The sequence below is a fragment of the Helicobacter heilmannii genome, from assembly GCF_001283065.1.
Taxonomy (GTDB): domain Bacteria; phylum Campylobacterota; class Campylobacteria; order Campylobacterales; family Helicobacteraceae; genus Helicobacter; species Helicobacter heilmannii.
In genome coordinates, this window is sequence record NZ_CDMK01000003.1 from 102,892 (window position 1) to 159,091 (window position 56,200).

At 49.2% G+C, this 56,200-nt stretch carries 60 protein-coding genes, 1 tRNA gene and 1 pseudogene; 22 read left to right on the top strand and 40 right to left on the bottom strand.

Annotation, left to right across the window (positions count from 1 at the left end):
• Positions 1–430, bottom strand: a 430-nt coding sequence (locus tag AOG36_RS06995) for an outer membrane family protein (protein ID WP_370696101.1), incomplete at its 3' end; no start/stop codon positions are given.
• Between the two features lie 52 nt (positions 431–482).
• Positions 483–1,880, bottom strand: a complete 1,398-nt coding sequence (locus AOG36_RS07000; protein ID WP_015107275.1) for an outer membrane family protein — start codon at positions 1,878–1,880, stop codon at positions 483–485.
• On the opposite strand from AOG36_RS07000, the gene AOG36_RS07005 reads away from it, so the two are divergent.
• Entirely contained in the window at positions 1,865–2,278 is a 414-nt protein-coding gene (locus AOG36_RS07005) for a hypothetical protein (RefSeq protein WP_129593211.1), read from the top strand. The two genes, AOG36_RS07000 and AOG36_RS07005, sit on opposite strands and share 16 nt — an antisense overlap.
• A 49-nt stretch (positions 2,279–2,327) precedes the next feature.
• Here AOG36_RS07005 and AOG36_RS07010 read toward each other — a convergent pair whose 3' ends face one another.
• From AOG36_RS07010 to AOG36_RS07055, 10 genes are read right to left on the bottom strand one after another with little or no spacing between them, the layout of a single operon-like run.
• Positions 2,328–2,537, bottom strand: coding sequence for a hypothetical protein (locus AOG36_RS07010; protein ID WP_053825776.1), 210 nt, complete (start codon positions 2,535–2,537; stop codon positions 2,328–2,330).
• A 45-nt stretch (positions 2,538–2,582) separates the two neighbouring features.
• Positions 2,583–3,620, bottom strand: a complete 1,038-nt coding sequence (gene mnmA / locus AOG36_RS07015; protein ID WP_015107278.1) for a tRNA 2-thiouridine(34) synthase MnmA — start codon at positions 3,618–3,620, stop codon at positions 2,583–2,585.
• A complete protein-coding gene (locus tag AOG36_RS07020; RefSeq protein WP_238374890.1) occupies positions 3,620–4,303 on the bottom strand; it encodes a MotE family protein in 684 nt (227 codons plus the stop codon). The genes mnmA and AOG36_RS07020 overlap by 1 nt, the downstream gene beginning before the upstream one ends.
• Entirely contained in the window at positions 4,296–4,730 is a 435-nt protein-coding gene (locus AOG36_RS07025) for a flagellar FliJ family protein (protein WP_015107281.1), read from the bottom strand. The genes AOG36_RS07020 and AOG36_RS07025 overlap by 8 nt, the downstream gene beginning before the upstream one ends.
• On the bottom strand, positions 4,727–5,932 hold the full coding sequence (locus AOG36_RS07030; protein ID WP_015107282.1) for an adenylosuccinate synthase: 1,206 nt from the start codon (positions 5,930–5,932) through the stop codon (positions 4,727–4,729). The genes AOG36_RS07025 and AOG36_RS07030 overlap by 4 nt, the downstream gene beginning before the upstream one ends.
• 11 nt (positions 5,933–5,943) lie before the next feature.
• Positions 5,944–6,879, bottom strand: coding sequence for a ribose-phosphate pyrophosphokinase (locus tag AOG36_RS07035; protein WP_053825777.1), 936 nt, complete (start codon positions 6,877–6,879; stop codon positions 5,944–5,946).
• On the bottom strand, positions 6,880–7,374 hold the full coding sequence (locus tag AOG36_RS07040; protein ID WP_015107285.1) for an HIT family protein: 495 nt from the start codon (positions 7,372–7,374) through the stop codon (positions 6,880–6,882). It abuts the gene before it with no gap.
• A gap of 9 nt (positions 7,375–7,383) precedes the next feature.
• On the bottom strand, positions 7,384–8,850 hold the full coding sequence (locus AOG36_RS07045; RefSeq protein ID WP_082344347.1) for a Mur ligase family protein: 1,467 nt from the start codon (positions 8,848–8,850) through the stop codon (positions 7,384–7,386).
• Positions 8,844–9,581, bottom strand: coding sequence for an EstV family lipase (gene estV, locus AOG36_RS07050; RefSeq protein WP_015107287.1), 738 nt, complete (start codon positions 9,579–9,581; stop codon positions 8,844–8,846). Before estV ends, AOG36_RS07045 begins: the two co-directional genes overlap by 7 nt.
• The gene (locus AOG36_RS07055; RefSeq protein WP_015107288.1) at positions 9,581–10,624 is read right to left on the bottom strand and encodes a D-alanine--D-alanine ligase; all 1,044 of its coding nucleotides are present in this window, start codon (positions 10,622–10,624) and stop codon (positions 9,581–9,583) included. Before AOG36_RS07055 ends, estV begins: the two co-directional genes overlap by 1 nt.
• A gap of 230 nt (positions 10,625–10,854) precedes the next feature.
• On the opposite strand from AOG36_RS07055, the gene prmC reads away from it, so the two are divergent.
• Positions 10,855–11,682: a peptide chain release factor N(5)-glutamine methyltransferase gene (gene prmC / locus AOG36_RS07060; RefSeq protein ID WP_173380418.1), complete on the top strand. Its 828-nt coding sequence runs from the start codon at positions 10,855–10,857 to the stop codon at positions 11,680–11,682.
• Here the strand turns inward: prmC and nspC are convergent.
• The 10 genes from nspC to AOG36_RS07110 are packed head-to-tail and all read right to left on the bottom strand — an operon-like array spanning position 11,679 to position 20,118.
• Positions 11,679–12,878, bottom strand: coding sequence for a carboxynorspermidine decarboxylase (gene nspC / locus AOG36_RS07065; RefSeq protein WP_015107291.1), 1,200 nt, complete (start codon positions 12,876–12,878; stop codon positions 11,679–11,681). The two genes, prmC and nspC, sit on opposite strands and share 4 nt — an antisense overlap.
• A complete protein-coding gene (locus AOG36_RS07070; protein ID WP_015107292.1) occupies positions 12,878–13,849 on the bottom strand; it encodes a chemotaxis protein in 972 nt (323 codons plus the stop codon). Before AOG36_RS07070 ends, nspC begins: the two co-directional genes overlap by 1 nt.
• 40 nt (positions 13,850–13,889) lie before the next feature.
• Positions 13,890–14,990, bottom strand: coding sequence for a redox-regulated ATPase YchF (ychF, locus tag AOG36_RS07075; RefSeq protein ID WP_015107293.1), 1,101 nt, complete (start codon positions 14,988–14,990; stop codon positions 13,890–13,892).
• The gene (locus tag AOG36_RS07080) at positions 14,991–16,433 is read right to left on the bottom strand and encodes a leucyl aminopeptidase (RefSeq protein ID WP_015107294.1); all 1,443 of its coding nucleotides are present in this window, start codon (positions 16,431–16,433) and stop codon (positions 14,991–14,993) included. It abuts the gene before it with no gap.
• A 16-nt stretch (positions 16,434–16,449) separates the two neighbouring features.
• The gene (locus tag AOG36_RS07085) at positions 16,450–17,049 is read right to left on the bottom strand and encodes a DedA family protein (RefSeq protein ID WP_015107295.1); all 600 of its coding nucleotides are present in this window, start codon (positions 17,047–17,049) and stop codon (positions 16,450–16,452) included.
• 3 nt (positions 17,050–17,052) lie between these two features.
• Positions 17,053–17,601, bottom strand: coding sequence for an adenine phosphoribosyltransferase (gene apt / locus AOG36_RS07090; protein ID WP_015107296.1), 549 nt, complete (start codon positions 17,599–17,601; stop codon positions 17,053–17,055).
• A gap of 6 nt (positions 17,602–17,607) precedes the next feature.
• Positions 17,608–17,940, bottom strand: a complete 333-nt coding sequence (locus tag AOG36_RS07095) for a hypothetical protein (protein ID WP_015107297.1) — start codon at positions 17,938–17,940, stop codon at positions 17,608–17,610.
• Complete coding sequence (rpiB, locus tag AOG36_RS07100; protein ID WP_015107298.1) at positions 17,934–18,368, bottom strand: ribose 5-phosphate isomerase B; 435 nt, start codon at positions 18,366–18,368, stop codon at positions 17,934–17,936. The genes AOG36_RS07095 and rpiB overlap by 7 nt, the downstream gene beginning before the upstream one ends.
• The gene (gene lepB / locus AOG36_RS07105; RefSeq protein ID WP_015107299.1) at positions 18,369–19,250 is read right to left on the bottom strand and encodes a signal peptidase I; all 882 of its coding nucleotides are present in this window, start codon (positions 19,248–19,250) and stop codon (positions 18,369–18,371) included. It abuts the gene before it with no gap.
• Positions 19,251–19,269: 19 nt separating this feature from the next.
• The gene (locus AOG36_RS07110) at positions 19,270–20,118 is read right to left on the bottom strand and encodes a bifunctional 5,10-methylenetetrahydrofolate dehydrogenase/5,10-methenyltetrahydrofolate cyclohydrolase (protein ID WP_053825778.1); all 849 of its coding nucleotides are present in this window, start codon (positions 20,116–20,118) and stop codon (positions 19,270–19,272) included.
• A gap of 60 nt (positions 20,119–20,178) precedes the next feature.
• Between AOG36_RS07110 and AOG36_RS07115 the strand changes: the two genes are divergently transcribed.
• Positions 20,179–20,547, top strand: a complete 369-nt coding sequence (locus tag AOG36_RS07115) for a c-type cytochrome (protein WP_238374891.1) — start codon at positions 20,179–20,181, stop codon at positions 20,545–20,547.
• Here the strand turns inward: AOG36_RS07115 and thiC are convergent.
• Positions 20,544–21,878 carry a phosphomethylpyrimidine synthase ThiC gene (gene thiC, locus AOG36_RS07120; RefSeq protein WP_015107301.1) on the bottom strand — a complete coding sequence of 445 codons (1,335 nt, stop codon included), beginning with the start codon at positions 21,876–21,878 and terminating at the stop codon, positions 20,544–20,546. The two genes, AOG36_RS07115 and thiC, sit on opposite strands and share 4 nt — an antisense overlap.
• A 175-nt stretch (positions 21,879–22,053) precedes the next feature.
• Here thiC and ispF point away from each other — a divergent pair, with 175 nt between their 5' ends.
• The gene (gene ispF / locus AOG36_RS07125; RefSeq protein ID WP_015107302.1) at positions 22,054–23,235 is read left to right on the top strand and encodes a 2-C-methyl-D-erythritol 2,4-cyclodiphosphate synthase; all 1,182 of its coding nucleotides are present in this window, start codon (positions 22,054–22,056) and stop codon (positions 23,233–23,235) included.
• Entirely contained in the window at positions 23,228–24,145 is a 918-nt protein-coding gene (locus AOG36_RS07130) for a response regulator transcription factor (protein WP_015107303.1), read from the top strand. The genes ispF and AOG36_RS07130 overlap by 8 nt, the downstream gene beginning before the upstream one ends.
• 12 nt (positions 24,146–24,157) lie before the next feature.
• On the opposite strand, the gene AOG36_RS07135 is transcribed toward AOG36_RS07130, so the two are convergent.
• The 3 genes from AOG36_RS07135 to tsaD all read right to left on the bottom strand — a co-directional run bounded on the left by AOG36_RS07135 (position 24,158) and on the right by tsaD (position 27,397).
• A complete protein-coding gene (locus AOG36_RS07135; protein ID WP_015107304.1) occupies positions 24,158–24,715 on the bottom strand; it encodes a ComF family protein in 558 nt (185 codons plus the stop codon).
• Complete coding sequence (locus tag AOG36_RS09285; RefSeq protein ID WP_053825816.1) at positions 24,716–26,311, bottom strand: methyl-accepting chemotaxis protein; 1,596 nt, start codon at positions 26,309–26,311, stop codon at positions 24,716–24,718.
• 66 nt (positions 26,312–26,377) lie between these two features.
• Complete coding sequence (gene tsaD, locus AOG36_RS07145; protein WP_015107306.1) at positions 26,378–27,397, bottom strand: tRNA (adenosine(37)-N6)-threonylcarbamoyltransferase complex transferase subunit TsaD; 1,020 nt, start codon at positions 27,395–27,397, stop codon at positions 26,378–26,380.
• A 50-nt stretch (positions 27,398–27,447) separates the two neighbouring features.
• On the opposite strand from tsaD, the gene AOG36_RS07150 reads away from it, so the two are divergent.
• From AOG36_RS07150 to AOG36_RS07165, 4 genes are all read left to right on the top strand, one after another.
• Positions 27,448–28,449: an agmatine deiminase family protein gene (locus AOG36_RS07150; RefSeq protein ID WP_015107307.1), complete on the top strand. Its 1,002-nt coding sequence runs from the start codon at positions 27,448–27,450 to the stop codon at positions 28,447–28,449.
• Positions 28,450–28,455: 6 nt separating this feature from the next.
• Positions 28,456–30,642 (top strand): carbamoyltransferase HypF, encoded by a 2,187-nt coding sequence (gene hypF, locus AOG36_RS08365; RefSeq protein ID WP_156294638.1) that lies wholly within the window; start codon positions 28,456–28,458, stop codon positions 30,640–30,642.
• Between the two features lie 19 nt (positions 30,643–30,661).
• Entirely contained in the window at positions 30,662–31,648 is a 987-nt protein-coding gene (gene hypE, locus AOG36_RS07160) for a hydrogenase expression/formation protein HypE (RefSeq protein WP_015107309.1), read from the top strand.
• Between the two features lie 72 nt (positions 31,649–31,720).
• Positions 31,721–32,737, top strand: a complete 1,017-nt coding sequence (locus AOG36_RS07165) for an aliphatic amidase (protein ID WP_053825818.1) — start codon at positions 31,721–31,723, stop codon at positions 32,735–32,737.
• Positions 32,738–33,173: 436 nt separating this feature from the next.
• Here the strand turns inward: AOG36_RS07165 and AOG36_RS07175 are convergent.
• The 9 genes and pseudogenes from AOG36_RS07175 to modA form a co-directional block, all read right to left on the bottom strand.
• Positions 33,174–33,251, bottom strand: a tRNA-Pro gene (locus AOG36_RS07175).
• 48 nt (positions 33,252–33,299) lie between these two features.
• Positions 33,300–34,400, bottom strand: a complete 1,101-nt coding sequence (gene dxr / locus AOG36_RS07180; RefSeq protein WP_015107312.1) for a 1-deoxy-D-xylulose-5-phosphate reductoisomerase — start codon at positions 34,398–34,400, stop codon at positions 33,300–33,302.
• A complete protein-coding gene (locus tag AOG36_RS07185) occupies positions 34,397–35,188 on the bottom strand; it encodes a phosphatidate cytidylyltransferase (protein ID WP_015107313.1) in 792 nt (263 codons plus the stop codon). The genes dxr and AOG36_RS07185 overlap by 4 nt, the downstream gene beginning before the upstream one ends.
• Before the next feature lie 8 nt (positions 35,189–35,196).
• A pseudogene (locus AOG36_RS07190) lies at positions 35,197–36,797 on the bottom strand (SLC13 family permease).
• A gap of 76 nt (positions 36,798–36,873) precedes the next feature.
• Complete coding sequence (locus AOG36_RS07195) at positions 36,874–38,595, bottom strand: OmpP1/FadL family transporter (protein WP_053825779.1); 1,722 nt, start codon at positions 38,593–38,595, stop codon at positions 36,874–36,876.
• Between the two features lie 15 nt (positions 38,596–38,610).
• Positions 38,611–39,186 carry an HP0838 family lipoprotein gene (locus AOG36_RS07200; RefSeq protein WP_015107315.1) on the bottom strand — a complete coding sequence of 192 codons (576 nt, stop codon included), beginning with the start codon at positions 39,184–39,186 and terminating at the stop codon, positions 38,611–38,613.
• Between the two features lie 43 nt (positions 39,187–39,229).
• On the bottom strand, positions 39,230–39,901 hold the full coding sequence (locus AOG36_RS07205; protein WP_015107316.1) for an LPP20 family lipoprotein: 672 nt from the start codon (positions 39,899–39,901) through the stop codon (positions 39,230–39,232).
• A 47-nt stretch (positions 39,902–39,948) separates the two neighbouring features.
• Positions 39,949–40,626 (bottom strand): molybdate ABC transporter permease subunit, encoded by a 678-nt coding sequence (gene modB, locus AOG36_RS07210; RefSeq protein WP_015107317.1) that lies wholly within the window; start codon positions 40,624–40,626, stop codon positions 39,949–39,951.
• On the bottom strand, positions 40,616–41,338 hold the full coding sequence (gene modA / locus AOG36_RS07215) for a molybdate ABC transporter substrate-binding protein (RefSeq protein WP_015107318.1): 723 nt from the start codon (positions 41,336–41,338) through the stop codon (positions 40,616–40,618). The genes modB and modA overlap by 11 nt, the downstream gene beginning before the upstream one ends.
• Positions 41,339–41,457: 119 nt before the next feature.
• On the opposite strand from modA, the gene AOG36_RS07220 reads away from it, so the two are divergent.
• Positions 41,458–42,489 (top strand): bifunctional 3,4-dihydroxy-2-butanone 4-phosphate synthase/GTP cyclohydrolase II, encoded by a 1,032-nt coding sequence (locus AOG36_RS07220; RefSeq protein ID WP_015107319.1) that lies wholly within the window; start codon positions 41,458–41,460, stop codon positions 42,487–42,489.
• A 48-nt stretch (positions 42,490–42,537) separates the two neighbouring features.
• On the opposite strand, the gene AOG36_RS09140 is transcribed toward AOG36_RS07220, so the two are convergent.
• The 5 genes from AOG36_RS09140 to bioD form a co-directional block, all read right to left on the bottom strand.
• The gene (locus AOG36_RS09140) at positions 42,538–42,663 is read right to left on the bottom strand and encodes an SEL1-like repeat protein (protein ID WP_015107320.1); all 126 of its coding nucleotides are present in this window, start codon (positions 42,661–42,663) and stop codon (positions 42,538–42,540) included.
• 472 nt (positions 42,664–43,135) lie between these two features.
• Positions 43,136–43,834, bottom strand: coding sequence for a carboxy-S-adenosyl-L-methionine synthase CmoA (cmoA, locus tag AOG36_RS07225; protein ID WP_015107322.1), 699 nt, complete (start codon positions 43,832–43,834; stop codon positions 43,136–43,138).
• Complete coding sequence (locus AOG36_RS07230; protein WP_015107323.1) at positions 43,831–44,607, bottom strand: thiazole synthase; 777 nt, start codon at positions 44,605–44,607, stop codon at positions 43,831–43,833. Before AOG36_RS07230 ends, cmoA begins: the two co-directional genes overlap by 4 nt.
• A gap of 2 nt (positions 44,608–44,609) precedes the next feature.
• Entirely contained in the window at positions 44,610–45,251 is a 642-nt protein-coding gene (gene sodB, locus AOG36_RS07235) for a superoxide dismutase [Fe] (protein ID WP_015107324.1), read from the bottom strand.
• 70 nt (positions 45,252–45,321) lie between these two features.
• Positions 45,322–45,981, bottom strand: a complete 660-nt coding sequence (bioD, locus tag AOG36_RS07240) for a dethiobiotin synthase (protein ID WP_015107325.1) — start codon at positions 45,979–45,981, stop codon at positions 45,322–45,324.
• A gap of 116 nt (positions 45,982–46,097) precedes the next feature.
• Here bioD and AOG36_RS07245 point away from each other — a divergent pair, with 116 nt between their 5' ends.
• From AOG36_RS07245 to AOG36_RS07305, 12 genes are all read left to right on the top strand, one after another.
• On the top strand, positions 46,098–46,514 hold the full coding sequence (locus tag AOG36_RS07245; protein ID WP_015107326.1) for a universal stress protein: 417 nt from the start codon (positions 46,098–46,100) through the stop codon (positions 46,512–46,514).
• Positions 46,514–48,742 (top strand): AAA family ATPase, encoded by a 2,229-nt coding sequence (locus tag AOG36_RS07250; protein ID WP_053825781.1) that lies wholly within the window; start codon positions 46,514–46,516, stop codon positions 48,740–48,742. The genes AOG36_RS07245 and AOG36_RS07250 overlap by 1 nt, the downstream gene beginning before the upstream one ends.
• 1 nt (position 48,743) lies before the next feature.
• The gene (gene panD, locus AOG36_RS07255; RefSeq protein ID WP_015107328.1) at positions 48,744–49,103 is read left to right on the top strand and encodes an aspartate 1-decarboxylase; all 360 of its coding nucleotides are present in this window, start codon (positions 48,744–48,746) and stop codon (positions 49,101–49,103) included.
• Entirely contained in the window at positions 49,097–49,399 is a 303-nt protein-coding gene (locus AOG36_RS07260) for a YbaB/EbfC family nucleoid-associated protein (protein ID WP_015107329.1), read from the top strand. Before panD ends, AOG36_RS07260 begins: the two co-directional genes overlap by 7 nt.
• A gap of 25 nt (positions 49,400–49,424) precedes the next feature.
• Complete coding sequence (locus AOG36_RS07265; RefSeq protein WP_015107330.1) at positions 49,425–50,459, top strand: DUF7488 domain-containing protein; 1,035 nt, start codon at positions 49,425–49,427, stop codon at positions 50,457–50,459.
• Positions 50,446–51,336 (top strand): polyprenyl synthetase family protein, encoded by an 891-nt coding sequence (locus tag AOG36_RS07270; RefSeq protein WP_015107331.1) that lies wholly within the window; start codon positions 50,446–50,448, stop codon positions 51,334–51,336. The genes AOG36_RS07265 and AOG36_RS07270 overlap by 14 nt, the downstream gene beginning before the upstream one ends.
• Positions 51,333–52,097: a 5'/3'-nucleotidase SurE gene (surE, locus tag AOG36_RS07275; RefSeq protein ID WP_015107332.1), complete on the top strand. Its 765-nt coding sequence runs from the start codon at positions 51,333–51,335 to the stop codon at positions 52,095–52,097. Before AOG36_RS07270 ends, surE begins: the two co-directional genes overlap by 4 nt.
• 389 nt (positions 52,098–52,486) lie before the next feature.
• On the top strand, positions 52,487–53,137 hold the full coding sequence (locus AOG36_RS07285) for a hypothetical protein (RefSeq protein WP_173380400.1): 651 nt from the start codon (positions 52,487–52,489) through the stop codon (positions 53,135–53,137).
• A 1-nt stretch (position 53,138) separates the two neighbouring features.
• The gene (locus AOG36_RS07290; RefSeq protein ID WP_015107334.1) at positions 53,139–53,762 is read left to right on the top strand and encodes a 6-pyruvoyl trahydropterin synthase family protein; all 624 of its coding nucleotides are present in this window, start codon (positions 53,139–53,141) and stop codon (positions 53,760–53,762) included.
• A complete protein-coding gene (locus AOG36_RS07295) occupies positions 53,759–54,487 on the top strand; it encodes a 7-carboxy-7-deazaguanine synthase QueE (RefSeq protein WP_015107335.1) in 729 nt (242 codons plus the stop codon). The genes AOG36_RS07290 and AOG36_RS07295 overlap by 4 nt, the downstream gene beginning before the upstream one ends.
• A 1-nt stretch (position 54,488) precedes the next feature.
• Positions 54,489–55,796, top strand: a complete 1,308-nt coding sequence (locus AOG36_RS07300) for a DHH family phosphoesterase (RefSeq protein ID WP_015107336.1) — start codon at positions 54,489–54,491, stop codon at positions 55,794–55,796.
• Positions 55,793–56,113 (top strand): hypothetical protein, encoded by a 321-nt coding sequence (locus AOG36_RS07305; protein WP_015107337.1) that lies wholly within the window; start codon positions 55,793–55,795, stop codon positions 56,111–56,113. The genes AOG36_RS07300 and AOG36_RS07305 overlap by 4 nt, the downstream gene beginning before the upstream one ends.
• Positions 56,114–56,200 lie beyond the last annotated feature (87 nt).

Consider the following 56,200-nt stretch of genomic DNA (forward strand, 5'->3'; position numbering starts at 1 on the left):
CGTTGTACAAAATGTAATTTTTAGCATGCGACTCGTCTTCTGCACGCACATGCCGCCAAGGGGCGTTCATCAAATAACCCTCCCAGCGCCCCATGTAATACCAGTTGGCCGGCGCATACGCCCCGTTTTGATCCTTTAGCCCCTTAGTCGAGTCGTAAGCCAGCCCGCCGATCTCGCCCCCAAGCCCCACTTCTAGTTTTTGATTCTCCACAGATTTTGGCAATAAATTGGCATTCACTTCTAATGCCCCGATGGTCGTAACATAGCTGCCCGTGGGGTAAAGTCCTTTGTCTGTATTGATGGGAGCATTGTTAAAACCGATGCGCGAGAACGAGCCCACCCGCCCTGAGATTTTGTAATCAAAAGCACTGAGTTGTGCCACCAAAGAGGGGAGAAAAAAAGTAAACAAGGCCAGGACTTTTTGTGTCAAACAAAGCCCCCTTTTGAGATTGTGTAAAAATTGTATTATATAATAAATGCCCTTAAAAATCGTAGCTCATAGAAGTCATCACATAGCTGCGATCCTGGGTGTTGGCTTTAAATTTGGGGTTGTAGCCGGCTGAAAAATAACCCACCTTATAGCCTTGGTGCATCGTCACATCAAAACCGTTGATCTTAAACAGTAAATGGATGTGTGGGCTGGGCTTGTACTCTAGGGTGAGCATTAAACTTTTAGAGTCGGCTCTGGGCGAGTGGGTGAATTTGCCTAGAAGTTGCCATGAAAAGTTTTGCCATCTAAAGCCCACATAGGCAAAACCCGTTACAGAATTGGCGTTGTATAGATTGGAGTAGGCATTTTCATAGGGGGTGTTGTCCTTCGTATCAAAGGGGATGGGCGAGCCACTCCAGCCAATGCACGCGCTCGCGTTGCCAAAGTTCTTATACACCCCCCAGCCAAAATTGTAATGGTTGTCGATGTCAAAGTGCTGGTAAAGCAAAAAGCTCGCCGTGTTACGCCCCACGAGCGCGCCCCTAAAATAGCGGTGCGCCATGTAGGTGCTATAAAGAGGAAACCACGCATAAAGGTGGGTGTGTATCTTCCAATTGACATAGGCAAAATCAAAGTCAAATTGAAACCCAGGGGCGGTGTAGAGCTTGGGGTAAAACCATACAAAGGGCATGAGGGTTAGGTGTTTATGCTTGTAAATGAAGCTCAAGGCGTGCAAGCCATAGTCGATATGTTGGCCACTGGGGAATTGGTAACTGATGGGGGCGTAAAAGTCGCGGATAAACTGCAGATTCGAACGGGCCCGCCCATAGGAGCTAAACCACTGCAAGCTCCAAGTGCCAAAGTGCAAGAAAAGTTGTATGCCTTGGTTGTAGCCGCTCAAAAACAAGGCACGGCTGCGGTAACGCCCAATCTTAAAACCAAAATGGTCCTTGTAGCTATAACCCAAATACAAGGTGTGCAGCACAAAATCGCGCACGCGCATAGCAGTCTCATAGCGCGAGTCTTTCCATGGCGCGTCCATAAAGTAGCCTAGCCAGCGCCCCATGTAATACCAGTTGGCGGGCAAAAAGCCCTTTTCTTGTCCGCTTGTGTCTGTGAGTGTGCGCGTGGAGTCGTAAGCTAATGCCCCTAGCTCTGCGCCTATGGCGGCTTTGAGTTGGTGATCGCTCACGGATTTAGGCAAGAGATGGACACTCAACTTTAAAGAAGCCACTAAAGTTACATAGCTGCCTGTGGGGTAAATGCCCTTAAGCGTGTTGATGGGGCTGTTGTTAAAACCGATGCGCGCAAACGAGCCTAGCGTGCCTGAGAGTTTATAATCTAGGGCGTGGGCCATACAAAAAGCCCCACACAACACAAGCTCCAAAAGCCGTTTCAAAACCGCACCATTTTCACAAAAACCTAAGATTTGCCATGCTAGAATGCGCATGGTTTATCTTAACACAAAGGAGTTCTTATGGGGTCGTTAAGCCATTGATTTTCTTGGCTTTTTTAAGCCGTTTGGGTGCATATGTAGAAGTGGGGTATGCCGAGGGCAGGCAGGCACCCTCGCACTCCACGAATTTAACCATATTGAGTATAAAAACATTGGCAAAAGCCAAAAAGCGGCAAAAGCTCTTGGAAAAACGGGCGGTGCAAGAAGCCCTTGAAGCGACCGAGCAGGTCCTCAAGCGTTTGGCTAATTATAGGGACTTGGATATCCGCTCAGGGCAGTACGATGAGTTTGTGAACAAGTGCCAAAAACATATCAACATCTACTTTCCTATCAGCAACGCCTCTACAGAGCTACAGAGCGATTATCATGTTAGATTCCATTGGCGCTTTTAACGCGCTTAGGTGTGTAGCTTGCTCTTTGGAGAGGGGCTCTTTGAGCCTTCTACAACGCCCCTGCAAAGCAGTGTCCGTGGCGTGCCCCGTCTTTACGCCCGGTGTTGTGTCTTTGGTGCTGATCAAATAAAGAAAACAGCGCACGCACGCCAAAGCCACCCAGGTTAAATCCAGCGCAACAAGCAGGATTTAGAGCATTTGGAGTGCTCTTTGAGCCAGTACATAGGGCAACAAACAACTTGATGGGCACTAAAAGCATGGTGTCCTCATAAGTTTTTTATGGACACAGCTTCCACGGGCAATTTTAAGCACTCTTAGTGATGATCCCTCCGCCAAGCACACAGTCGTCTTGATAGACCACGAGGGCTTGGCCTAGGGCGACTCCATAGACGGGCGACTCAAACGCCGCCTTAATGGTGCCGCCTTCTAGGTGTATCTTGGCCTTGGTGGGCGTGCTTCTATAGCGCACCTTCACCAAATACTCTCCCTCTTTAAAATTTTCAGGCAAGGATTTATTTTGCGCTTCTATGTTTAGCACCGCTAAATCTTGCTTTTGCCCCACAATGATTTCATTTTTGCTAGCGTCAATGCCCACCACGAAGTGCGGGGTGTGCGCGCCCTTCACGCTAAAGCCCTTGCGCTTGCCAATGGTGTAGTGCATGTAGCCCTTATGCGTGCCCACCACCTGTCCGCTTAAATCCCTAACCAGCCCCTCACGATCCACATCGATATGCTCTTTAAGCGTGTCAATGTAGGACTTTTCCACAAAACAAATTTCTTGCGACTCTTTATAACTCTTTAGGTCCCCCAAAAAAGGCATGGCCGCTAGGGCTTTGGGCTTGATTTCGCTTTTGAGTAAATCGCCTAGGGGGAAGAGCAGCGCGTCGATCGCTCTTTGGGGCAGGGCGTATAAAAAATAGCTCTGATCCTTGCTTAAATCCGCCGCCTCTCTAATCCTTAGCACCCCCTGCACTTCTTGCAAGCGGGCGTAATGCCCCGTGGCGATCTTCTCACAGCCTTTACTTAGGGCAAAGTCTAGCCCCAGCCCAAATTTCATCAAGGGGTTACACAGCGCGCAGGGGTTCGGGGTTTGCCCTTTTTTGTAGGTGTCTATGAAGGCTTGGTACACCTTTTCTTTAAATGCCTCCTTTAAATCCACCACCTCAAAGGGGATTTGTAGAAACTTAGCCACCGCTTCGCAGTTTTTAATGTAGTGGGTGTGCTTCTCCTCCTTGTCATGCAATTTTAAATACACCCCCAAGAGATCATATCCGGCTTGTTGCAACAAATACGCGCTAAACGAGCTATCCACCCCTCCACTCATCAAAACAGCGATCTTCATCATTCATCCTCATCTTTGGGTTTGGGAGGCGGGGGGGGCGGGGGCGGGGCTTTAAAGGGAGGTCCCTTTTGCAGCATTTCGGTTAAACTCGCCGCCTTGGCCGGGTCCATTTTGGCTAAGATTTTGCCCATGTCTTTTGCCTCTAATTTAGATAAAATCGTGGCGGCCTGATTGATGGGCATGTCCTGCAAAATCGGCGCGGCTTTGGAGTCCTTCATTTTGGCGTAGGTCGTGGCGACTTTAGAGCTGCTGCCCTCCTTGATTTCTTTTAAGAGTTGTTCGTTTTGCGCGATGAGCTTTTTAAGCTCCTTTTCTTTTTGCGTCTGCAAGTCCTTAAACGCCTTCTCTTTGGCCTCAAATTCTTTTAAATGGGCATCTAGGTCCTTCTCCCTTTTGGCGACTTTGGCATTGCGCTGATCCAGCAGGCTTTGGGTCTGCTCTTGCAAATTCTGCAGGGTGAGCGCGCGCTCTTGCAAGAGTTGTAGTTGGTTGTTGATCTCGGCTTTTCTGGATTCAAAAATCGCGTTGCATTGCAAGAATTGCTGTGAAGCGTGGTTAGCCCCCTTGGGGATTTCTAGACTGGGAAAGGAGTTGGCGGGGGGGGTTTGGCCGCTTTGTGGGGCGGGGGGCGCATCCGCTAAGAGCATTCCCACACACACCGCATAAAGAGTAAGGCTACGCACGGCGCGCCTTTTGTTGCCGATAAAAGACCTCAGCCCCGATCGAATCCATTTGTTTTGCCTCCTCTTTCTCCAGCTTTTGTGCCCTTTTTTTGAGCTCTAGGGTGTATAAATACTGCAACTTCTCATATTCTATACACACATTTTTATAAAGTTCTCTTAAATGAGTGTCTATGCTCTTTAGCTCGCTGATTTCTAACCCCACTTGGTCGATGGCATATAGATAGTTCTTTTTTAAGCTATTGCACTGGATGAAGGCGGCCATGTTGGCCGTAGTGGGCACGCTTAGGGTGTTGAGCTCAGCCACCAAGCCCTGTTGCTCCTCTTGTTTGGCGTGGATTTTGGCAAGGTTGGCGGCAATGTCGGCCTCACAGCGTTGCATGGCCTGTTTTTTCACCTGTACTAGGGCTTTAAAGGTTTTTAAATTCATGGCAGCAACACCATGTTTTCTCTTTGTGGGCTGGTGGAGACGGCACCAATTTTCACCCCAATAAGCTCTTGCAACGCTAAGATATATTCCTGTGCCTCTTTAGGCAGGGCGTTAAACTCGCCCACCCCTGCGCTGTGCCCCCACCCCTTAAAGCACTTGTAAATGGGTTTTGCCCCCTCTAAACTAGGGCTAGAATTCTCATAACCCACGCCCACTAAAATTTCCTCCAAGCCATCCAAGACATCGAGCTTCATCAAAGCAAGTTCACTGCACCCATTGAGGCGGCAAGCGTATTTGACCGCCACCGCGTCAAAATACCCGCACCGCCTAGCTCTGTTTGTAGTGGTGCCATACTCATGCCCCTTTTCTCTTAAATACGCCCCCACCTGCCCTAAATCCTCGGTGGGAAAGGGCCCTAGCCCCACGCGCGTGCAATACGCCTTAGCCACGCCAATGATTTTATCAATGTCTTTCACGCTAAGCCCGCTCCCACTGCACGCCCCCGCTGCTATGGTGGTCGAGCTGGTTACAAAGGGGTAAGTGCCAAAATCCACATCCAGCATGCTCCCCTGCGCGCCCTCTAGTAAAATCTTTTTGTTTTGATCTATGGCCTCCCATAAAAGCGCGGTGGTGTCAGTGGTGTAGGGCAATACTTTGGGGGCGTAGGTGTTTAAATAATCCTCAAGGGCTTTGAGCGTGGGTAAATCGGGGGTATGTGCGTGTGCACTTAAGTGGTGCGCGAGTTTGTCTTTTAAGAGTTTGGGCTCTCTTAAATCCCCCACCCTAAGCCCTACGCGCCCGATCTTGTCTTGATAAGCCGGGCCAATGCCCTTCTTGGTCGTGCCGATCGCGCCCCTGCCATTCTCAGTGCGCATATCTTGCATGGGGTGGTGGGGCAAGATCAAATGCGCCCGATCGCTCACAAACAAGCGCCCCTTTAAATCCCCAAAGGGTTTCATTTCCTTGAGCAAAGCATCCAAAGCCACCACCACGCCATTGCCGATCACATTTTTACACTGCGGGTAAAGCACGCCAGAGGGGATCAAGTGCAGGGCGTGGGTTTTCCCATCCGCCACGATCGTGTGCCCCGCGTTGTGCCCGCCTTGAAAGCGCACCACAAAATCATAATTGGGGGCCAGCCTGTCGACTAACTTGCCCTTACCCTCATCGCCCCATTGCACCCCCACGACTACATCAGCCATACCAAACTCCTTTAGACAAAGAGCGAATGCACGCTCTCGTTGTGGTAAATCCTGCGGATCACTTCAGCAAATAGGGGGGCGACACTCAGCACCGTGATTTTGGCGTGCTTGCCCTTGTGTGGGATCGAGTTGCTCACCACCACTTCATCTAGCGCGCTCTCTTGAATGCGCTTGATGGCATTGCCGCTTAAGACTGCATGCGTGCCGATCGCCATCACCGAGTGCGCCCCTCTAGCCTTTAACATCTCCGCGGCTTTGCAAATGGTTCCGGCCGTGTCGATCATGTCATCGATCAAGATCACATCCCGTTTATCCACATCCCCAATGATGTTCATCACCTCCGCTTCATTCGCCCGCTCGCGGCGTTTATCCACAATGACTAAATCCAGCCCCATTTGGCTGGCAAAATACCGTGCCCTCGACACCCCACCAATATCCGGGCTTGCCACAATGGGGTTTTTAAACGCCCGCGACAAAATATAATCTCTAAACACAATCGAGCCGTAAAGATTATCCACGGGGATATTAAAAAAGCCTTGGATTTGTCCGGCGTGTAGGTCCATGGTGATGATGCGATCGATTTGCACGGTCTGCATTAAATCCGCCACAAGTTTCGCGCTGATAGGCACCCTAGGCGCGGCCTTGCGATCCTGTCTGGCGTAGCCAAAGTAGGGGATCACGGCGGTGATCGAGCTGGCACTGCTGCGCTTGAGCGCATCCACCATGATCAACAGCTCCATTAAATTATCATTCACCGGGGTGCAAGTGGGCTGGACAATACACACATCGCGCCCCCGCACCGACTCGCTGATTTGCACATTGATCTCCCCATCGCTAAAATGCCCCAAGATCGCCTTAGACAAGCCCACATTTAGATGTCTAGCCACTTCCTTGCTAAAACTCGGGTGCGCGCTCCCGCTAAAGATTTTAAAACTGCGCGTTTTCATTCAAACTCCTGTAAAATAATCCGCCACTTTGGTTTTCAGCGTGGTGTAAATCTGCTCAAAATCCACCCCATAAATGCGGGTTTGCCCGATGGCGGTCATGAAATTCGTGTCTTTCTTAAAACGGGGGACTAAATGCCCGTGCAAATGCGGCGCGATGCCCGCCCCCCCAGCGTCCTTGATGTTAAAGCCCAAATTCACGCCCTGTGCCCCAAAGGCATACAAGAGCTGCACCCCCTCATACAGCCGTTTTTGTAAGTGTAACCATAACTCTAGCCCCAAGCCTTCAGGGCTGTCTTGGTGGATATGCGGGATCACCATGAAATGCCCGGGGGTGTAGGGGTAGCGGTTCATCACCCCAAAGCATAAAGAATCTCTAAAGAGCACATGGTTTTTAAAGTCGTCCTTGGGGTTTTGACTAATGGCGCAAAAGACGCATTCAGGTGCATCATCGCCCACAAGGTAGGGGCTACGCCACGGGGCGTATAGATGGTCCATCACACCTCCTTAAATGTAGTTTGGGGCATCGTTGGCAAATAAAATCAGGTCCTTGGCAAAGGTGATGGTTTGCAACACCTGCTCGAGTTGGTTTTTGTCTTGTAAGAACACCTTTTGGGGGCGGCTTAAGTGCTGGGTGAAAAGATCGGCGTTGAGCTCGCCTGTCACCACCACGATGTCAAACACCTCTTCAATGGCCTTAGCTAGCGTGATGTTGGACTCCTCATCGCTCTCTACAAGCCCTGGGGTTACAATCACTTTGCGCCCGGGATAAAGGCTGGCTAAGCGCACGCTCTCTAGCATGCCTTTTAAATTGCCATTAAAGCCGTCATCAATGATGAATTTATCATTGACATGCATGGGGTGCAGGCGGTGGGGCACGGGTTTGAGTTTAGACACGAGCCGCTGGAGTTGCTCGATGGCAAGTTCGAAGTAACGCCCCACCAGCACCGCTAAGGCGATGTTATCCACATTGAACGCCCCGAGGATTTTAGTTTCAAAAGGCACCCACACATTGTCTAAAAAGAGCTCAAAGCGAGTCCCCTCTAAATTGGCAACCACGGCGCGCACCTGCCCGGGGTAGGGCTGGATTCGATTTTCAATCCCACTATAAAAAGGCTCTAGGGGGTTGTTTTCGTGGCAAAAGGCGCGGATGAGGCGGGAGGATTGCAGAATCTCGGCCTTGGTTTGGGTGATGTTGTCGATGTTTTTAAAATACTCAATGTGTTGGTTGCCGATCTCGGTGATGATGGCGTAGTGGTGGGCTAAGAGTTTAGAAATCACCTTGATGTCGCCCTTTTGGCGCGCCCCGGCTTCAGCGATGTAGAGCGTGGTGCTCTCCTCTAGATTGTTGTTGATGTCTTGGCTTAGGCCTAGCAGCGTGTTGACACTGCCTAGTGAGCTGTGGATTTTATAGCGGCTTTGCAACATTTGGTCAAGGTAGTTTTTCACACTGGTTTTGCCAAAACTGCCTGTGATGGCGATGATCTGTAAATCCTTCATGCGCCTTAATTTGTCCTTGGCAAGGCGGACATAGCCCTTAGAGATCAGATTCTCCATGGCTTTATAGGCGATATGCACGAGTACGATCAGCAAGAGATACAGCCCAAAAAAGCTTTGGTTGTAGGCGTGCGCCAAAAGCGCATCCGTGGATAAAAAGAGCAGCAAGAGCGCAAAAAAACGCACCACGCGGGGGGTAAAGACAAGAGGCTTGTCTAGGCGGCCACGCCAAATGAGCAGGGTGGGCAGCTGCACCACCCCCACAAAGACCATAAACACCAAGTCCCACCCTTTAAGCTGTGTTGCGATAAAAACGGCTAGGGGCAAAAAGGCGTGCAACAAGTGCCAACGCCGTTTATGGTGCTTGGTGAGCACTCTAGAAAAGCTGTAGTTATACCACTGTAACAGTGTGACGAGATAGTAATTTAAGCCCAAAATAAAGCTCCAAAGGGCCATCCATTTTAAAGTGTCTAGCATACTTCACCCCACTCTTTTAAACATTGCAAAAATTCCCCCTCCACTTGCGCCCCCTGCCTGAGGAAAAAGTAATGATCCCCCTTAAGCACCACAAAGCGATTAGCCGACACTAAAGAGGCGATTTGCTGCCCAGCTGCTAGGGGCGTGGCCATGTCCTCTTGCCCCCATACAATGAGGGTTTTTTTCGTGCAGGCTTGAAACTTGGGGATGAAATCCTCTTGCACCGTGTATTTGAAGGTTTCATACATAGCGGGATTGAGGTTGTCTGCATCCTTGCTTTTAAGCAGACTCAGTGCCTTTTTAAGCCCGATGGATTTTAAGGCTTTGGCAAATTTAATTTTCAAGCGGGTGTGAAAAGGTTTTGGCATTAAAATCCCCGCACTGCTAAGAAGGATGAGATACAGGCTCTCGCACAGCAGGGCAACCTTGCCCCCAAAGCTATGCCCCATGGCGGTGTCGATCTCTACTTGCAGGGATTGGAAAAACACATCTATGATCTTGGCGTAATCTAGGGGGGTTAAAAAGGTGGCATTGGGGCTTTTGCCAAAGCCGGGCAAGTCTAGATAGAAGTGGTTAAAGGTTTGAAAATAGGGTTTAAAAGCTATTTGCATGAGCTCTTTGGAACTGCCCCAGCCATGCAAGATGAGAAGGTTTCTAGGGGCTTTGTGGTCGCAAAAATCGTAGGCAATTTCAAAATCTACCCCCTTGTAAGAGATGGTGCGTTTGGCCATTACTTGGCTTTTTGGATTCGGTTGATGTAGTTATAAGTGATGGGGATGGGGGTGGGTTTAGGCAGTTGTACACGCTCCAGGATATGAGCGAAGTCTTCAAAGAGGTAGTGCGCGAGGCTGCCTGGAATCGGGTTGATCTCGTTTAAATAGACTTCGTTGCCGATCACAAAGAAGTCACAACGGATGATTGCCCCCACAAATAACGGGTCGTAAAGGGCTTGAAACACAGCGTGCATTTTTTCCTCTAAAACGGGGCTAAGTTCAGCCCTTGCCACCTTAGCGGTGCGTCCAAAATCCAAATACTTTTCCTCAAAGCTCAAAAACGCCTTTTTTTGAGGCTCTTCGATGGTGGAGAAAACAAACACGCTTTCTCCCTTCTCTTGGATTTTGCACCCGGCCAGGTTGTACTCCTTCACCCCCTCTTTAAAGGGCTCGATCAGCACCTCGCTGTCAAATTCAAACACTTCATCCAGCAAGAAGGCAACTTCGCGCTCCTCTTTAATCACCCCGATGCCAAGAGAGCTGCCCAGGCGGTTGGGCTTGACAATGAGCGGGTAGTCCATGGACTTTAGATTGTGTTCGTTGTGGTTGTTTAAAAACACATAGGGCAGGGTGTTGATACCTTTTTCTTTGGCGAGCATTTTAGTGAAGTGTTTGTTAAAACTAAGCACACTTGCCTCCACCCTAGGGCCGATGAACTTCACGCTAAAGAAGTCCAGCAAAGAAGCGAGTTTGCCATCCTCGCCATCCGCCCCGTGGATGAGGTTAATGAGCGTGTTGAAGGCAACTTTCTTAGAACCTAATAAACCTTGCGTGTAAAAGCCATGCATTTTTAAGGTGATCTCGGGGCATTTTTTATATTGCCCTCTAGAAAAGAATGGCGCGCGCATGTCCTTGGGTTCGATCAAATAGAATTTATGCGCCCCATCCAAAAAGATAAAAGCCTTGATGGATGCGCCCAGCACTTCCTTAAGCGCGATTGCGCTCACAATGCTGATCTCATGCTCAAAACTTTGACCGCCAAACAATAGCCCATAATCCACTTGAATCATCCTTGCAACAACGACCTAGAAAAGCCCCATTATACCCAAATCTCATAAAAATAAGCCCCTTACATGAGATATAAGGTTGTTTAGGGTAGAATGGGAGGCTAAAATTTAAGATAGGTTGCTAGGGTGTTTTTCAATCAGAATCAAGCCTCTTTTGCGCTTTGGTGGAGTTGGGGGTGTGTGTGCCTCCTCTAGACAACGCCAACGAAACAAGGCTCATGAACATCAATATTTCAAAAGCCCTCCATGAAGCCAAGAAGGTACTCAAAGACAAAGGTGTGCGCAACACTCTAGAATCCGAGTTGCTCTTAGCCCATGTGTTGGGTGTAGATCGGGTGTATTTACACATCCATGCCCAAGAAGAGTTAGACCCCTTTGCCTTCGAGCATTTCATGCATATGGTGAAAACCCGCGCCAAGGGCAAACCCATTGAGTACATTACCCACGAAGTGAGCTTTTATGGGCGGATCTTTTTTGTGGATGAAAGAGTACTTATCCCACGGCCTGAAACCGAGATTTTGGTAAGCCAAGCCTCAAAGATCATCCAAGACTATGGCATTAGAAGCGTGGTGGAGGTGGGGATCGGCAGCGGGGCGATTTCTGTGAGTTTAGCCATGGCGCACCCTAAAATCTCCATTCTAGCCACAGATATTTCTATGGATGCCCTAGAAGTGGCGGGCATGAACATCAGCACCTTTAATTTGCAAGAGCGCATTGAGTTGTTTCAAACCTCTTTGCTCGAGGGTGTGGACATCAAAGCCCGCACCTTGGTGGTGAGCAACCCCCCTTATGTCCCCCTAGATTACCCTCTTGATGACTCCGTGCGCTACGAGCCTGAGATTGCGCTCTATGGGGGCGAGCATGGCGATGAGATTTTAAAAATCTTGATTGATGAAGCGGCCAACAAACGGGTGAAGTATCTAGCCTGTGAGATGGGCTACAACCACAAGGCTTCGCTAAGCGAGCATTTGGGTCTACAAAAATACCACCCCAGCTTTTACACAGACTATGCCGGACTGGATCGGGGCTTTATCGCCATCAGGCAAGTCTAGTTGCGCTCTTTATAATCCGCATATCCAAAACGCTTCAACAGCTTAAAACTCTCCCCATCTAATAGCCCTAAAGAGGGCAGGGCGATGCCATTAAAGGTGTTGTTTTTCACAATGGTGTAGTGCAACATGTCCTCAAATAAGAGTTTATCCCCCGCTTGCAATGGGCTTTTAAAGTGATAAGGTCCGATAAAATCGCCTGCCAAACAACTAGATCCCCCCAGCATCACGCCCCCCTGTGGATCGATCTGTGCCCTTTCTATCCCATCAGTGCTTAGATGCAAGACCTGCGGGGTGTAGGGCATTTCTAGGCAGTCTGGCATGTGATTGGCCACGCTGATGTCCAAAATGGCGATGTCCTTGTCATTATGTACAATGTCCAACACACTAGCAAGCAGAAAGCCCGTTTGCCAGCCGACAGCCTCCCCGGGCTCCAAAAAAATATCTTGGATGTGTGGGTATTTGACCCTAAAATCGTGGATGGTGCTTTTAAGTACCTCCAACTGGTAGCCCTCTTTGCTGATGTGTTGCCCGCCACCAAAGTTCATCCACTCTATTTGTTCAATCGCTACGCCAAAGTGCTTTTCTACATGCCTTAGGGTTTCTTGCAGGGCGGGCGCGTCTTGTTCGCAATGCGTGTGGAAATGCAGGCCACTAATGCCCTCTAACCCGTGCTGCTTTGCCCCCTCTTTAAAGGCGACAGGTGTGATCCCTAGACGGCTGTAGGGTGCGCAGGGGTTGTAGATGGCAGGGCTCGCCTCACTATACAGAGGATTGATTCTAAGACCCATTTTAATGGGGGATAGTCCGAGTTTGTCGAGTTTTTGGTTTTTGAGTAGGATGGTGCTTTTATAGCGTTGGTATTGGGTGAAAGAATTAAAAATGATATGCGTGGCGATGGGCAAAATTTGTTGCATGTCGCTCTCTTTATACCCGGGGCTAAAGACGCAAATTTCCTTGCCGCTCTCCCTTGAGCCAAATTCCTCATAAGCGAGCACCGCCTCATACACCCCACTCGCACAACACCCCCACAAGCTCGCCCGCACCCACTCAAAGCAACGCCAAAAAGCAAAGCCCTTCAGGGCAAGTAAAATTTTCACTTGTGCCTCTTGTTGCACCCGCTCCAAGAGGGCTAAATTCGCCTTGAGCTTGTTTAAATCCAAAACATAGCAAGGCGAGGGGATGGCGTTGTAGTCCATTAGGCGGGCCTCACATGCATGAACTGTTTGACAATACGCTCCACATCTAGGGGGTTGGACTTGGAGATGAAGTCATCGGCATGTAAAGAGCGTGCCATTTCCTCGTTACTGCTCCCGCTCATGGAAGAATTCACCACAATGGGGATATTGATGGTGCGCTGGTCTAATTTCACCCTTCTAATCACCTCAAACCCGCTCGCCTCGGGCATTTCTAAGTCGGTGATGATGAGCCCCACTTCCTCAACAGGGGTTTCTTGACTAAAAAGATAGTCTAAAAGCTGCTTGCCATTGATGAAGTCTAAATGCTTGATGCCCAGCTTATCCAAAATCGCTCGCATGGTTTTTAAGACACTGGGCGAGTCATCCGCCAAAAGCACAATTTTATCGCTGTAAAGTTGGCTGAGTTGATCTAATTCTTCATGGCTTTCTTGCTCAATCCAAGGGAAGACATCCACCAACATTTTTTCAATATCCACCACCTGCACCAACCGCCCATCAAAGTAGCGGGTGCGGCTGACTAATTTAGAATTGCCCGTGTTGCCTCCCACGCCCGCACTCTGCTCGATCTCCGTCCATTTTTTGTTAAGAATGCGGTCCGCCTCATAGATACGCACCCCAATCGTCCAGCGCGAAAACTCGCAAATCATCACGATCTCATCGCCATTTTCCGTCTTTTCAATGCGGTAAGGGCGCAAATCCCGCTGTTTGTTCGCGCTGTCGTAGTAAAACCACTTTTTCATGTCAATCAAGGGGATCGTAAACTCCCTGATGATGATGAGCCCCTCTACCAAAGAATTGGGCTCGTGGCTGATGATGGTCAAGCTCCCATTGTACTTCACCACCTCGCGGATTTTAAAGACATTGACGGCGTATAAATCCTTGTTCTTGCCTAAGCGGAAACAAAGCAATTGCAACTCATTATTTTTATGCAGGCTCGTAACTTGGTCAATGTGGGCTAAATTATTAGACATCCTCTTCCTTTAGCTTGCAAATGTCCTAATTATAGCACAGCTAAACATTGAATCTAAAGTGCATCACATCGCCGTCTTTCACAATGTAATCCTTGCCCTCCACACGCAGCGCTCCCTTGGCTTTTGCCCCCGCTTCGCCCCCATAGGCGATGAAATCCTCATAAGCGATCGTTTCGGCTTTGATAAAGCCCTTTTCAAAGTCCTTGTGGATCACCCCGGCCGCTATAGGCGCGCTAGAGCCCTTAACAATCGTCCAAGCCCTCACTTCTTTGATGCCGGCGGTAAAATAACTCATCAAGCCCAAAGCCTTAAAGCCTAGTTGAATGATTTTATCAAGTCCGCTAGATTCTACACCCAAACTCTGCAAAAACTCCAACGACTCACTTTCCTCCATGCCCACCAACTCCTCCTCTAACTTGGCGCATAAAGCCACAAAGCCCGCTTGCCTCTTTTGTGCCAACTCCTGCACCTTCAAGGCGTGGGGGTTGAGCCCGTTTAAACATGCCTCATCCACATTTGCCACAAAAATGACTTTCTTTGCACTCAAAAAGCGCAGTTCTTGATTTAGGGCAAGAAATACGGGGTGCTCTCTGCCTTCAAAACTGCTGGCAGGTTTGAGCTCGTTTAAATGAGCCAAAAGGGCGTTGGCAACTTCTAGGCTGGCTTGGGCTTCTTTGCTGGTTTTGGCAAGTTTGGCAAGCTTTTCTAGGCGTTTTTGTAGGGTTTGTATGTCGGCTAAAATCAATTCCACTTCAATGGTTTCAATGTCGCTTAAAGGATTGACCTCTCCGCTCACATGCGTGATGTCATCGTCCTCAAAACAGCGCACCACATGTAAAATCACCGCGCACTCTTTCACATGGGCTAAAAACTGATTGCCCAAGCCCTCGCCCGCACTCGCCCCCTTGATGAGCCCCGCAATGTCCACAAACTCCACACTAGAGTGTTGGATTCTCTCAGGTTTGACAATGTCTGCCAAAACCTTTAAGCGGGCATCGGGGACATCCACGATGGCTTTATTCGGGTCAATGGTGCAAAAGGGGTAGTTGGCACTCTGAGCGTTAGCACTCTTGGTGAGCGCATTAAATAAGCTAGACTTACCCACATTGGGCAAGCCCACAATACCAATAGAGAGCCCCATTTAGGCCAAAATATCCAAGACAAACTGCACGCACATGCGCACGCCCGCTCCACTCGCCCCCGCCACATTGACATCCCATTCTTTTTCAATGTAAGCAGGCCCAGCAATGTCAATGTGCAACCATTTATCCTTATAGGCTTCGCGGATAAACTCGTTTAAGAAAAGCCCCGCTGTAACCGCCCCCCCATAGCGCACGGGAGTGATATTGGCAATGTCTGCCATTTTGGAGTCCAAGAGTTTGCGTAAATGGCGGTTAAAGGGCAGTTTTGCTACGAGCTCTCCACTTTTAAGCGCGGACTCTTCAAATTGGGTTTTGAGCACCTCATTATTGCCCATGATCCCGCTGCTGTAAGAGCCCAGTCCCACCACACAAGCGCCCGTGAGTGTGGCAAAATCCACAATCAAATCGGGCTCTAGATCCTGGGCGAAACTCAAGCAATCAGCCAGCACCAAACGCCCCTCAGCATCTGTGTTGCGCACCTCAATGCTCTTGCCCTCTTTGGAGATTAAAATGTCATCGGGGCGGTAAGAGTTGCCCGAAATCATGTTTTCTGCTAGGCCCATCACAGCGTGGATTTCTGCCTCTGCATGCAAGTGGGCTAGGGCGTTGATCGTGGCAAGCACCGCACACGCCCCGCCTTTATCGGCTTTCATGGTGAGCATAAACTCAGCGGTTTTAATGCTAAGCCCACCACAATCATAGGTCAAGCCCTTACCCACCAACACGATTTTTTTCTTGGCATTTTTGGGCTTATAGACCAAATGCACGAGTTGTGGGGGGTTGGCAGAAGCTGCATTCACGGCTAAATAAGCGTTCATGCCCTTCTCTTTGAGATAATCCTCCCCATGGATAAAGCACTCTAGCCCGTTCTTTTCGGCTAAGTCTTTGGCTTTGTGGGCGACATAGGGCGCGCTGGCGACATTGGGAGGGGTATTCACCAAATCGCGCGCGAGATTCACATGCTCGACCACAATTTTAGACTTGTCTAGGATTTTTTGCAGGGTTTTTAAATGCTGCTCGCCACCTAGGGCGACAATGACTTCTTGCAAATGGACTTTACTTTTCTTTTCTTTGTAGGTTTCAAACTCATACATGCCAAATTGCAAGCCGGTGAAAATCGCCTCCATCGTTTCCTCTAGGGCGTGTTTATGCACGCTGTGCTTGGCGGTGTAGAGCCCGATTTTCGCGCTTTTCACGCATTTTTTGAGCGCGCGCACGGCGTTAAAGGCCGCCTCTCTAAATAAATGCACATCGCTTTTGGCCACGCCCACATATAAAGCCTCATTTTTTTGATCCCAAAACACGCCCTCGCCCTCATAGTTGTGGGTTTGTAACAAATGCGGGTCTAGAGCTTGGCTCAAATCCTTTTCAATGAGAAAAATGATCGCGATATCCGCCTTAGCCGCCTCAAAAGAAACCTTCTCAAGCTTGAGTTTCAACATCTGCATCCTTTCTATACTATTGGATTTTTTGGATTTTTTTATCCATTTTTTTGGTGTGGGTCTGAAAATACCACACGACAAACCCCAAAAACACCAACAATATTAGTATAAATACATAAGGATAACGCTTAATCAACTCCAATAAATCGAAGAGTTGCGCGCCAAAATACCACGCCAACAAAATAGTGATCGAAGCCCACACAAAGGCACTTAAAAGATTGATCGTGGCGAATTTAAACGCGTTGTAGCGGGTAAGGCCTATGCTGATAGGGATGATCGTGCGCATGCCATACATGTAGCGTTGGATAAAGATCACAAACCAGCCATATTTTTGTAGGAGCAAGTGCGCGAGGGCGAGTTTGCGGCGTTGTTTCTCTAGCTTCTTGTTTAAATAGGTCTTGCTGGTGCGCCCAATGTAAAAATACATTTGATCCCCGCTAAAGCCCCCAAGAGCCGCCACGCTGATCGCTAAAAAGACATTCATGTGCCCCGCATAGCAGGCCATGCCGGCTAAAATCAAGCCGATCTCGCCCTCCAAAATACTCCAAAAAAACAAAATCACATAGCCCCAGTTGGCGGCGTAATTGTTCCACAGTTCTAAAATATAGGCTTCCATGCCCTAGGAGTCGTACTCCAACACGCTAAAGGCACTCACTTTTTGAGCAACCTTCTCCAAGCCCCCCAACTCATTTAACGAGATCAAAAAGCACGCCTCCACACAGTGCGCCTGCAACTTCTCCAAGAGCTCTAAGCTCGCTAAAGCCGTGCCCCCCGTGGCAATCAAATCATCGATCAACACGACATGCGCATCGTTGAGTTCTCTAAAGGCATCGGAGTGGATTTCTATGATGTCCGTGCCATACTCCAGCTCGTAGGATGCACTTAAAGTTTGGTAGGGCAATTTGCCCTGTTTTCTAATGGGTACAAAACCCGCTTGCAGGGCGTAGGCTAAGGCCGCTCCCAAAATAAACCCGCGCGCCTCGATCCCCACGACAAAATCAATGTTGAGTAGTTTATAACGCTCCCGTAAAGCGTCTATGAGTGCGCTAAAGAGCATGGGGTGGTTGATTAAAGTGGTGATGTCTCTAAAGAGCACCCCGGGTTTGGGGTGGTTTTGCACCTCCCTTATGGCTTCCTTTAATTGGGCTTTTAATTTTCGGCTAAACATAATTCCTCACAATAAGGCTTCGATTTTCTGTTCTAATTCGCGGATACGGGCTTTGTATTTGTCGGTTTCTAGGCGGTATTGGGCGTTGCGCTGTTTTAAAACCTTAACTTCATCTTTTAGGGCATTCATTTCATGGGTTAAAATGTCAATGTTGCCCAAAGAGCGCTGGAGCTGCAATTGGTGCTTTTGGATCAACACCTCCGCCTCTTGCAAAGTGAGTTTCATGGACGCAGAATACTTTTCCTGTCTTTTGGCCACCGAGCGGTAAAAGAAGGTCCGCACCGCCATGTAGGCCACGAACAACACCATTAAGGTAATGACCATCCACTGCGCTAACACTGGGGAGCCTCAATTTTTTCTAAACGGCGAGTGTGTCGCCCGCCCTCAAACCCAGTGTTTAAAAAAACCTTCACCATATCCAAAGCCACCCCAAAGCCCACGACATTTTGCCCTAGACATAAAACATTGGCGTTGTTGTGCAGCCGCGCCATTTTTGCCATGTAGGCATTGGCACACAACGCGGCTCTAATGCCCTTAAAGCGATTGGCGCTAATGCTCATGCCAATCCCGCTCCCACACACCAACACCCCCAAAGTGCTGGGCTTGTTTAGCAGAGCCTGCACCACCAAATGGGCGTAATCGGGGTAATCCACCCGCTCGCCTGTTTTTGGTTGATACACCTCTAAATCATGGCTGTTTTTGAGCTGCTCCTCTAAAAAGGCGCACAAGTTTAAGCCCGCATGGTCGCACCCCAAGATCACATGCATTTAGTCCTCCTGTGTGGGCAAATGGTGTCTCTCCCTCATCTGTGCCTCTAGTCCCTGTACGCTTTTAAACATCCGTTGCCAGCGCACAGTGAATTTATCCCTGGGTTTTTCGCCCGCCTCTATACTGTTAGACAAATTTAAACTAAAGTAAATGAACCACGGCGTGCCCACAATGTGGCTATAGGGCACACTCCCCCAAAAGCGCGAGTCACTACTGTCATCGCGGTTATCGCCAATCATAAAGTAATGATCGGGCGCGATTTTAGAATAAAACGCGTTTTCGCCATCTAGGTCTATGAGCTCCATGCCCACGCCCATTTGGCTTTGCAATTGATGGCTGGCAAGGGCGAGCATGATGGGGTAGGTTTGGTTGTGTTTGCTGTAAAAAATGCCTAAATGCTTGTCCTCATAGGGCGCAAAGACAAAGTCTTTGCCCAAGAATTGTTGCACTTTATGCTTAGCAAAGTGCTTAGAAATGTAATTAGGATCGGTGTCGCTCTCTTTAGGGTGCAAGTAAAAGCCATCTTGTTTAAAAATAACCTCATCGCCCCCGGTGGCAAAGAGCCGCTTAACATAGTAGCCCTTGTTGGTGGGCGGGATAAAGACCACCACCTCACCCCTTTGCGGGCGTTTGCCCTCGATTAAATGCCCGTTATGCTTAAAGTCGGGAAAGAGCGGAATGTCTATCCAAGGCAGGCGTGGAATGGGAATGCCATAGCTAAACTTCTTCACAAAGAGCATGTCGCCCTCATAAAGAGTGCCAACCATGGAGCGCGAGGGGATAATGAAGGCTTGCGCCACAAAAAAAATCGCCAACAGCACTAAAATGATTGTCCCCGTCCAGCTCATCACAAAACGGCGCAACGCTTGAAAGAAACCCATAAAACCCCTTAGTTAAAATTTAAGCACAGCCCTTAGCGGCGTACAGAGTGTTCTGCAATAAACAAACGATCGTCATCGGCCCCACACCTTTTGGCACAGGGGTGATAAAACTCACCTTGCCTTCAAGCCCTTCAAAGTCCGCATCGCCCACGACCTTGCCCCCCACTTTACTAATGCCAATATCCACCACCACAGCCCCCTCTTTGACCATGTCAGCTTTTAATAATTTGGGTTGCCCCACCCCCACGCAGACAATGTCCGCGTTTTTGGTGTAGAAACCCACATCTCTAGTCAAAATGTGGCATAAACTGATCGTCGCCCCCGCATTTAACATCAAAGATGCTAAAGGCTTACCTATGATATTGCTCGCCCCCACAATCGCCACATTCTTGCCCCTCACATCAATTTCATAATGCTCTAAAAGCTGCATCACCCCCATCGCCGTGGCGGGTAAAAACCCCGTGTATAGGCTGTTAGAATACACCCGCCCCACATTCAAGGGGTGGAAGCCATCCACATCCTTATGTGGGGCGATCGCCTCGATCACCCGCCTCGTGTCTATGTGTTTGGGTAGGGGCAGCTGGACTAAAATCCCATGCACGCTTACATCGCGGTTATAGCCATCCAGTAATTCCAACAACTCTGCTTGGGAGGTTTGCCCAGACAAGCTTTTAAGCACACAATCCATCCCCACTCTAGCGCAGGCTCTAGCTTTCATGTTGACATACAGCACGCTCGCATTGTCTGTGCCGAGCAACACCACCACAAGTTTAGGGCAAATTTGCCGGGTTTCTTGCAGAGTCTGCACCTCTTGGCGCAAAACCTCTTCTTTTAAGCGTGCCAGCGCGTAGCCATCTAATAAAACCATCGCCCAACTTACTTTGAATTTTTTACGCTATTATAATCAAAAATTATTGAAAGAAACGGCTTGCTTAAACAAAGTGTGCTTTTAATCGGTATTTTGCTTGTGGGTCTCTTTGGTGCAGACAAGCCCAAAGACGGCAGTTTCATCACCATTTTAGAGTATGGCAAGGAACTTTATAAAAACCCTAGAAACATCAGTTGCGTGAAGTGCCACGGGATTGGCGGGCGGGGGCAAGTCATCACTCGCTACACCACCGCCACCAACCAAGAGCGCATTTTTAAAGCCCCCCCCATCAACAACTTCGCCAATGTTACAGACTTTACCAACGCCCTCGATCGGGCTAAATCCATCATGCCCCGCTACAACCTCACCCCAGATGAGATCAAAGCCATTTACTACTACCTGCGCTCCACTAAGGACAAGCAGCCCTAAGCCCCTTTATAGTTTTTAAAAATGTCTTGGCTCACCTTATAGCTACAGAACTTAGGCCCGCACATGGAGCAAAACTCTGCCTCTTTAAAGACCTCTTGGGGCAGGGCTTCATCGTGGTATTCTCGCGCCCTGTCGGGATCAAGGGCGAGTTCAAATTGTTTGTTCCACTCAAAGGCATACCGTGCATCGCTCATCAAGTCATCGCGCACCCGTGCATTGACACGCCCCCTAGCAATGTCAGCCGCATGCGCGGCGATTTTATAGGCGAGTATCCCCTCTCTTACATCTTTAGCATTAGGCAAGCCCAAATGCTCTTTAGGCGTAACATAACAGAGCATCGCCACGCCCTTATAAGCCGCCAAGCACGCTCCGATCGCACTGGCGATGTGGTCGTAGCCAGCCGCGATGTCTGTCACCAAGGGCCCTAGCACATAAAAGGGGGCATCGTTACACAATTCTTTTTGCAATTTGACATTGCGCTCGATTTGATTCAAGGGCACATGCCCGGGGCCTTCAATCATCACCTGCACATCTTTTTCATAGGCTCTCTTAGCCAGCTCACCAAGCACCTTTAATTCGGCAAATTGCGCGGTGTCGCTGGCATCAGCCAAACACCCGGGACGCAACGAATCGCCCAAACTCAAAGACACATCATACTCTTGGCAAATCGCCAAAATGTCATCAAAAGCTTCGTAAAAGGGGTTTTGTTTGTGATAGTGCATCATCCAAGAGGCCATCAAACTCCCCCCACGGCTCACAATCCCCATTTTACGGCGGCTCACAAAGGGCATATGCTCGAGCAAAAACCCGCAGTGGATGGTGAAGTAACTCACGCCTTGTTTGGCTTGTTTTTCGAGCACGGCTAGCATCGTGTCTATGTCTAGTTTCATCACATCGTTGTTCACATCGTGCAGGATTTGGTACATGGGCACGGTGCCAATGGGCACGCTGGAGGTAGCAATGATTTCTTGACGGATCGCATCCAAATCCCCGCCCGTGGATAAATCCATCACTGTATCCGCCCCATATTTAATGGCAATCTGCAACTTTTCCACTTCCCCTTGGGCGGAGTGGATGATCGCCGAACTGCCGATATTGGCGTTGATTTTGGTCTTAAGCGCAATGCCTATTCCCATAGGCTCTAAATTCCTATGCCGGATATTGGCAGGGATAATCAAGCGCCCTTTGGCGACTTCTTTACGCACCAATTCGGGACTTAATTCCTCCACATTGGCAACATAGTGCATTTCTTCGGTGATGATCCCCTTTTTAGCGTAGTGTAGTTGGGTTTTAATGCGCTGGGTGCGCTTGTCTAGGTAATCTCGTGGCATGCTGCTCCTTATTCTTGGTTTATCAAAAACACCACACTAACACAAGCGTGTAAATGTAGGCTTAAAAACGCGCCCTAACACCCCTTTAAGCTAGAAAATACTAAAATCCATTTCTATTTTCCATGGTCTAGCTTAGAGTCAGTTGGTGGGGGTGAAATTCACCTAAAGGGTCTGTTTGCAACCACGCCAAGATCTTTCGCTCATTTTAGCTGCCGCAGGGACAAGCAGCCGCTTTAATCCCCATTTACCCGATTTTCCACACATTAAAAAACAATTTTGGCGTTTAAACGGCGTGCCTCTAGTGCAAAAGGTCTATGAAGATTTTAACCATTTAGGGCTATTTGCGCAGATTTTTATCTTGGTGTCTAACCGCTTAGAACGAGTTTATTTAGAACAGCTTTTATGCGGCATCAATTTAAGCATTTTGGTGGGCGGGGCCAGCCGCCAAGAGTCGGTGCAAATCGCCCTAGAGCGCGTGCAAACCCCCCTGGTGATGGTGAGCGACATTGCCCGCTACCAAATAGACTTTAGAGTGCTAGAGCGGCTCTTAGAGCGCATGCAAGGCGGACTAGATTGTGTCGCCCCGGCGATCAGCTCTACGGACACGATGGTCTATTACAACCCCACCGCCATCCCCCCCTATCAAGCCCTAGATCGCAAGCGGGCTTTAAGGGTACAAACCCCCCAAATTTGCCGTACTTCTGTGCTAAAGCAAGCCTACAAGGCGGGGGAATTTACCGATGAAAGCAGTGCCATTTTAGGCATCGGCGCGCATGTGGCCTACATTGAGGGCAGCCCCACATTAGACAAGCTCACCTACGCCCACGACCTGCCCCCCCACAGCACCCGCACCACGACCCACACCGGGCTAGGCTTTGATGTGCATGGCTTTGAAGTGGGTCGGGTGATGAAGCTGGGAGGGATTGTGATCGATCCTAGCGATTGTGTAGATTGCGGGTTTAAGGCGCACAGCGATGGGGATGTGCTCTTGCACGCGCTCATAGACGCGCTCTTGGGGGCCATTGGCGGCGGCGACATAGGGCTGTATTACAGCGACAAAGACCCTAGTTTCAAAAATAAGGATTCGGCACAAATGTTACAAGAAATTTACCAACTCGCACAGAGTGTGGGGCATTTTGTAGAAAGGATAGACATGACTCTTTTTGCCGACATGCCTAAAATTGCCCCTTATAGGGCATTGATTAAGCGAAATTTGGCAGAATTGCTAGACATGAAAGTAGCAAACATTAACCTAAAAGCCACCACCTTTGAGGGGCTGGGCTTTGTGGGTAGAAAGGAAGGCGTGGGCGTGCAAGTCTTGGTGCAAAGCCGCGCTCTATGGGTTACCCATGAATAAAGTTGGCAGTGTTTTAATCATTGAGGATGAGGTGCATTTGGCCCAAAGCATTCACTCCGCTCTAAGCAGTGCGGGCTATCAATGCCAAAGTGCCACGAGCATCTTCCATCACTTCAAAGAGGATTACGATGTGATCTTGCTCTCGTCTAAGGCGTGCGTGGATCGGTGCGAGCTCTTTGTGCGCAAGAACGCCGGGGCGATCATCATCATCATGTCCTCTTTTGTGAGCGAGGATGGAGTCAACCGCCCCCTAAAAGCGGGGGCCAAAGACTACATTCTAAAGCCCTTTAAAATGGAGGAGCTCTTAAGAAAAATCACCTACCACCGCTCTTACCAAAAGGCGATCGAACGGGCAAGTATGTATGAAAAATATCTAGATTTTAGCACCCAAAACTGCGAGGTGGATGTGCGCGCTGATCACAGCTTCCCCTTGATCTTACAAAGCCATGCACAGATTGGAGCGGACATGTTCGTCTTGAATTACGCCCGCTTGCACGGCTTTTACTTGGAGTTTTTCTCCTTAAAAAACCTAGAGGATCTGCCAAAGCAGCCCAAGTGTTCTAAACACTCCGAGCGCTCTTGCATCGCCTACTTCACGCATTTGGAAGTGCTGAGTTTAAAGGAGAGAGAGAGGTTTTTAAGCACTCTTGAAACCCACAACGCCATTGTGAGCTTTGTGGGGCAAGAGAGTTTAGACTACGCGAATTTGCTCTCTTTAGAGAGCAGCCAACCCGCCTTGTCCTTCAATTTGCTCTCCATCCAAGACTACGAGAAAAGTGCCATCCAGCAATTCAGTGCGTCTTACACCGACACCGAGCTTGCTAAGCGCCTAGGCATCAGCCGCAAGTCCCTTTGGGAAAAACGCCGCCGCTACAACCTGCCTAGAAAACCGCCCCAATTAGAGGCTTAAGTTTTACGGACGCTAGGCTTTTGCCAGCACCAGCGCAAAGGCGACTTTTACCCCCGCGGCTTTGAGGGTTTGAATCGCTTGGCACAGGGTCGTGCCTGTAGTTAAGACATCATCCACCAAAAAGTAAGCCAAACGAGAATCGCCTTTAAAAACAAAACCCTTGGGGTTTTGCTTGCGAAACTCCAAACTTTGCCCGGCGTAGGTGATGTTTTTTATGGCGCGTAATTTGTTATAAACGGGTTTGCAAGGGCTGTTAGCGCAGAGCGCGCGGGCGATGGCGGCGGTGTGGGAATAGCCCCGCTTGATGTGATCGTCAATGGGCAGGGCATAAAGCGACTCTTGCAGCAATGGCTTTAACAGGCTCTGCACCCTTGAGGCCAAAAGGGGCAAAAGGCGGCTGCCTACAAGGCTGTATTTGCTCTTTAACAGCAGCTCAATGTCATCATAGGCATAAAAGCTCAAAACGGGGATGTGCTCTAGTCTGTGGGTCTGTAGACGCGGGACTAGCTCAGTGTAGCAGCGCTTGCAAAGGGGTTTAAAACTCCACACCCCGCAGCTAAAACAGCGCATTTAGACCTTGAACTTTTGGAACTCCCCAGCCAGTTCTTGGTTTTTCTGTACAATTTGGGTGCTGTGGTTCTCCAAATTGTTGCGCACTTCCTTGACTTGCGCAAAGATTTGGATGAACTCATTGATGACTTGGTTGAGTTCATCCATTTTTGCCACCACGACCTTATTCTGCTCCACGGTGTTTTGAGACTTCTTTTTGGTTTGGACTAAATTGTCCTTGGCATTTTGCGCATCTGTGATGAGAAGCGAAGTTTTCTCCGACACTGCTTGCGACTGTGCCGCGCCATTTTGCACCCGCTCGCCCATGTTTTCAATGCTTTGCGTCACCATGTTCACCATTGCCGTGATTTCGCCCAAAGATTTTTGCGTTTTTTCGGCGAGATTACGCACTTCATCGGCCACCACGGCAAAGCCGCGCCCATGCTCGCCCGCCCGCGCGGCTTCAATGGCAGCGTTTAGGGCGAGAAGGTTGGTTTGGTTGGCGATTTCCTCGATGATAGAGAGGACATTTTTAATCTCGGAGGCATGTTTGACCAACTCGATGGAGTCTGTAGCGATCTCTTGTTGGGCCTGCACGGACTCTAGAATGGAATCCACCGAGTTTTGGATTTGGGTGATGAACTCGTTTAAGATGGTGTCGGTGGCATCTAAATTTTCAATCGTTTCATTCAAATTACTTTGCGCGAGGCGCAAACTTTCACCGGCTTCTTGGTTGATGGCCTTTAGGTTTTCCACCGAATCCATTTCCTTGTGGGCGGCTTTTCTTAGCGTGTCTGTGGACTCTTTTAAAGCTTGCCCCACTTGATTATTGTCCTCCACAATGTTCTTACCGATTTTTACAATCTCAGCGATCTTGGCAATGAACTGGTCCACATAGCCCGCGACCATACCTACCTCATCATTACTTTGGATATTTAAGCGGCGGGTTAAATCCGCCTCTTTGGAGGAGACCAGGTCTTTTGCAGTGTCTTTCAGGTGGTTTAGGGGTTTTGTAACCCTTCGTTGCACGACTAACAGGAGCAACACGATGATGGCAACAGAGATGACAATCATCCATGAGAGGGTTTTCATGCTAAAGGTACGGGCGTTGTTGTAGGCATTCTCTAAGGAGAATTTGACTTCCATCACCCCGATCATGTCCCCGGCTTTGTTGTTGACATGGCACTTCACACAAGCCGCATTGCCCACTAAGGGCTGCAAAACCAACACATGTCTTTTGCGTCCTTGCCCTTCCACATAAACACCTAGTGGGGTTTTGGGGTTGTCAAAGTAATTGCGGATACGAGGGTCTCTGGTGAACTCTGTGTGCAAACCAAAAAGTTTAATGTCCCCCTTTCCTGGGTAGAACTTCATTTTCACACCGGGCAACTTGTTGCTGTCTGCGATCGCCTTGTAGATCGCATCCGTGGTCCCTACGGCGATGGCTTGCACGATGGTATTGATGATGGAGGTGTTGATGCTTTTAGCCGCTTCTTTACCCTGGTTTTCAGCCATTTTGGCATAATCTTTTTGGATGAGGAGAAAAATCAACAAGGCAAAGAGGCTGAGTAAGATCACGAGGTATGTTAGGGCCCGGGTTTGCATACTTTTAAACATAAACACGCGCACTCCTTGGGATTAAATCTTCTTTATCATATCATAACAAATTCATAACAAATAAAGTTAATTGATAGAGAGCAAACGGGTGTGTGGGCTGATGTCTAGGGTGTCTATTGAATAAAAGTCTTTATTTTTGTAACATTCCACACCCAGCCGTGCCACCATCGCCGCGTTGTCGCTGCAAAACTCTAGGGGGGCCAATAATAAACTACACCCGAAATCTGCACAACACGCCTTAATCTGCTCTCTAATGTAGTGATTCGCGCTCACCCCCCCCACCAGCCCCAAAGTTTTAATGGGGCTCTTTGCCAAATAACGGCGCAGGTTTTGGAGCAAATGGGCGGTGGCTATCTCTTGAAACCCCGCACACAAACGGGCCTTAAAGTCCTCGCTTAAAATCCCTTTTTCGCTCTCTTTTAAAATGGCTAGCCTCACCGCGTTTTTCAGCCCCGAGAAACTAAAGGCAAGTCCCTGGTATTCTTTGAGTGGCAGGGGAAATTTCAGCCCTTCTTGTAGTGGGCAGGCTTTGGCTAACTTTTCCACAATAGGCCCGCCCGGATAGCCTAGCCCTAGCATTTTAGACACCTTGTCAAAACTCTCGCCTAGACTGTCGTCCATGCTTTGGGCGATGATGTGCATGCTTTGGGAGCTATGCGCTTCTACGATTAAAGTGTGCCCACCAGACACGAGCAATATACTTAGAGGAAATGTGGCTGGCTTGTCAATGAAAAGTGAAAAAATGTGCGCTTGTAGGTGGTCTATGGAAATTAGGGGGATTTTTAAGCCCAAAGCCAGGGTTTTAGCTAACATGAGCCCTTCTAAGAGCGTCACACTTAGCCCCGGACAGGTGGTGATGGCGATGGCTTTAAGGGCGTTAAAGCTGCCTAAAAAATCCCTTGCCTTCTTAGCTAAAATGGGAAGATTGAGCGCGTGCAAACGCGAGGCAAGTTCTGGCACCACACCCCCATAGGGGCTATGTGCACTCTCTTGGGAGATTTTAGAGTGCCAACACAATTTAGCACTCTGCATGTCCGTGAGTGCGAGTGCGCTGTCATCGCAACTGCTTTCAATACCAAGCAACATAATACCCCTTGTGCGCTATAATGGACGGGCTATTATACTAAAGGGATTGCATGAAGAGATTTAAGCCCGAGTGGGAGGAGCAGAGTGCCATTTTGATGGCGTATCCCCACACCGCTACCGATTGGGGGGTGTATTTGGAAGAAGCCCAGGAGTGCTTTAGCAACATCATCGACGCTTTGAGCCATTACCAGGAAGTGGTCGTTTGTGTACACCCAAACGACACCAAGAGCCAAGATTATCTCGCCAAAATGAGCCAAGTGCAGATCGCCCTGATCGAGACTAACGATACATGGGCTAGGGACTTTGGGCCATTGTGTGTGGAAACCAATGGCATCGCCCTTTACTTGGATTTTATTTTCAACGCGTGGGGGGGCAAGTACCAAGCGCATTTAGACAACGCCATCAGTTCCAAGCTCGCCCAAAAGGGGCTCTTAAAGCACCCCTTGCGTTTTGTCAATTTCGTTTTAGAGGGCGGGAGTGTGGAGAGCGATGGGGAGGGGAGCATCTTAACCACAACTTCTTGCCTGCTAAACCCCGATCGCAACCCAAATCTAGACCAAGCCCAAATCACGGGGGTGCTAAAGCAAGAGCTCGGGGCGCAACAAATTCTATGGTTAGATGTGCAGCCCCTAGCAGGCGATGACACAGACGGGCACATCGACACTTTGGCGCGCTTTTTAGACCCCAACACAATTGCCTATGTGAGCTGCAGCAACCGCAACGACCCCCACTACGACGACCTAAAAAACATGGAAGCGCAGCTACGCCACTTAAGAAATATGGAGGGGGAGCACTATGAGCTCTTGCCCCTTCCCCTGCCTAGTCCCAAATTCTACCAAAACACCCGCTTGCCCGCTACTTATGCTAACTTCTTATGGGTGAACAACAACAACCAAAAAGTGCTCTTTGTCCCCACCTATGACGACTCCGCAGACAATAAAGTCTTAAAGATTCTAGAGGATCACACAGGGGTTGAGGTCGTGGGTGTGGATTGCTCGGTCTTGATCCGCCAAAAGGGCAGCTTGCATTGCGCCACCATGCAACTTTACTAGGTTTCTTTGGTTAAACTCATCATCAGCGGACGAGTGCAGGGCGTGGGCTTTCGCCCCTTTGTTTACAACGCCGCTCTTAGACTGGGCACTAAGGGTTTTGTTTGTAATGTAGGCGGGCAGGTGGAAGTGGTGCTTGAAAAGGCGCACTTAGACGCATTTTTAAAAGAGCTCGCACACAAACCCAAAGAAGCCCACATCACCAATGTCACCCAAGTTGCCACCACTCCCCTAAATACCCCCTTTCACATCGCCCCTAGCCGTGGGGTGCATTTAAGCCTCAAAGACAGCTTGCCCCTAGATTTAGCCATATGCCCAGATTGTTTAAAAGACACGCTAGACCCACATAGCCGTTTTTATGGCTACCCCTTCACAGCGTGTGCACATTGTGGCCCGCGCTTTAGTCTGCTAGAAAGCCTGCCCTTTGATCGCCCTCACACTTCTATGAAAAATTTTACACTCTGCAAGACTTGCACCAAAGACTACCACGACCCCGCAAACCGCCGCTTTTTCGCCCAAACTTTAAGCTGTCCCAAGTGCCCCATTAGTTTAAGCTTTTATAACCAAGAGGGCGTGAAACACACAAACGCCCTAGAGCAGGCCATCCACGCCCTACAAAAAGGGGAGGTGGTCGCAATTAAGGGCGTGGGTGGCTTTGCGCTCAGTGCTTTAGCTAGCCATAAAGAAGCGGTTGCGCAAATCCGCGCCCTTAAAACCCGCCCTTTTAAACCCCTAGCCCTCATGGCCGCAAGCACCAAAGAGGCGCAACGATGTGTGCATTTAAGTACGCTGGAGCTCTTAGCCCTGCAATCCAAAGAAGCCCCCATCGTGCTCGCCCTTAAAAAGACACAAGAATACGACCACCTAGCCCCAAACCTGAACACCCTAGGTGTGCTGTTGCCCTACAGTGCCCTGCACCATTTAATCCTACAAGAAGTGGGGGCGGTGGTTTTCACCAGTGCGAATTTAAAGGGCGAGCCCATCATCACAGAGCTAGAGGAGTTGCAAGCCAAGTTTCCTAAGCTGAGTGTTTTAGATCACAACCGCCAAATTGTGCATGGCATTGATGATAGCGTGGTGCGCCTTGTGGCGGGGCAAATGCGCCTTGTGCGCTTGGCCCGAGGCTATGCCCCCCTGCACTTACCCCTAAGTGCACCGCAAAACACGCTAGGCATGGGAGCACAGAATAAGGCGAATTTATGCCTAATGCATGAGGGTTGTTTAATCACACCTGAGCTTAGTGGTCTTGAGAGCGTGGCGAGCATTGAGAGGTACCAGCAAGATTTCAACTTTTTCACCAAGCTTTATCATAAGCCCCAAGCCATCGGGCTAGACTTGCACCCCAAGTACACGGCTAGCCAAATAGGCAAAGCACAACACACCCCCTATAAGGAGGTGCAACACCACATGGCCCACCTGCACGCACTGCTTGCTGAGTGGGAGCTAGAACACCCCTTTAAAGAGGGGCAGGCCCTCTTGGCGTTTATTTGCGATGGCTTTGGGCTGTCGCCAAATAAGAGCCTTTGGGGCGGGGAGGTGTTTTTAGCCACCGTTAAAGCGGGCGAGCTTCACAGCAAGCATCTACACAGTCTGCAAGCCATGTGCTTGCCCCGCTCTAGCGCGCTGTTAAAAGACACACACGCGCTAGGTTACGCCCTAGCTTACCAGCATAACCTAGCCTTTGCCCCCTTGCTCTTAGAGCCCAAAAAGGCACACAACATTGCCACCTTGCTTGATAAAAATACCGCCACGATTACAAGCACTTCTGTGGGGCGCTTGTTTGACGCACTGGCGTGCTTTTGCAAAGTGGGGGACTTTAACACCTATGAAGCCCAAAGTGCCATGCAACTAGAGAGCCTAGCTAGCACCCACCCAAGCAGTGAAGCCTACCCCTTTCATATCCAAGCAGACATCGCCATTGCCCCCATGCTAAAGGCCATGGAGGCGGATATTTTAAATGAGAGGTACGCCCTAGTGGCCAAGAAATTCCACAACACTCTAGCCCACATCGCCCTAAGTTTATCTATGCGCTATAACCTGCCCCTGCTGCTTGGTGGGGGGGTGTTTTTAAACCGCCTCTTGGGCGATGCCATCCAAGAGATTTTTAAAAAGAGGGTGTTTTTCTTGTCCAAGCTCTTGCCCCCCACGGACGGGGCATTAGCTTTAGGGCAGGCGTATTTTGTAGCAAATACATGATCAAAAATCAAGGGGTTACATGCAGGTTGTTAATTTGAGTTGTGGCAATGGGGGTAAAGAGGCGCAGAATTTTATAAACAAAGTTTTTATGCCCCATTTGCAAGAGTTTTTAGTGGCGCAAGGCGAGGATGCGGGGGTGTTTGAGGCCAGCGGGGCGTGGGCTGTGAGTACCGATAGTTTTGTCATTGACCCACCTCTTTTCAAAGGCGGGGACATCGGCAAGTTATGTGTGTGTGGGAGCGCAAACGACATTACTATGCAGGGCGCACGCCCCGCTTATCTTAGCGTGGGCTTCATCCTAGAGGAGGGGCTAGAGATACAAACATTGCAAGAAATTTTACACTCCATGCAAGGACAATTACGCCTAGGTGGGCTAAAACTGATCTCCTTAGACACCAAAGTCGTGCCCAAGGGCTGTGTGGATAAAATCTTCATCAGCACCACCGCCCTAGGTCCCGTGCTTTACCCAAACCTAAGCGCGAAAAATCTTAAGGAGGGGCAGGCAATCGTTGTGAGCGGAGCCATCGGCACACATGGGGCGATGCTCTTTGCGCTTAGAAGTGAAATCCAACTAGACACGCCCTTAGAAAGCGATTGTAAGCAACTATATCCCCTCTTAGAGCCTGTGTTTGAAAGCGGGTGTAAACTCTACGCCTTAAGAGACGCGACAAGGGGGGGCTTAGCATCCGTCTTGCACGAGTGGGCGCAAAGTTCAACCGTGGGTATAGAGGTGAGCGAAGAGCAGATCCCCGTTTTAGAGGGGGTTAGAGGGGTGTGTGAGATTTTGGGGCTAGAGCCTTTTGTGCTGGCCAATGAGGGGGTGTGTGTACTCAGTGTTGAGTCTTGCGATGCCCCTAAAGTTTGCGCCATGCTTCAAGAGAGAGGGGCTAAGGCATGTATCATCGGGCAGGTGGTGAGCGCTCTGGGCGTAACGCTTAAAACCCCTTGGGGTTCAAAACGCCCGCTAGACATCCTAGAAGGCGAGTTGTTACCAAGGATTTGCTAAAGGTTAAAAAAACATTTGCTTTATTGGCTTAAAGTTTCCGGGTGTTTTTTAAATTTCTTGAAGGAGCAAGTGATGCGACACGGAGATATTAGCAGCAGTCCCGAAACCGTTGGCGTGGCGGTGGTGAATTACAAAATGCCTAGGCTACACACCAAACAAGATGTCCTAGACAATTGCCATAAAATTGCAGACATGATTACAGGCGTGAAACAAGGTTTGCCTGGGTTAGATTTAATCATCTTTCCTGAGTACAGCACGCACGGCATCATGTACGACCGCAAAGAAATGTTTGACACGGCGGCGAGTGTGCCTGGTGAAGAGACCACGATTTTTGCCAACGCCTGCAAAAAGAACAAGGTGTGGGGCGTGTTTTCTTTAACGGGTGAAAAGCACGAAGACCCTAAAAAGAACCCCTACAACACCCTCATTCTCATCAACGACAAAGGCGAGATCGTGCAAAAGTACCGCAAAATTTTGCCCTGGTGCCCCATTGAGTGCTGGTATCCGGGGGATAAAACCTATGTCGTGGATGGGCCTAAAGGCTTAAAAGTTTCGCTCATCATCTGCGATGATGGCAACTACCCTGAGATTTGGCGCGACTGTGCCATGCGTGGGGCCGAGCTCATTGTGCGCTGTCAAGGCTATATGTATCCGGCTAAAGAACAACAAATCACAATGGTAAAAGCCATGGCGTGGGCAAACCAGTGCTACGTGGCGGTGGCCAACGCTGCTGGCTTTGACGGGGTGTATTCTTACTTCGGACATTCCAGCATTGTAGGCTTTGACGGACGCACTTTGGGTGAGTGTGGGGAAGAAGAGTATGGGATTCAATACGCCCAACTCTCCGTGCACGAAATCCGCGATGCACGCAAACACGACCAAAGCCAAAACCAACTCTTCAAACTCTTACACAGAGGCTATAGCGGGGTCTTCATCAGTGGTGATGGAGATAAAGGCGTGGCCGAATGCCCCTTTGAGTTTTACAGAACGTGGGTAACCGACCCCAAAAAAGCCCAAGCCAATGTAGAGAAATTCACAAGACACCACATTGGCGTGAAAGACTGCCCCATCTACGATTTGCCACATTAATGTAATTGTGGCAATCTTGGGCGCAAGGCGTGCTATAATAGCGGGTTCTGAAAAAAGATAAGAGGAGAACCCATTGAACAAACACGCCTTGACCACCGCTTTTTTGGCGGCTCTTTTCATCACAGGGTGTGCTACCCAAAGCACCCCTGCTAAAAGCACAGCGCCTAGCAAACCCGCCGCTACACAAAAAGCCCCTGGCGCAAAACAAACGACACAACAAAGCACCCAGCAAAACCAAGACGATGACGGCATCAACTATGAAAGATCTTTAATTCGGGGGAAAAAGTAGGGTTGAGTGGTGTGTGGGCTAGGCCCACAAGAAACTGCAAGCTAAATTAACGAGCAGATCTTTACAAGCAAAACTGCAGACTAAGGGCACAACTAGAAATCCACAATCCGTCTAAGCACTTGTTGGGTAAAAAAGTTTACAAGGAAATGGTCGGAGTAGCGGGATTCAAACCCACGACCTCACCCACCCCAAGGGTGCGCGCTAATCAGGCTGCGCCATACTCCGTAAAAGGTTGATTCTATCTAAATAAAGTTAACTTTAACTTAAGTCCACCTAAACATGGAGCGTTTGCATGAAGCGGCGTACTTGGGTGTCTAAGGCTTTAATTTGCTCTAAATGGTCTAAGGGTGGGAGTTGATCTTTAAAGTGTTCTAAACTTTGCGCCACCAAGGCGTGGATATTGCCAAAGGGCATCGCCCCCGTTTTAAAGGCGCGTAGAGCCTCTTCATTGCTGGCATTGAGTACCACGCCTAGTTTGGGTTGTTGTAATAATAAATCTTTAAATCTCCAAAGGGGGTATCTAGCCGGGTCTATGGGCTCGAATTTAAGCGGGGTGTTGAACAAATCAAGGGGTTTTGAGGGCAAATTTTGGGCATTTGTGGGGCTTAGGGCGTGGATGATGGGCAGGCGCATATCTGGCTGGCTAAGCTGGGCATGCCAGCTTTGATCTTTCAAGCGCACCAAAGCATGCACACGCGAGTTACGCTCAAGGCATGCATCCACTTGAATCCCTCCAAAGAGCCAATACGCTTCCAAGAGCTCAAAAAGTTTATTGGCCATGCTCGCAGAATTAATGGTGATGTCCGCGCCCATTTGCCAGTTGGGGTGTTTTAACACCTCTTCAAGGCTCTGGCTGGGAATTTGTGCCAAAGGGGTATCCCTCAAAGCCCCCCCGCTGGCGGTGATGAATAAAGTATCCACGCTCTCTTTGGGCGTGTTTTTAAGCAACGCATACAGGGCAAAGTGCTCGCTATCAATGGGTAAAATCTTCGCCCCCTTTAAAAGCCACCCACCCACCACCAAAGACTCTTTATTGGCTAGAGCTAAAGTCTTGCCCTCTTGAAAGGTGCACAGGCTAGGCTCTAGCCCGCTAAAACCCACCAGAGCGTTTAGCACTAAATCGCTTTGGCTGCTTGCCACCATTTGGACGATCCCCTCCGCCCCGATAAAAATTTCTGTGCCTTGGGGAGCTTTGAGACGGGGGTAATCCTTCTTGTCCAAAAGCGCTACTTTTTTAGGTTTGTGGACGGCAATTTGGGCGTTTAAAAGCTCCACATTGCGCCCCGCACTTAAGGCCTCTATGGGCAGGTGAAACAACTGGGCCACTTCTAGAGCCTGCCGCCCCACCGAACCCGTGCTGCCTAGGATGATCATAAAGTGGATTCTATGACGGTTTTCGTACGCAGCAAGAAGTGCAAGACCACAACGGCAAAGAGCATGGCATCCATGCGGTCTAATACCCCCCCGTGCCCGGGCAAGATGGTCCCGCTGTCTTTCACCCCTGCTCGCCTTTTTAATGAACTTTCATACAAATCCCCCCAAATCGCGCTGATCGCCATCACGGCACTGGTAAAAAAGGCGTAGAAAAAGCCCACATATTTTAAGCCCACCAATCCCCCCACCACGCTCGCAAACATAAAACCCACAAATGCCCCCTCAAAGGTCTTTTTGGGCGAAGTGGGGCTTAAAGGGATGTTGCCAAAGAGCCGCCCGCCAAAATACGCCCCCACATCGGCAACCACCACCACCACCACGAGCCACACCACAGCCATCATCCCAAAGTCCTTATATATATCGAAAATGTAGGCAAAGGGCAGAGAGGGGTAGATGAAGACCAAGCAGTGGTGCACATCATAGCCCCGATAGGCTAAAAACCCCGCCACAAACATCCCCATCACCATCACGCTTTCAAAGGGCGGAGTGATGTAGACCAACACCCATACAAAGATCAAAACCACATAGTGCCATGTGTTGGGTACAGGGCCATAGATTTTTTGATAAAGGTGCAGGGCTTCATGCGCGCCGATTAAATACGCCACCCCCAGTACCATCCAAAACAACCATAAAGAGTTTAAAGACAACACTAGAGCGGCTAAAATGAGCAAAGCTACCCCCGTGATATAACGTGCTTTTTCGCCATAAAATTTTGATTTGAATTGCATCGTGTTCCCTAATGTTCAAAAATGACACCAACAAGACTATAAGAAAAACCGCCAATGAGGACGATCCCGATCAAGTTGAGCCACAACCCCGCCTTGATCATGTCCTTCATTTGTAAATAGCCCGAACCATAGGCGATCGCGTTGGGCGGAGTCGCCACAGGGAGCATGAAAGCACAGGTGGCGGCAAGGGCTACGGGGATGGTGAGTGAAAGCACCTCAGCCCCCTTAAAGCCCAGCCCCAGCGCCACACCCCCAAGACGGGCAAGAAGGCCGCCGCCGTGGCGGTGTTGGAGGTGATCTCGGTTAAGAAGATCACCATTGTGGTTACCAATACAATCAAAAGCAAGAGGGGGATATGCCCTAGTATTGCGACTTGTTTGCCAATCCACAGCGACAGCCCCGTTTTAGAAAACTGCGCTGAGAGGGCTAGTCCGCCACCAAAGAGTAGGAGCACATCCCAGGGCAACTTTTTCATCGTACTCCAATCGATGAGGCGGGTGTTTTGTGCGGGGATGATGAACAAGAGCACAGCCACAGACATGGCGATGATCGCGTCTATACTGGCAACTTTAATCCCCTTAGAGTGTAAAAAGTTACCCAAGAAAATCCAGCTTAAGGAGGCGAGCACAAAGAGAAAAGCGACCCAGCACTCCCCGGAGTTCATGGGCCCTAGTTTCTTTAATTCCTCTCTAATCATCTCCTTGCCCCCGGGGATGTTTTTGATCCTAATGGGAAAGATCACATAGGTGAGCAGAATCCATGTGGCAAAGAGCATGAGCAAAGACAGGGGCACGCCTAAAAGCATCCATTTGCCAAAGTCGATCTTCACATGCAAGGCTTCTTGCATATAGCCGGCTAAAAGCGCATTAGGGGGTGTGCCTATGAGCGTGCCCAAGGAGCCGATGGAGGCGCTGTAGGCGATGCCTAGCATCAAACAAACGCTAAAATTGGTGCGGTAAACCGGTGTTTGCGCGTCCTTGCCCTTGTCCACGATGTTTTGTAAAACCCCGCCCTGGGTACTGGTGCGTGAAAGGGGGCTTGAATCTAAGGGCGTGGCTTGCCCCTGCTTTTCTTCTAAGAGTTTGGCAACCAATTGCAGTACGCTAAGACCCACGGGCATCATCATCACAGCCGTGGCGGTGTTGGAAACCCACATGGACAAAAACGCCGTGGCGAGCATAAAGCCAGCGACTAAGGCCCTAGGGCTAGTCCCCACTAGGGCGATGATGTTTAAAGCGATTCGGGTGTGTAAATTCCACTTTTGCATCGCCATCGCCAACACAAAGCCACCCATGAACAAGAAAATGATGGGCGAGGCGTAGTTTGCGCCTACTTCTTTAAAGCTTGCCACCCCACAGAGGGTAAACAGCACTAGGGGCAGCAAAGCGGTCGCCACCAACTCGACGGCTTCGCTCATCCACCACACCCCCATTAAAACCGCAGTGGCAGCGACAAAGGGCATGCTCTCGATCTTCAACTTAGGTTGGTTAATGCTGTGCTGGATGCTCTCTATATGCTCTGCCATAGAGAAATATACCAACAACGCCAACACCAGCCCCATAACAAACCCGACCCAAGGGACATAACGGCTGACACTCGGCTGCGGCATCGCAATCCTTAAATAATAAAATCAAAATATTATTATAGTTAAACTTATAGTTAAACGGGCTAAAACAGCGTTTAAACTACCAGCGGTAGCCTAAAGATGCAGAGAAAATGCGCAATTGTCCTAAATCGTTGGATTGGTAATAGCTGTTGCGGTTGCTTTTAAAAGTGAAGGTTCCCCCCCAGCCGATGTCAAAGCCCCTAAAATTATACTTTGCCCCAAAGGCGATGGTGTAGCCATTAGAGTCGGGGATGCCAATCGCCTCCTGGGGGCTTGGGGCTTGGTCGTAGCTAAACGCCCCCATCAAGCGCAAATAGCGCCCCATATAAGTTGCCCCTAGTCTGAAAGTGTTGGTGTCGCGCCAGCCCGCTCCCATGTTCATCACCCCACTAAAGTCCGCCAAACCCACCATTTTTTTCAAGGTTGCCGAGTTCAAATACTGCACAGTCCCCCCGATGCCCTGATAACTAGCGTTAGCAAAGTCGGGTGTGACTAAAAACTTATTGCCCTGCGACCAAAAGGTACGCCGATACACCCCCTCAATGCGTAGGTGGTGCTTGAAAAACTCGTGAGCATAGGCGATGTCGAGCATTTCAGGCAAAGACACATTGATGTTCAAATGCCCCTTGGTGAGCACATTGCCCAAACTGGGTCCTAACTCGGTGAGGGCGGTCAAATCGCCGTGCATGTTGAACGTTACGCTGCTGTTGTAGACCACAGAAAACATGCCATTGTCGAACACACGCATGCTTGCGGCTGCTCTATAACCCCCACTCCATGCGCTGCCATTGCTCTGCTGGACAACTTGAGAGGTGCCATAAAGATTTGAATCGGCTTGTTGCAAGCCGCTGTAGCGCATGATTTCCTTGAGTCCATTGTAGTAAGCTTCACAAGGGGTGGAGTTTTGATTCATGTCCTGGGCACATGTAATGGCGGGATTCCAGCCGATGCTGGCAAGCTGTTGGCGCATGGCAGCGGGGACTTGCTGACTAAAAACATTGTTGGGCAAGCCTATGATTTGGCTGCCCTTGAGCACAGACGCGCCGTGCAAGGGCACATACACGGTGTTGTTAAAACTGCCCGTGGCGTAAAGCCCACGCCCTGCCACACCCACAGAAAAGCGATTACCAATGGTGTAACTGATACTAGGGGCGACCTCGACCATCATAATAAACACATCGCGCAAGAACTCGCCCCCGGGCCCATGCCACTTCATGCCAAGCCCTGAAGGGGCGGTAAAACTCCCCCCAAAAGTGAAGCCATTGTGTGTACGGCTTTTATAAAAGAACTTAGGCAGGATGAAATTGGTCGTGCCCGTCCAGCCGGGGACCACTTGATTGCTGGGCATGGAGGCGACTGTAACGACCTTTTGGTTGGTCAGATTTTCTAAGTTATTGATGAATTGCTTTAAGGCGGGCAAGCCCCCCGTGATGAGTTTGTCGGCAGCAGAGCTGGTGATCCCCCCAAGCCCCAAGATGTTGATGATCGCCGCCATGTTTTGTTTGCTCTTGTCCATCACAAGGCTGGTTACAGAGTATAGGCCTTGGTTGCTGGTGGGCACCATGAACTTGAAGGCGGGGATGTTGATCACCGTGCTGGTGACCTCAAACTCGCTGCGGTTTTCCCCCCAGTCGTTGGTAAAGCCCATGTTGGCCGGGTTATAATAGCTCGCATCCGCCCCGCGTGCCCCAGCCACATACGCCGAGCCTAGAGCGGTGCCATTTAAGCTCTGCTCAGAGATCTGAAACCCATTGGCCACTAAGGAAGCGGGTAAGAATGGCCATAAAAAGCGTAAGCGCAAAACAAACTCCCTAAATCACTGCGGATGGTAAGCTTCAAACACGATTGCCACGCCTGTGGTCATGTTTTGAAACAAGGTTTTACCAAAGGTGCGCTCGTAGTAGATGAGCTGTCCATTCTCCACAAAGCGCTGGATGAGCGTGCCATTGGGGGCGATTTGCTTGCCTAGTCCGTGAAAGATGTCGCGACCCAGTACAATGTCGTCAAATAAGTTGCCATAGCTTACCTTGCCAAACATGTCCCTAGCCGCGCTCCATTTGGCCATGCAAGTACCCGAAAAACAAATGTAGTTTTTCTTGATAATGATATCGCCAAAGCGATGGCTGAGCTTGTAGAGCACCAATTCTAAATCCCCCTCTTTGGTACGTCCAATGGTGCCGTAATCGTAGAAACGCAACACCGGTGTGTAAATGTAGATAAGCTTGAATTTTTCTAACTCTTGCCTGATTTTGGCGGCCTCTTCTCTTTGGCGCTGGGCATAACTTTTCTTGATGAAGATCTTTTTATGGTGATGGGGTTTTTTGGGTTTGGCGACCTTGGGTTGGTGGTGACATGCACTTAAAAGCAGTCCAAATAATCCAACTACCAACAACCGCCCCCATAAAACACCCCAACGCAAAATCTAGCCCGCTAGCCTACCCGCGTACACGGTTGAAGACATTGTACCAAATACGCCCATCGAGTTTTAGCTCCATGCTCACTTGGCATAGCCCATCTTTGTAGATGGTTTCGGTGATCTCAGCGTTGCGGATCAAGGCGTTCACCTTGGTTTTGATCACAGAGTTTTGCAAGATCATGTCTTTGACGGTGTCGGTGGCGTTCACACGGATTCCGTACATTTTTTCGCCTAGCTGGCGGTAGCCATCCACAATCGCTGCCCTTTTGGCTAGAGCTAGGGCTTGGGAGGGCGAAATGGTCGATTCAGGTGCCACACCCATGCCCACAGCACTCAGCTCGATCACATTGGTGGGGGTGAGGATGGGCGAATTGGCGATCATGCCATTTTCGGGTGCTGAGGGGGCGACACTTTGGTTAGAGTTGTCAAAGTGGGTTGTGATTTGTGGCGAAGAGGGGGCTTCTTTGGGAAAAACGGGCATGGAGCGGGGACTACGCCCATTGTTAAAGGTTGTGGGCGGGTAGATGGGGGCTTGCAAACCTGTGGCTGAGGGCGGGATGAGCTGGGTCACTCCAGGTTTTTTAAACCAGCCACACCCTGTAAATGCCGCCACCAAACCAACGGATAGGCACAAGGGGGCGGCTTTTTTCAAAACGCCGACACTCACTGCCAAATTCACTTCTCGCTTCATCACGCAAACCTTTAGATAATTTAAGCCCTCATTCTAACACAAAAACCCTAAAATTTGTAAAAAGCCTGCGTGCGTTTTTGGATCAAGAGCACAACAAAGAGCAGGGCAAAGCTCAAAACGCTAAGGGTTAAGGCGTATTGGTTGGCTAGGGCTAAATGATTGGCTTCGGCTTGGGTGTAGATGGCGATGCTTGCCACGCGGGTTTGCCCCTGAATGTTGCCCCCCACCATCATCACCACCCCAAATTCGCCCACGGTGTGCGCGAAGGTCGTGATGAGCCCCATGAGCAGCGCTGGCTTGATGTTGGGCAGCAGCACATTAAAGAAAGTGAAAAGCTTGCTTTTGCCCAAAGTATAGCTAGCCTCTCTTAGAGATTTTGGCAAACTTTTTAGGGCGTTTTGGATGGGATTAGCCATAAAGGGCAGGGAAAAAACCACACTCGCGCACACCAGTCCACTAAAACTAAAAACCAAGCGGATGTGAAACTTTAGCAAAAACGCCCCTAGGGGGCTTGCGGGCGCAAAGAGCACCAAGAGATAGAAGCCTAACACCGTGGGTGGCAAGATGAGGGGCATCCATGTTAGGGTTTCTACAAGGATTTTTAAAAACCCATCTTTAAACGCTAAATACGCCCCAAGCACGAGCCCTATGGGGCATAAGATGAGGGTGGTGATGGCTGCTAACTTGAAAGTTAGGGCAAGAGTGGCTAAAAAACTAGTTTCCAAAGGGAGCGACTAAGTAGCCATGGGCTTTTAAAAGGGTTTGGCCTTTGGAGCCTAAAATGAAGTCGACAAATTCTTTGGCTAGGGGATTGTCTTCGCCTTCTTTGGTGAGCACCATTGCCTGCTCGATGGGGCTGTAGTACTCTTGAGGAATGATGAGATAATGTGCCCTCTTACCCATTAAAGAGAGTGCGCTAAAGCCCAGTTGGGCGGCCTTGCTGGCGACATAGGCTGTTGCTTGTCCCACCGAGCTTGCCTCAGCAATTTTTAGCTGCAAAGCGTCAGCAAGGTGCAATTTTTTGAGCACCTCCATGCTTGCACGCCCATAGGGGGCTAGGTCAGGATTGGCGATGGCTAGGTGGTGGTAAGAATCTTGCAAAACATCTAGGGACTTCACAGGTCTAGTCGCGCTCCAAAGTACCAACACCCCCCTCGCATAGACTTGCACGGGGGCAGAAGTGTAACCACCTTGCACTAAGCTTGTGGGGTGTTCTTTGTCCGCACTGATGAATAAATCATAGGGTGCACCCTGCGTGATTTTGTTAAACAAACTCCCCGAAGAGCCAAAGCTGATCAAAATTTGATCCTTGGGGTGGGTTTTTAAAAACGCGGCCTTGATCGCATTTAGGGTTTGGCTCAAATTTGCCGCTGCCGCGACCTTGACCTGTGCCCCAAAACAAAAGCCTGCCGCCAAAACAAAAACTAAAAAACGCATAAAAACTCTCTGCATAAATCTAAACCTCTGTTCATAAAATCTAAACCCCTATCATAGAACTATAGGCAAACAAAAGTCAAGCGTTGTGCTACAATGTTTGCTTTTAGCAAAGGAAACAGATGACAAATGTGCACAGAGTGGAGCAGGCGATCAATGCCCTCAAAAATGGAGAGTTGGTCATTTTAATGGACGATGAGGACCGTGAAAATGAAGGGGATTTGGTGATGGCGGGCATCTTCACCACTCCTGAGAAGATTAACTTCATGGCTAAACACGCCAGGGGGCTCATTTGTGTCGCCCTCACCCAAGAGATTGCAAACAAGTTTGATTTAAAGCCCATGGTGAGCCAAAACGACTCCAAACACGAAACGGCGTTTACGATCTCCATTGATGCGAAGGTGGCCAAAACGGGCATCTCGGCCTATGAGCGCTCGCTCACCATTGAGCTTTTATGCAAAGAGCACAGCAGCCCCGCGGACTTTGTGCGCCCGGGGCATATCTTCCCGCTGATTGCCAAAGAAGAGGGGGTGTTGGTGCGTACAGGGCACACAGAGGCGAGCGTGGATTTATGTAAATTAGCCGGACTTAAGCCGGTGAGCGTGATTTGCGAGATCATGAAAGAGGATGGCTCGATGGCCAAAAGGGGGGATAAATTTTTGCTAGACTTTGCTAAAACCCACGAGCTCAAAATCTTGTATGTATCCGACATTGTGAGCTACCGCCTGCAGAGTGAAAATTTATTGCACCTTGTAGAGGAGTCGCCTGCTAGTCTAGCGGGTGTGGCTTGCAAGGGGCTGGTGTTTTTAGACCATTTAAAACGCAAGCACTTCGTGTATCAATTTGGCGAGTTAAGCGATGCTCCTTTGGTGCGCTTTCATATCATTAGAAGCGATCGAGAGCTCTTAGGTCATGCAGCCAATTATGGCTTTTTCATGCGGGTGGTGGAGCGGCTGCGGTTTGAGGGCGGGGTGTTGGTGTTTATCGACCCACAGGCTAGAGTGCATGACACGCTGAAAAACTTTGGCATTGGCGCGCTGGTGCTAAAAAGTTTGGGTATCAAACGCTTTAGATTACTCACCACTCAAGATCATCCCGAACACGCCGCACTTAAAGGCTTTGATTTGGATTTATTAGAAGCGGTGTGCCCTTAAGTGGCTTTAGGTGCGCCCTGACCCATTTACATAGAAGCCTAAAGGGGCTTAGTTCTTGTGCTTTAGCCTCTTTAGGGCATAACACGAATCGTCAAGACCCATCTTGCAAGCCTTTTGGTAATGTTGACGCGCTTTTTCTTTGTCGCGCTTGACACCTTTGCCATACTCATACATGATGCCTAAATTTATAGTAACCTGCAGGCTCCCCCATATCTCCTGCCTTTTTGTAGTATTGCAGGGCTTTTTTATTATTTGGCTTCACAGCGCATTTATATTTATCGCAATTGCCATTCTCATACAAAAGGCTAGACATACGCCTTGGCACTCCACAAATCCCTCGCCTTTTTGCAATAAAACAATGCTTGCGCATAATCACTAAAACCACTGTCATAGTCGCTATACAAATCCCCCAAACCGGCATAACCCTAAAGCACTCCCTAAATCCGCTGCTTTTTGAAAGGATGTGAAAGCCTTGTCATAGTCTTTTTTGTCGTAAGCCTGATTAGCTATGAGGAGGTATTGTTTGATTTGTTGGGTTTTGATTTGGCTGTCTAGACAAACACACTTTCAAGCAACACAGACTCAAGAGAGCGATTTTAAAGATGTTTTTAACCATGGGTGTCCTCTCCCTTCTTTTAGAACAATCTTAAGTTTTGCGCGCATAGAGCAGCCCGAAATTCACCCATTTAAACAGCACTTCGGGTTGTTGAAAGCCCGCTTGCTCTAAAAGTGCCATGTTTTCTTGCAGGCTGTAGGGCACGAGGACATTCTCTAGGGCTTCTCGTTTAAAGCTGATTTCACTCAGGCTATAGCCCCGGGCTTGCTTGTAAAGGTAGTACAACTCCACCATTTGCTTGTCTAAAATGCGATCTAAGCTCATCATTTTCTCTGCCACGAGGATCACCCCCCCGGGCTTTAAAGCGTGAAAAATGCGCTCGATCAAGGCTTGGCGCTGCAGGGGGCGGATGAATTGCAAAGTGTAGAGCAACACCACCGCCCCCGCATTTTCTAGGGAAGTGTTTAATAAGTCTTCACAGCGAAAAGTTACATTGTGGATGTTGAGCTTTTCTCTTGCCTTTTCTAGCATGCTGGGTGCATTGTCTATGCCCACTAGGGAGGCATCAGGGGGCAAGAGGGGCACTAGGGTAGCTAAAAAATTACCCGTAGAACAACCCAAATCATAAACCACGCCCACTAAATCCTGCGCCACAAAGTGGCTGGCGAGTTTTAAAGTTTCCTGGTAGTGGGGGATGCTTCGCGCGAGCATATCATCAAACATGCCCGCCACTTGGCTGTCAAACTCAAAGCGTTTAGGCAGAGGGGCGCAAAAAAGGGTATCTTTCAAAGTTGGGCAAGCCCAAAGACAGGAGAGCTAGGGCTGGCATAGGCTTTTTTGGGGATACGCCCGGCCAAGTAACTTTGGCGCCCGGCTAAAACGGCGTGTTTCATACTCTTGGCCATCAAAACGGGGTCTTTAGCTAGGGCGATGGCGGAGTTAGTCAAAACCCCATCCGCGCCTAGCTCCATGGCAATGCTTGCGTCCGAAGCGCAGCCCACGCCCGCATCCACAATCACGGGCACGCTCACCGCCTCTTTGATGAAACCGATGTTGTAGCGGTTTTGTATCCCTAGCCCGCTGCCAATGGGGGAGGCTAAGGGCATGACGGCACTCGCGCCCGCATCCTCAAGCTTTTTGGCCATGATAGGGTCGTCATTGCTGTAGGCGAGCACACAAAAGCCATCTTTAGCAAGGATTCTACACGCTTCTAGGGTTTCTAGGGTGTCTGGATAGAGGGTGCGTTGATCCCCGATGATTTCTAATTTGATGAAGTCAATCCCGGTCGCTTCTTTGACAAGTCTAAAAAGCGCAATGGCTTCTTTGGCACTGCTGCAACCGGCGGAGTTGGGTAAAAAGCTGATGTGCGTGTCTTTGAAGGTGTCTAGCAGGTTTTCGCTACCCTTGTCGGTGATGTTCACTCTTCTCACCGCCACGGTGAGCATGTCTGCCCCGCTAGCTAGGGTCGCTTCCTTGGTGGTGGCAAAGTCTTTATACTTGCCACTGCCCACAATGAGGCGGGAGGCGAAGGTCTTAGGGCCGATGATGAGGGGGTCTTGCACGGCTAGGCTTTCTTATGCACGATTTGGTTAATGTAATGATCCACAGAGCCCAAACCCTCCTTTTTCGCCCACTCTAAACATTCGGATACAAATGCCCAGTTGATGTGTTCGTAAAACTTCTCAAGGTAGGTGGGGCGGACATTTTTATGGTCAATATAGTAGGCGTGTTCCCACACATCCACAACTAGAAGGGGGACTTTCTGTTCGGTTACGGGGGTGTGGGCGTTGCTGGTTTGCACGATTTCAATTTTGCTTGTCGCGGGGTTATACACCGCCCAATTCCATCCGGAGCCAAAGAGCGTGGTGGCACTTTTAATGAAGGCTTCTCTAAAAGCCTCTGCTGAGCCGTAATCGGTGGCAAGGGCGTGTTTGAGCTCCTCGCTCATATCGGTGGCTTTGGGGCTCAGGCAGTCCCAATAAAAGTCGTGGTTATAGATTTGTGCGGCGTTGTTAAACACCCCCCCGCTGGATTTGGTGATGATGGTGAATAAACAACTGCTTTCAAACTCAGTGCCTTTAATTAAGTTGTTGAGGTTGTTAATATAACCCTGGTGGTGCTTGCCGTGGTGATAGTCAAAAGCAGTGGGACTTAAAAAATCTCCCATGCTGTCTTTGCTGTAGGGCAAATCTCTTAAAACAAACATGTTTTCTCCTTGAATTTGAATTAGGGGGCTATTATAATCATTTTAATCATATTTTGACAAACAGGTTTATCTAAGATTCTAAGAGGCGGTTTAAAAGGAGGTCTTGTTGTTCTTGAAACACCAAAATGGGCTCTTTTAGGCCATTGTTGAGGTAGTCCACATAGGGCTTGCTCGTTTGGTAGTAGGCGCGGTTGTCGCGCATGTTGATGGCGACTTGGCAGGGGATTTTATTGGTGCTCAGGTAGTGTAGGTTTAACAAGAGGTCGTTTAGCATGCCAAGGGTACTCCCGCTGATTAAGAGCAATTTTGTCTTTAGATAGAGGGCCAAGTCCACAATGCGCACCTTTTCATCTAAGGGCACGAGCAAGCCCCCCACACCTTCAATGATGAGAAGGTCGCATTTTTCTTGCAGAACCTTGAGCTTTTTTTCAATGTATTTAAGGTCTATGGGGGGCAGGTGGGGTTCAAAGCGCGCCGCCACAAAGGGGCTCGCCGCCAAAACAAAGCGGTAAAAACTGATGTCTTCTAAGTTCAGATCGGAGTCAATGTGTTGGTTTTCTTCTAAGAATAAGTCGGCATCACTTCTTTCTTGAGTGTTGATGCCCGTTTCAATGGGTTTTACCAAGAGGGTTTTGATGCCTTTATCGTTATAAAGCTGAGCAAGTTTAAGGGCTATGGTGGTCTTGCCCATATCTGTATTCGTGGCACTAATGAAAATTGGGCGATGCATTGGGTATCCTTATTCTCTGTGAGTTTTAAGTAGCGGGTATTATAATACAAATGCCCCCTAACGATACTTTTAGCTTAATTTTTCTATAATGAAGCCAAATTCTGTGAGGATTTGCCATGCTTAGAGTGCTTTTTGGGATTAGCGATACACAAGAGTGCAGAAGCGGGGTGGACGCGGCGATTAGGCTGTTTTCTAAAATCAAAGAGGTGCATTTCACCTTGGTGCATGTCAGCCCCGAGGTGTTGATTTACCCTGAGAGTGGGATCATGAACTACAGCCAAACTGAGGTTGCCGAGAACGAGCAATCTAAAAACCTCGTCGATGAATTTATAGAATTGTTCGCTCAACAGGGCATTTCTTGCGAAACGGTGTTGAAAATGGGTAGCCCTGTGGATATCATCCTAGAGATGGCACCCAGCTTTGACTTGCTCGTCATCGGTGCGAGCGAGTCGTCCATGTTTTACCGCCTTTTTGGCTCGCACCAAAATAGTTTCATTGATAACTCCCCAATCCCCGTGTTGGTGGCAAAGTAATGCCTCCCATCACTACAAGGCTCAACCGCCTACTAAATGCAGCGATGGCTTTGGCGAGCAAGCTTTCACACCGTTACATCACTCCAGAGCATCTGTTCTTCATCATGCTGAATGACAAAGAGGTACAAGGCTTTTTGAGGCATTTGGATTTAGACATAGAAGAGGCAAAGCAACTCATCCAAAATCACCTCACCGAAAACATCCCCACCTATGAGAATGCCCTAGAAGGGCATGGCAAAACCCCTGTCAATGACGAGCATTTAAACCGCTTGTTCCAAACCCTAAGCCGCTATGCCAAAGAAATGCCCCATAAGGTACTCGATGTGCAGGATTTGCTGTGGCTTATGGTGGAGAAAATCCCCTGCTATGCCACGGAAATTTTAAAAACCTATGGTGTCGATGGCCCTAAAATCCTGGAGCAACCCCCTTTGACCTTCTCCAAGGAGAAAACCCCTGCTTTAAAAAAGTTTGCCCGGGATTTAAACGCTCTTGCCTCCAAACACGCCATCGACCCCGTCTCTCACAGAGAGGTGGAAATTCAAAAAGTCATTGAGGTTTTGGGGCGGCGCAAGAAAAACAACCCCCTCTTGGTGGGCGAGCCAGGTGTGGGCAAAACCGCTATTGCTGAGGGGCTGGCCTTGAAGATCGCCAATCAAGAAGTCCCCCCTTTTTTGTTAGGGCGCACCATTTACGCTCTAGATTTAAGCGCGATGGTTGCGGGCAGCAAATATAGAGGCGAGTTTGAAAAACGCCTCAAAAAGACGCTCAAAGAATTGCAAAGAGACAAGGGGAGTATTTTATTCATTGATGAAATCCACACTGTGTTAGGGGCGGGGGCTTCAAGCGCAGGAGCACTAGATGGGGCCAATATCCTAAAGCCCATGCTCGCCGATGGCTCTTTAAGCTGCATTGGCGCAACCACCTTTGATGAGTTTCGCGCAGTGCTTGAAAAGGACAAGGCCTTTTGCCGCCGTTTTAGCAAAATTGACATCTTAGAGCCCTCTAAAGAGGATTGCTACGGCATTTTAGAGGACATTTCTAGCTACTACGAACACCACCACAAGGTCAAATACAGCAAAGAGGCTTTAAAAGCATGCGTAGATTTGTCTGTGCATTACTTGCACGAAAACTTTTTGCCCGATAAGGCGATCGATTTAATGGATATGGCAGGCTCGTTTAAGAAAATCTACGCCCCAAGCAACCACCCCCCCACCATCTCCAAAAACGACATTGAGAATGTGCTATCCTTTAAAATAGACATCCCCAAGGCCCACATCAGCCCAGAAAAGAAAAACCACCTAAAAGGGCTAGAGGACCAGCTTAAAAAAGAGGTTTTCGCCCAAGATGAAGCGATCACCCGCCTTGTAGAAACCATTAAAATCCACGCTTCAGGTTTAGCGGGCACAAGAAAACCCGTGGCAAGTTTTTTGTTCGTAGGACCTAGCGGGGTGGGTAAGACCGAGCTTGCCAAAGTCCTAGCCAAGCACCTGCACCTGCATTTAGAGCGCTTTGACATGAGCGAGTACAAAGAACCGCACAGCGTTTCTAAATTGATCGGTGCACCTTCGGGGTATGTGGGCTTTGAGCAAGGGGGGCTATTAGTCAATGCCATAAGAAAGCATCCCCGCTGTGTACTGCTCTTAGACGAGATTGAAAAGGCACACCCCAATGTCTATGATTTATTGCTTCAAATCACAGATGATGCGACCTTGACCGATAACACGGGGCGTAAAAGTGATTTTCGCCACGCCATTTTAATTTTAACTTCCAATGCTGGTAGCCAAACTCTAGGCAAGTTAGGCTTTTTAGAGGACAGCACTCACAAATACCACAACGCCTTAAAAGAAATTTTAAGCCCCGAGTTGCGCTCAAGATTAGATGCGATTTTGACCTTCAAGCCCCTGGATTTGACGCATTTAGAGTGCGTGGTGCAAAAAGAGTGCAAGAAAATGGAAACTATGCTCGCCCCCCGCAACATTAGCCTAGTGGTGGATAAATCCGCCATTAACCATTTAGCATCCCTGTGTTTAAAAGACCCTCTAGGTGCACGCATGATCGAAAAATTAGTCCATCAGCACATCAAAGTGAAACTGAGCGATATGTTGCTCTTTGGCGGGCTCAAAGAAGGTGGGAGTGCGAAATTCACATGGCGCAACCAAGAAATGCAACTAACGCTTAAAAACGCGAGCAAATCCCGCAAACTGCACCAAACTACGAAAACGCCCTAAAATGCCCCTTATCCAAGCCCTGTATAGCAAAATCCACCGCGCGGTGGTCACAGACGCGAATTTAAATTACGAAGGTTCGATCACCCTAGGCGCAGACTTGCTCAAAGCATCTAAGCTCGCCCCCTTCATGAAGGTGGATATTTTAAACATCAACAACGGGGCGCGCTTTAGTACCTATGTCATTGCGGGCGTGGGCTGTGAGGTGTGCATTAATGGGGCGGCGAGCCGCTTGGTGCAAAAAGGTGATTTAGTCATCATTGTCGCCTATGTGGCACTGAGCTTAGAGGAGCTGGAAGGCCACAAACCCCACATCGTGTTCGTGGACCACAACAACGCCCCCAAGAAGGATATGGAATGTTAGATTTTAGCCAATTTGGCGGTTTGCTCTCTAGCCTGCAAGAGCAGATTCAAGAAATGGAGAACAAGAGCAAAGAAACGATCTTTGAGGCCAAGAGCGGGGGCGGGCTTGTGAAGGTGAAGTTCAATGGGGCGGGCGAACTCTTAGACATTTTTATAAACGATGGCTTATTGGAGGACAAGGAGGCCTTGCAAATCTACTTAATGAGCGCGCTCAATGAGGCGTATAAACAAGTGGAGGATGCAAGAAAAAACGCCGCCTTTGGCATGCTCGGGGGGATCAACCCCTTTGCCAAATAGGGTTTCTAGTTGATTTAAGCTGCCCATGCCCTGCGCGCAAAATCGCTTTTTGGTTGCTTGTTTAGGGCTATTGGCTCTCTTTTTAAGCACCCTTGATGGCTATGACTTCTCGTATTGTGAGGGCTATTACAAAAGGGCAAGCCATCCGGGCAGTGTGTCCTTGTTTTGGAAAGGTGGGCAGGTGTCCTTTGCCTATGGAAAGCCCGCTAGGGGCGCGAAAATCTTAAAAGCCGACCCCTTTATCGGCTTTTACTTGCTCAAAACCCCCCCTACAGAGTTTGCCTACAATCTCTTAGACATTGACGAGCACGCCTACACCCACCCGCTAGCCAGCGTGAGCACCCACCACGCCATAAGGGGGCAAATTGTCAAACGCCAAGAGGGCTTTTTAGACTTTGCGAAGTTCTCTGCCCCTGTGGCGGCCAATGGGGTGGTGAGCAATATTTGCTACCAAATTTATGGCGTGGGGACGGGCGGGGGTTTCATTGAAGCCCGCTACATCAAACGCTTTTTGCGCCAAAAGTCGCCCTACTACGGCGACATCGGGGTTAGGGTGCGCCAAAGGGGGGGCGTGGTGGTTCAGAGCGTGGATCCCTTCTTTAGAAACAACCCCTTTTTAGAGCAGGATAAAATCACCAATATCAATGGGCACAACATCAACAATGTGCGGGAGTTTGAGTGGGTGGTGAGCAATTTGCCCTACCAAGAGCGCGCCAGCGTGCAAGTCTTACGGGGGGGGCACTACAAGACTTTAAGCGTGCGGGTGGATAGACGCTATGGGGGATTTTTACTGCCCGATAGCTTTTTAGAGCGCTTTGGCATTCGGCTAAGCCCGCATTTTGTCATCCAAGCCATCAACAAAAGCCGTCCGCATGATTTTAGGCTCTTGCATGTGGGCGACAAGATTGTGTGGATCAACCGCAAGCCCATCGCGCCTGCTGGGACCAGCTTTAGTGCCAAGCTTGCTGCCCTGCGCCGCGCTTTAAGCCATAGCTACATGCAAGGGGGGATTGAAATGTTAATTTTAAGAAATGGATTTGAGTTTTATGTCCACTTGTGATTTGCGCTTGTTTGAGGGTGTGTGCGCCGCCTTTGAAAACTATTTAAAACAAAGCGCACCCAAGATACAGACCTTCCACCCCTTTTTTGAAAAGGCCTTTTGGGAGATGTTGCTAAATGGGGGCAAACGCTTTAGACCCAAGCTTTTACTGGCCGTTGTGTGTGCCTTTGTGCGCTCACATAAGCGCATCCAAGAAGCCCACCCCATCGCCCTAGCCCTAGAGGTGCTCCACACTTATTCTTTAATCCATGATGACCTGCCTTGCATGGACAACTCCCCCTTAAGGCGGGGGCATCCGACTTTACACACCACCTACAACGAGACCGCAGCCACTTTAGTGGGTGATGGCTTAAACACCTACGCCTTTGAGCTCATTGCTATGTCTCAACTCAAAAGCCCCCTGAAGGTGCGCTTGGTGGCGACTTTAGCGCAATGTGGGGGGGTTAGGGGCATGGTGCTGGGCCAAGCCCTAGATTGCCACTTTGAGGGGCAGGAGTTAGAACAAGCACAACTAGAGGAGTTACACACCCTAAAGACGGGTAAACTCATTGCCGCCAGCCTTAAAATGGGCGCGCTCATTGCCCAAGAGTTTAGCAAGACCCCTAAAGATTTAACGCAAACCCTTTTTAATTTGGGGCTGTTAATGGGGTTGTTTTTTCAAGTGCGCGATGACATCATCGATGCCACCCAAAGCCCTGAGCAATCAGGCAAAAGCACCCATGCCGATGGCTTGAAAAATACCTATGTGCGCTTGCTCGAGCTAGAGGGGGCTAGGGTGTATTTGAGCACCTTGCAAACCCAACTCTTAGAGAGGCTAGCCAAGCTGCCTTCTGCGCTCAAAGGGTATTTAACGCATTTGTTGGAGAGTTTGGCATGAAGCCTTATATTTTGCTCACAAACGATGATGGCTACGAGGCAAGAGGGCTTTTGGCACTCAAAGAGGTGCTCGAACCCATCGCTGAGGTTTTAGTGGTTGCCCCTAAAAATGAGAAATCTGCCTGCGGGCATGGGGTTACCACGACTTTACCCCTGCGTTTGGAGCAAATGGGGGAGGGGTATTACCGCGTAGATGATGGCACGCCCACCGATTGCGTGTGTTTGGCTTTATCCATTGCCAAACGCCCCTTTGATTTACTCATCTCAGGGATTAACCATGGTTCAAACATGGGTGAGGATGTACTCTACTCAGGCACCGTCGCCGGTGCCATTGAGGGCACGATCCACAACATCCCCTCCATCGCCTTGTCGCAATACATCAAAGAGCGCAAACTTTTTAGCCAATTTGATTTCGCCCTAGCCAAAGAAATCACCTTAAAGCTCGTGGTGCGGTGCTTGAAAGAGTATCCGCTCAAAGGGCGTAAGTTTTTAAATGTCAATGTCCCCCAAAGCCCGCATTTTAAGGGGGTGAAAATCACACAACAAGGCAAACGCCTATACGCCAACAACATCCATTGTAAGCAAGATCCCAAGGGCAAGCAATATTGTTGGATGGGGGTTAATCCTCTGCGTTGGGAGGAAAGAGAAGGGGCTATGAGCGACTTTAAAGCACTAAGAGAGGGCTTTGTGTCCATCACGCCCATCACGCTGAACATGACAAGTTATGACGATTTAGAAGGTTTGCAAGGCTTCTTTGCCTAAACTTATAGTAAAATGGGGTTTATGAAAATGAAACACCTTTTTTGTGGTTGTTGCCTGTGGTCTTTTTNGAGTATCCGCTCAAAGGGCGTAAGTTTTTAAATGTCAATGTCCCCCAAAGCCCGCATTTTAAGGGGGTGAAAATCACACAACAAGGCAAACGCCTATACGCCAACAACATCCATTGTAAGCAAGATCCCAAGGGCAAGCAATATTGTTGGATGGGGGTTAATCCTCTGCGTTGGGAGGAAAGAGAAGGGGCTATGAGCGACTTTAAAGCACTAAGAGAGGGCTTTGTGTCCATCACGCCCATCACGCTGAACATGACAAGTTATGACGATTTAGAAGGTTTGCAAGGCTTCTTTGCCTAAACTTATAGTAAAATGGGGTTTATGAAAATGAAACACCTTTTTTTGTGGTTGTTGCCTGTGGTCTTTTTCTTCAGTGGATGCCACCGCTTGAATATGGGCTATTTCTCTGAGGTGCGTGGGGGGTATATCTTTAATGTCAGCTCGCCCACGGTGGTGGTCTACAACAAGGAGGACATGGTAACCTCTTTTTACATCCAGCTCATCATTTACGACTTGCAAGAACTCGGCTTTTACAATGTCTTTAGCATGCAAGAATATCCCGCCTCTAGAGCCAAAAATGTCATCTACGCCCAAGTGGTGCGCAACATCTCCGCCGTGCCCGTGCTCGCCTACCACTACACCCTCATAGATAGGGCCAAGAGCAACCGCTGTTATTGGCATGAGGGACAGTTTTATTGCGCAAAAGTCCCCACAGACTACTACGCCATCAATGGCTTCTCGGCGTATTCTAAGATGCTCGCGGGCTCACACTTCATTTTAGATTGGTGGGACAACATCTTGAACAAGCGGGTGCTTTACATTGACGGGAGTGTGAGCGGGAACACTTGTGGATATGACCGCTTGTATGAAGAGCTCATCTCTAACACCATCGGGCGCATCGACTTCACACGATCGGAGCATTACCGCTACTACCACCAGCTCCCCCCCTTCAAGCCCTGCTACAGGCGCTAAAATGCAAATCCGCCGTTTGTTTCACTTCTGTGCGAGCCACATTGTGCGTAACTGCACTTCTAGACGGTGCGCCACGAGCATACACGGGCATAACTACCAAGTGGAAGTCTTTTTACAAGCACACAAGCTAGACAGAGCGGGCATGGCTTTAGATTTTGGGATTTTTAAAAATGAAATCGCTAGTTTTATAGACGCATTCGACCACGCGCATCATTTTTGGGACAAGGAAACCGAAGGTTTCCAAAACTTTATCATCAGCACTTGCGAACGCCATGTCAAACTGAGCTTTAACCCGAGTGCCGAGCACTACGCTTTAATGTTCCACCTTTTCATCAGTGCGATTTTAGAGGCAACAGAGTTACACAATGGCGAGGCGATTAAGGTCTGCTCTGTGAGAGTGCATGAAACTTCTTATGGCTACGCCCAAAGTGAGGCAGAGGATTTAAAGAACCCCGACTTAATGGGGGTGATCTCTTTAGAGGGCGTGGCGTTTTCCCCCGCCATTTTAAAGGACATGCCAAATCCAAAACTCTTAGAGCAGCTCTTAAATTACCACCAAGCCAAAGAAAATGCTTTAAACGCTGCCAAACCCTTTAAAAGCCCCTTGCCCCTAGCCCAAATATGAGCCTACCCCTAGTAGAAACCTTTTACAGTTTGCAGGGCGAGGGTTCTTGTGTGGGGCAACCGAGTGTTTTCATCCGCTTAGGCGGGTGCAATTTTAAATGCGTGGGCTTTGGAGTGCGGGCAAATATTGAGGGGCAAGAGTTTATGGGCTGTGATAGCATCTACGCTGTGCGCCCCAATTCTAAATGGCAATATCTAAGGAGTGCCGTGGAGCTTTTAGACAAACTCCCCGCCTTTAACTCTCAATGCTTGCCTTTAATCGTGCTCACCGGGGGCGAGCCAAGCCTACACTTTAAAAATCCCATTTTGTTAGAGGCACTGCAAATCTTGCACGAAAGGGGGCACACCCTATGGGTGGAGAGCAATGGGAGTGTGTTTTTTGACTTTAGCCCGCCTTTAGACACTCTGCACTTCACCCTAAGCCCTAAATTATCTTTTAGTGGGGAGCAAACCCCCCTAAAGCCCTTGCAACACATTCTAGAGCACGCCCTAGAAGTGGTGTTTAAATTCGTACTAAAGACCCCAAGAGACATACAGGAAGTGCAAGATTTATTACAGCAACTGCGCTTTAAAACCCCCCCCTTAGTCTATCTCATGCCCCTAGCTACAAGTAAAGAGAACCTACAAGAGGGTTTAGAGAGTTTGGCGGGCGTGTGTTTAGCGCATGGCTACTCTTTAGGCCAAAGGCTGCACATACAGCTTTGGGGAAACACGCCGGGGTGCTAAAATGTTAGAGGAATTTAGGGTGCATATTGAGAGCATTAGCAAGGCGGACGGCACGCATAAATTTAGCCTTGATAGTGTCCTAGAAATGGGCGAGGGGCACAAGGCTTTAGAGCTTTTAGTCCGTGCCATCCAAGAGCAAAAGCAAATCATCATCGGGGGAGATTACGATTGCGATGGCATGAGTGGCACGGCTTTAGCCCTGTATTTCTTTAAAGAGGTGCTGCACTACTCCAACATCAATTACATCATCCCCAGACGCAACATAGACAGCTATGGCATGAGTGTAGAACTCTTACAAGCCTACGCCCATCAAGAACGCTTAGTGAAAACCTACTATAACGCTAGAGGGCAAAGCTTAGGGGGCAAGCCCCTAGACTTTAAAGACAGCCTATTTCTCACTATAGACAATGGGGCAACCATCCCCGATGAGGTGTGCGCCTTTTTACACGCCCACAACACGCCCCTAATTTTAAGCGACCACCACGAATTTTTAGAGGGGCGTATCCCCGCTTGCGATGCCTTCATCCACCCTTTACTTGGCGACAACCACCCCTTTCAAGGCATCAGCGGGGCGTGTGTAGGGTATTTATTCTTGCTTACTTACGCCAAACACACCAAAGTGAAAATGCGCCTAGACCACCTACAATATTTACAAGTCTTAGCCGGGCTTAGCACTATAGGCGACATGATGGACTTAAGCGCGCCCTACAACCGCCAACTCGTGCAGCGCATGGACCACACTCTAAAGACTGCCATGCCAAACTCACTCAAAGCCCTATACTTGGCCCAAAAATACCAAAATCCCTATAAGCTGAGTGCTCTAGCGTGGGACATCATCCCGCTCATCAACGCCGTGGGACGGCTCGATGGCATTGAGGGGTTTTGCCATTGTAATTTAGTCGTGGATTTACTCGCCACAAGAGAGGCCAACCCCACTTACGCCACGCTTTTAGTGCAGACCAATCAAAAACGAAAAGAGTGTATCCAAGAGATTAAAAAGAGGCTACAGCCCACGCAAAAAGGCGCGCTCATCTATGCGGGCGGGCAGATCCCTAGAGGGGTTTTAGGCATGCTCGCCAACCAATTCTTAGAAATGGGAGGCAGGCTGTCTTTGTGTTGGAGGTTTGAAAACACAAGCATTGAAGCATCCTTGCGCTCTAAAGAGGCGGATTTAATGCAAATTTTAAGCAAACTTAAAGAAAATGGCATTGGCGTGCAAGGCGGGGGGCATAAGCAGGCGTGCGGGCTCGTCTTTGAAACCAACGGCGATTTTTACCATGCCCTAGAGATTTTAAGCACTTGTAAATGACCTTTAAAGCTCCCCATTTAGAGGTGTTTTTTACCCCTGAGTTTTTAGAGCTTTATAGCAAGGGTGAGCCTTATGGGGTGGGTAATCCCACGCCCTTATTTGAGGTTTGCGCCCCCTTAAAATCGTGGCGTTTTTTGGGGCGCGCCAAGCAGCATGTAGAGCTCATCTTAGAGGATCGCACCGCCCTGTTGGTGTGTAAGTGGTGGTTTTGCCCTAAGGAGCACCATATCCACTTTTGCCCCCAAAGTCCCCTAACTTTAGTGGGCGAATTTGACCCCTACGACAAAGAATTAAAATGTCTAGAGTTGAAATTTTAAACGCTAAATCCGACACAAAAATTTTTAAGTATATAAAATGTCTTATTTGTTTGCACTCTTAGCCGGTGTGACCCAGCTTTGCAAGCC

Coding starts and splice junctions, on each gene's coding strand:
- AOG36_RS07005 (WP_129593211.1), top strand. CDS start 1,865: ATGCTAGAATGCGCATGGTTTATCTTAACACAAAGGAGTTCTTATGGG.
- AOG36_RS07000 (WP_015107275.1), bottom strand. CDS start 1,880: ATGCGCATTCTAGCATGGCAAATCTTAGGTTTTTGTGAAAATGGTGCG.
- AOG36_RS07010 (WP_053825776.1), bottom strand. CDS start 2,537: ATGCTTTTAGTGCCCATCAAGTTGTTTGTTGCCCTATGTACTGGCTCA.
- mnmA (WP_015107278.1), bottom strand. CDS start 3,620: ATGAAGATCGCTGTTTTGATGAGTGGAGGGGTGGATAGCTCGTTTAGC.
- AOG36_RS07025 (WP_015107281.1), bottom strand. CDS start 4,730: ATGAATTTAAAAACCTTTAAAGCCCTAGTACAGGTGAAAAAACAGGCC.
- AOG36_RS07030 (WP_015107282.1), bottom strand. CDS start 5,932: ATGGCTGATGTAGTCGTGGGGGTGCAATGGGGCGATGAGGGTAAGGGC.
- AOG36_RS07035 (WP_053825777.1), bottom strand. CDS start 6,879: ATGAAAACGCGCAGTTTTAAAATCTTTAGCGGGAGCGCGCACCCGAGT.
- AOG36_RS07040 (WP_015107285.1), bottom strand. CDS start 7,374: ATGGACCATCTATACGCCCCGTGGCGTAGCCCCTACCTTGTGGGCGAT.
- AOG36_RS07045 (WP_082344347.1), bottom strand. CDS start 8,850: ATGCTAGACACTTTAAAATGGATGGCCCTTTGGAGCTTTATTTTGGGC.
- estV (WP_015107287.1), bottom strand. CDS start 9,581: ATGGCCAAACGCACCATCTCTTACAAGGGGGTAGATTTTGAAATTGCC.
- nspC (WP_015107291.1), bottom strand. CDS start 12,878: ATGGACTACAACGCCATCCCCTCGCCTTGCTATGTTTTGGATTTAAAC.
- AOG36_RS07070 (WP_015107292.1), bottom strand. CDS start 13,849: ATGTCTAATAATTTAGCCCACATTGACCAAGTTACGAGCCTGCATAAA.
- ychF (WP_015107293.1), bottom strand. CDS start 14,990: ATGGGGCTCTCTATTGGTATTGTGGGCTTGCCCAATGTGGGTAAGTCT.
- AOG36_RS07080 (WP_015107294.1), bottom strand. CDS start 16,433: ATGTTGAAACTCAAGCTTGAGAAGGTTTCTTTTGAGGCGGCTAAGGCG.
- AOG36_RS07085 (WP_015107295.1), bottom strand. CDS start 17,049: ATGGAAGCCTATATTTTAGAACTGTGGAACAATTACGCCGCCAACTGG.
- apt (WP_015107296.1), bottom strand. CDS start 17,601: ATGTTTAGCCGAAAATTAAAAGCCCAATTAAAGGAAGCCATAAGGGAG.
- rpiB (WP_015107298.1), bottom strand. CDS start 18,368: ATGCATGTGATCTTGGGGTGCGACCATGCGGGCTTAAACTTGTGCGCC.
- lepB (WP_015107299.1), bottom strand. CDS start 19,250: ATGGGTTTCTTTCAAGCGTTGCGCCGTTTTGTGATGAGCTGGACGGGG.
- AOG36_RS07110 (WP_053825778.1), bottom strand. CDS start 20,118: ATGGTTTTATTAGATGGCTACGCGCTGGCACGCTTAAAAGAAGAGGTT.
- thiC (WP_015107301.1), bottom strand. CDS start 21,878: ATGCCACGAGATTACCTAGACAAGCGCACCCAGCGCATTAAAACCCAA.
- AOG36_RS07130 (WP_015107303.1), top strand. CDS start 23,228: ATGAATAAAGTTGGCAGTGTTTTAATCATTGAGGATGAGGTGCATTTG.
- AOG36_RS07135 (WP_015107304.1), bottom strand. CDS start 24,715: ATGCGCTGTTTTAGCTGCGGGGTGTGGAGTTTTAAACCCCTTTGCAAG.
- AOG36_RS09285 (WP_053825816.1), bottom strand. CDS start 26,311: ATGTTTAAAAGTATGCAAACCCGGGCCCTAACATACCTCGTGATCTTA.
- tsaD (WP_015107306.1), bottom strand. CDS start 27,397: ATGTTGCTTGGTATTGAAAGCAGTTGCGATGACAGCGCACTCGCACTC.
- AOG36_RS07150 (WP_015107307.1), top strand. CDS start 27,448: ATGAAGAGATTTAAGCCCGAGTGGGAGGAGCAGAGTGCCATTTTGATG.
- hypE (WP_015107309.1), top strand. CDS start 30,662: ATGCAGGTTGTTAATTTGAGTTGTGGCAATGGGGGTAAAGAGGCGCAG.
- AOG36_RS07165 (WP_053825818.1), top strand. CDS start 31,721: ATGCGACACGGAGATATTAGCAGCAGTCCCGAAACCGTTGGCGTGGCG.
- dxr (WP_015107312.1), bottom strand. CDS start 34,400: ATGATCATCCTAGGCAGCACGGGTTCGGTGGGGCGGCAGGCTCTAGAA.
- AOG36_RS07185 (WP_015107313.1), bottom strand. CDS start 35,188: ATGCAATTCAAATCAAAATTTTATGGCGAAAAAGCACGTTATATCACG.
- AOG36_RS07205 (WP_015107316.1), bottom strand. CDS start 39,901: ATGAAGCGAGAAGTGAATTTGGCAGTGAGTGTCGGCGTTTTGAAAAAA.
- modA (WP_015107318.1), bottom strand. CDS start 41,338: ATGCGTTTTTTAGTTTTTGTTTTGGCGGCAGGCTTTTGTTTTGGGGCA.
- AOG36_RS07220 (WP_015107319.1), top strand. CDS start 41,458: ATGACAAATGTGCACAGAGTGGAGCAGGCGATCAATGCCCTCAAAAAT.
- AOG36_RS09140 (WP_015107320.1), bottom strand. CDS start 42,663: ATGTATGAGTATGGCAAAGGTGTCAAGCGCGACAAAGAAAAAGCGCGT.
- sodB (WP_015107324.1), bottom strand. CDS start 45,251: ATGTTTGTTTTAAGAGATTTGCCCTACAGCAAAGACAGCATGGGAGAT.
- bioD (WP_015107325.1), bottom strand. CDS start 45,981: ATGCATCGCCCAATTTTCATTAGTGCCACGAATACAGATATGGGCAAG.
- AOG36_RS07245 (WP_015107326.1), top strand. CDS start 46,098: ATGCTTAGAGTGCTTTTTGGGATTAGCGATACACAAGAGTGCAGAAGC.
- AOG36_RS07250 (WP_053825781.1), top strand. CDS start 46,514: ATGCCTCCCATCACTACAAGGCTCAACCGCCTACTAAATGCAGCGATG.
- panD (WP_015107328.1), top strand. CDS start 48,744: ATGCCCCTTATCCAAGCCCTGTATAGCAAAATCCACCGCGCGGTGGTC.
- AOG36_RS07260 (WP_015107329.1), top strand. CDS start 49,097: ATGTTAGATTTTAGCCAATTTGGCGGTTTGCTCTCTAGCCTGCAAGAG.
- AOG36_RS07265 (WP_015107330.1), top strand. CDS start 49,425: ATGCCCTGCGCGCAAAATCGCTTTTTGGTTGCTTGTTTAGGGCTATTG.
- AOG36_RS07270 (WP_015107331.1), top strand. CDS start 50,446: ATGTCCACTTGTGATTTGCGCTTGTTTGAGGGTGTGTGCGCCGCCTTT.
- surE (WP_015107332.1), top strand. CDS start 51,333: ATGAAGCCTTATATTTTGCTCACAAACGATGATGGCTACGAGGCAAGA.
- AOG36_RS07285 (WP_173380400.1), top strand. CDS start 52,487: ATGAAAATGAAACACCTTTTTTTGTGGTTGTTGCCTGTGGTCTTTTTC.
- AOG36_RS07290 (WP_015107334.1), top strand. CDS start 53,139: ATGCAAATCCGCCGTTTGTTTCACTTCTGTGCGAGCCACATTGTGCGT.
- AOG36_RS07295 (WP_015107335.1), top strand. CDS start 53,759: ATGAGCCTACCCCTAGTAGAAACCTTTTACAGTTTGCAGGGCGAGGGT.
- AOG36_RS07300 (WP_015107336.1), top strand. CDS start 54,489: ATGTTAGAGGAATTTAGGGTGCATATTGAGAGCATTAGCAAGGCGGAC.
- AOG36_RS07305 (WP_015107337.1), top strand. CDS start 55,793: ATGACCTTTAAAGCTCCCCATTTAGAGGTGTTTTTTACCCCTGAGTTT.